40 protein-coding genes, 1 tRNA gene and 1 pseudogene (1 of these 42 running past the window's edge) are annotated in these 57671 nt (G+C 41.8%); 20 read left to right on the top strand and 22 right to left on the bottom strand.

The genetic code is table 11. The features are described 5' to 3' along the window. On the bottom strand, positions 1–27 hold the 5' end (the start) of the coding sequence (locus A3GM_RS0104505) for a leucine-rich repeat domain-containing protein (RefSeq protein WP_018362200.1). The gene continues 1356 nt to the left of window position 1, outside the view; 27 of the gene's 1383 nt are visible here — the first part of the coding sequence; its start codon is at positions 25–27; its stop codon lies beyond the left edge, outside the window. 289 nt (positions 28–316) lie between these two features. Here A3GM_RS0104505 and A3GM_RS0104500 point away from each other — a divergent pair, with 289 nt between their 5' ends. Genes A3GM_RS0104500 through A3GM_RS0104485 form a run of 4 tightly spaced genes read left to right on the top strand, consistent with a single transcriptional unit; the run spans position 317 to position 6299 of the window. Next, positions 317–3046: a TonB-dependent receptor gene (locus tag A3GM_RS0104500; protein WP_018362199.1), complete on the top strand. Its 2730-nt coding sequence runs from the start codon at positions 317–319 to the stop codon at positions 3044–3046. After that, on the top strand, positions 3043–3510 hold the full coding sequence (locus A3GM_RS0104495; RefSeq protein WP_018362198.1) for a hypothetical protein: 468 nt from the start codon (positions 3043–3045) through the stop codon (positions 3508–3510). The genes A3GM_RS0104500 and A3GM_RS0104495 overlap by 4 nt, the downstream gene beginning before the upstream one ends. Beyond that, positions 3510–5018, top strand: coding sequence for a DUF6850 family outer membrane beta-barrel protein (locus A3GM_RS0104490; protein WP_018362197.1), 1509 nt, complete (start codon positions 3510–3512; stop codon positions 5016–5018). The genes A3GM_RS0104495 and A3GM_RS0104490 overlap by 1 nt, the downstream gene beginning before the upstream one ends. A 51-nt stretch (positions 5019–5069) precedes the next feature. Next, positions 5070–6299, top strand: coding sequence for a DUF4876 domain-containing protein (locus A3GM_RS0104485; protein ID WP_018362196.1), 1230 nt, complete (start codon positions 5070–5072; stop codon positions 6297–6299). A gap of 260 nt (positions 6300–6559) precedes the next feature. On the opposite strand, the gene A3GM_RS0104475 is transcribed toward A3GM_RS0104485, so the two are convergent. Further along, positions 6560–7042, bottom strand: coding sequence for a regulatory protein RecX (locus A3GM_RS0104475; protein WP_018362194.1), 483 nt, complete (start codon positions 7040–7042; stop codon positions 6560–6562). After that, positions 7039–7884 (bottom strand): peptide chain release factor N(5)-glutamine methyltransferase, encoded by an 846-nt coding sequence (prmC, locus tag A3GM_RS0104470; protein WP_018362193.1) that lies wholly within the window; start codon positions 7882–7884, stop codon positions 7039–7041. The genes A3GM_RS0104475 and prmC overlap by 4 nt, the downstream gene beginning before the upstream one ends. Before the next feature lie 20 nt (positions 7885–7904). On the opposite strand from prmC, the gene ribD reads away from it, so the two are divergent. Beyond that, a complete protein-coding gene (ribD, locus tag A3GM_RS0104465) occupies positions 7905–8903 on the top strand; it encodes a bifunctional diaminohydroxyphosphoribosylaminopyrimidine deaminase/5-amino-6-(5-phosphoribosylamino)uracil reductase RibD (RefSeq protein ID WP_018362192.1) in 999 nt (332 codons plus the stop codon). Here ribD and A3GM_RS0104460 read toward each other — a convergent pair. Then, complete coding sequence (locus A3GM_RS0104460) at positions 8892–9278, bottom strand: hypothetical protein (protein ID WP_025829835.1); 387 nt, start codon at positions 9276–9278, stop codon at positions 8892–8894. The genes ribD and A3GM_RS0104460 overlap by 12 nt on opposite strands. A 101-nt stretch (positions 9279–9379) precedes the next feature. On the opposite strand from A3GM_RS0104460, the gene A3GM_RS0104455 reads away from it, so the two are divergent. Together A3GM_RS0104455 and A3GM_RS0104450 are read left to right on the top strand one after the other, a co-directional pair. Then, positions 9380–10117 carry an ABC transporter ATP-binding protein gene (locus tag A3GM_RS0104455; protein ID WP_018362190.1) on the top strand — a complete coding sequence of 246 codons (738 nt, stop codon included), beginning with the start codon at positions 9380–9382 and terminating at the stop codon, positions 10115–10117. Positions 10118–10421: 304 nt separating this feature from the next. Beyond that, positions 10422–10493, top strand: a tRNA-Arg gene (locus A3GM_RS0104450). A gap of 207 nt (positions 10494–10700) precedes the next feature. On the opposite strand, the pseudogene A3GM_RS10985 reads toward A3GM_RS0104450, so the two are convergent. From A3GM_RS10985 to A3GM_RS0104380, 15 genes and pseudogenes are all read right to left on the bottom strand, one after another. Then, positions 10701–11993, bottom strand: a pseudogene (locus tag A3GM_RS10985) (histidine-type phosphatase). Between the two features lie 22 nt (positions 11994–12015). Then, on the bottom strand, positions 12016–12312 hold the full coding sequence (locus tag A3GM_RS11870) for a porin (protein WP_422723604.1): 297 nt from the start codon (positions 12310–12312) through the stop codon (positions 12016–12018). Then, positions 12300–13253, bottom strand: a complete 954-nt coding sequence (locus A3GM_RS10980; RefSeq protein ID WP_422723603.1) for a porin — start codon at positions 13251–13253, stop codon at positions 12300–12302. The genes A3GM_RS11870 and A3GM_RS10980 overlap by 13 nt, the downstream gene beginning before the upstream one ends. Before the next feature lie 50 nt (positions 13254–13303). After that, entirely contained in the window at positions 13304–14086 is a 783-nt protein-coding gene (locus tag A3GM_RS0104435) for an acid phosphatase (RefSeq protein WP_018362187.1), read from the bottom strand. Between the two features lie 361 nt (positions 14087–14447). Beyond that, the gene (locus A3GM_RS0104430; protein WP_018362186.1) at positions 14448–16577 is read right to left on the bottom strand and encodes an alpha-galactosidase; all 2130 of its coding nucleotides are present in this window, start codon (positions 16575–16577) and stop codon (positions 14448–14450) included. 32 nt (positions 16578–16609) lie between these two features. Then, entirely contained in the window at positions 16610–20584 is a 3975-nt protein-coding gene (locus tag A3GM_RS0104425) for a two-component regulator propeller domain-containing protein (protein ID WP_018362185.1), read from the bottom strand. 149 nt (positions 20585–20733) lie between these two features. Beyond that, positions 20734–23052 (bottom strand): T9SS sorting signal type C domain-containing protein, encoded by a 2319-nt coding sequence (locus A3GM_RS0104420; protein ID WP_018362184.1) that lies wholly within the window; start codon positions 23050–23052, stop codon positions 20734–20736. Continuing rightward, the gene (locus A3GM_RS0104415) at positions 23049–24842 is read right to left on the bottom strand and encodes a T9SS type A sorting domain-containing protein (protein ID WP_018362183.1); all 1794 of its coding nucleotides are present in this window, start codon (positions 24840–24842) and stop codon (positions 23049–23051) included. Before A3GM_RS0104415 ends, A3GM_RS0104420 begins: the two co-directional genes overlap by 4 nt. 17 nt (positions 24843–24859) lie before the next feature. Next, the gene (locus tag A3GM_RS0104410; protein WP_025829839.1) at positions 24860–26452 is read right to left on the bottom strand and encodes a RagB/SusD family nutrient uptake outer membrane protein; all 1593 of its coding nucleotides are present in this window, start codon (positions 26450–26452) and stop codon (positions 24860–24862) included. Between the two features lie 24 nt (positions 26453–26476). Then, positions 26477–29545: a SusC/RagA family TonB-linked outer membrane protein gene (locus A3GM_RS0104405; RefSeq protein WP_018362181.1), complete on the bottom strand. Its 3069-nt coding sequence runs from the start codon at positions 29543–29545 to the stop codon at positions 26477–26479. A gap of 494 nt (positions 29546–30039) precedes the next feature. Further along, positions 30040–31965: a DEAD/DEAH box helicase gene (locus tag A3GM_RS0104400; protein WP_026216121.1), complete on the bottom strand. Its 1926-nt coding sequence runs from the start codon at positions 31963–31965 to the stop codon at positions 30040–30042. Between the two features lie 254 nt (positions 31966–32219). Beyond that, positions 32220–33221 (bottom strand): tRNA dihydrouridine synthase DusB, encoded by a 1002-nt coding sequence (gene dusB, locus A3GM_RS0104395; RefSeq protein ID WP_018362179.1) that lies wholly within the window; start codon positions 33219–33221, stop codon positions 32220–32222. 84 nt (positions 33222–33305) lie between these two features. Continuing rightward, on the bottom strand, positions 33306–34442 hold the full coding sequence (gene dprA / locus A3GM_RS0104390) for a DNA-processing protein DprA (RefSeq protein WP_018362178.1): 1137 nt from the start codon (positions 34440–34442) through the stop codon (positions 33306–33308). A gap of 31 nt (positions 34443–34473) precedes the next feature. Next, positions 34474–34884 carry an acyl-CoA thioesterase gene (locus tag A3GM_RS0104385; RefSeq protein ID WP_018362177.1) on the bottom strand — a complete coding sequence of 137 codons (411 nt, stop codon included), beginning with the start codon at positions 34882–34884 and terminating at the stop codon, positions 34474–34476. Positions 34885–34908: 24 nt separating this feature from the next. Further along, entirely contained in the window at positions 34909–36225 is a 1317-nt protein-coding gene (locus tag A3GM_RS0104380) for a DUF2851 family protein (protein WP_018362176.1), read from the bottom strand. A 476-nt stretch (positions 36226–36701) separates the two neighbouring features. Between A3GM_RS0104380 and A3GM_RS0104365 the strand changes: the two genes are divergently transcribed. The 13 genes from A3GM_RS0104365 to A3GM_RS0104305 all read left to right on the top strand — a co-directional run bounded on the left by A3GM_RS0104365 (position 36702) and on the right by A3GM_RS0104305 (position 54452). Further along, the gene (locus tag A3GM_RS0104365) at positions 36702–40187 is read left to right on the top strand and encodes a SusC/RagA family TonB-linked outer membrane protein (RefSeq protein WP_154648089.1); all 3486 of its coding nucleotides are present in this window, start codon (positions 36702–36704) and stop codon (positions 40185–40187) included. A 6-nt stretch (positions 40188–40193) separates the two neighbouring features. Next, positions 40194–41741 carry a RagB/SusD family nutrient uptake outer membrane protein gene (locus A3GM_RS0104360; RefSeq protein ID WP_018362172.1) on the top strand — a complete coding sequence of 516 codons (1548 nt, stop codon included), beginning with the start codon at positions 40194–40196 and terminating at the stop codon, positions 41739–41741. A 35-nt stretch (positions 41742–41776) separates the two neighbouring features. Continuing rightward, positions 41777–42406, top strand: coding sequence for a hypothetical protein (locus A3GM_RS0104355; protein WP_044124400.1), 630 nt, complete (start codon positions 41777–41779; stop codon positions 42404–42406). A 3-nt stretch (positions 42407–42409) separates the two neighbouring features. Continuing rightward, on the top strand, positions 42410–42871 hold the full coding sequence (locus A3GM_RS0104350) for a hypothetical protein (protein WP_018362170.1): 462 nt from the start codon (positions 42410–42412) through the stop codon (positions 42869–42871). 68 nt (positions 42872–42939) lie between these two features. After that, a complete protein-coding gene (locus A3GM_RS0104345; protein ID WP_018362169.1) occupies positions 42940–44268 on the top strand; it encodes a thioredoxin family protein in 1329 nt (442 codons plus the stop codon). Positions 44269–44383: 115 nt separating this feature from the next. After that, positions 44384–47233, top strand: coding sequence for a M16 family metallopeptidase (locus tag A3GM_RS0104340; protein ID WP_018362168.1), 2850 nt, complete (start codon positions 44384–44386; stop codon positions 47231–47233). A 427-nt stretch (positions 47234–47660) separates the two neighbouring features. Continuing rightward, complete coding sequence (gene ruvB / locus A3GM_RS0104335) at positions 47661–48698, top strand: Holliday junction branch migration DNA helicase RuvB (protein ID WP_018362167.1); 1038 nt, start codon at positions 47661–47663, stop codon at positions 48696–48698. Between the two features lie 205 nt (positions 48699–48903). Next, on the top strand, positions 48904–49341 hold the full coding sequence (coaD, locus tag A3GM_RS0104330) for a pantetheine-phosphate adenylyltransferase (RefSeq protein ID WP_018362166.1): 438 nt from the start codon (positions 48904–48906) through the stop codon (positions 49339–49341). A gap of 51 nt (positions 49342–49392) precedes the next feature. After that, entirely contained in the window at positions 49393–49809 is a 417-nt protein-coding gene (ybeY, locus tag A3GM_RS0104325; RefSeq protein WP_018362165.1) for an rRNA maturation RNase YbeY, read from the top strand. Positions 49810–49964: 155 nt separating this feature from the next. After that, entirely contained in the window at positions 49965–50906 is a 942-nt protein-coding gene (locus A3GM_RS0104320) for a carbohydrate kinase family protein (RefSeq protein ID WP_018362164.1), read from the top strand. Positions 50907–50911: 5 nt separating this feature from the next. Further along, positions 50912–52105 (top strand): FprA family A-type flavoprotein, encoded by a 1194-nt coding sequence (locus tag A3GM_RS0104315; RefSeq protein ID WP_018362163.1) that lies wholly within the window; start codon positions 50912–50914, stop codon positions 52103–52105. 290 nt (positions 52106–52395) lie between these two features. Then, complete coding sequence (locus A3GM_RS0104310; protein WP_018362162.1) at positions 52396–53568, top strand: dicarboxylate/amino acid:cation symporter; 1173 nt, start codon at positions 52396–52398, stop codon at positions 53566–53568. Positions 53569–53777: 209 nt separating this feature from the next. Continuing rightward, complete coding sequence (locus A3GM_RS0104305; RefSeq protein WP_018362160.1) at positions 53778–54452, top strand: M15 family metallopeptidase; 675 nt, start codon at positions 53778–53780, stop codon at positions 54450–54452. Between the two features lie 104 nt (positions 54453–54556). Here the strand turns inward: A3GM_RS0104305 and A3GM_RS0104300 are convergent, their stop codons facing one another. The 3 genes from A3GM_RS0104300 to A3GM_RS0104290 form a co-directional block, all read right to left on the bottom strand. After that, the gene (locus A3GM_RS0104300; RefSeq protein ID WP_025829846.1) at positions 54557–54880 is read right to left on the bottom strand and encodes a heavy-metal-associated domain-containing protein; all 324 of its coding nucleotides are present in this window, start codon (positions 54878–54880) and stop codon (positions 54557–54559) included. A 96-nt stretch (positions 54881–54976) separates the two neighbouring features. After that, positions 54977–56239, bottom strand: a complete 1263-nt coding sequence (locus tag A3GM_RS0104295) for an efflux RND transporter periplasmic adaptor subunit (RefSeq protein ID WP_018362158.1) — start codon at positions 56237–56239, stop codon at positions 54977–54979. Positions 56240–56250: 11 nt separating this feature from the next. Beyond that, positions 56251–57543: a TolC family protein gene (locus A3GM_RS0104290; RefSeq protein WP_018362157.1), complete on the bottom strand. Its 1293-nt coding sequence runs from the start codon at positions 57541–57543 to the stop codon at positions 56251–56253. Positions 57544–57671: the final 128 nt, after the last annotated feature.

The following is a 57671-nucleotide window of genomic DNA, read 5'->3' as shown; positions in this document are numbered from 1 at the left end:
AAAATTCAATCCTTTCTTCATTAACATTTAATTTTCTTTTGATTAGAACAAATAAAAATGATACTCTCAATGATAACATTCTTCAGTAGAGTAGAAATGTTATTACCTTGCAAATATAAAGAAAAACTTACAAATATCAAAGAAATTAAAAGTTTAATTGCATTGTTTCTATAATTCTAAATCATAATGATAGGGTGCCGTTTTGCATAATAATAGTATATTTATAACATTTTTTAGAATCAAAATACCTATTTGTAGGTATTGTATAGTATGGGTATAATATAGAACTTTGCAGTCTCGAGAAGAACAATGAAGAATGAATTGTATTAAGGTATACCTCATATTATTATTAAGTGGATTATCCGTTATCGTCAAAGCACAAAACACTATCACCGCACTTGTTGTCGAACAAGAAACCAATCAGCCCGTAATTGGGGCGAGTATCACCGTTCAAGGCAATAAAACAGCGACCGCTTTTACCGATAACACAGGGCGTTTCACCATCAGTGATGCCGCTGGAAAGAACATCACCATATCTTTTTTAGGCTTTAAAAAGCTAACAGCTAAAGCCCAAAACAACGCCACTTATCGTTTGGTTTCAGCGATAGCAAAAGTGGGCGAGGTAGTTGTTACGGCTCAAGAAAGCCGCTCTTTGGGCGCAGCATCAGTCATTCAGCGTCACGCAATGGAGCATCTTCAACCCTCAAGTTTTAGCGATTTGCTCGAACTTTTGCCCGGTGGACGCTCTAAAGACCCACGTTTAAACGCCCCAAATCAAATTCGTTTGCGTGAAGCAACGCCCCCTTCCAACAGTCAATACGCCACTTCTTCGTTGGGAACAAGCTTTGTTATCGATGGAGCACCTATCAGTACGAATGCCAATATGCAACGATTAAAGGGCGCATGGGAGACACTTGCCACTGCAAGAGAGAACGTAAACGAGGGCGTTGACATGCGAACTATCTCGACAGACGATATAGATAAGGTGGAAATTGTGCGAGGAATACCCTCTGTTGAATATGGAGATTTAACCAGTGGACTTGTAAAAATAGAGCGAAAACGTGGTGGTAACGACCTCAATGCACGTCTTAAAGCCGATATGGGCAGTAAACTTTTCTACCTTGCAAAGGGCTTTGAGTGGGCAAACAAATGGACTTTGAATTTAAGTACCGATTTTCTTGACTCGAAAACCGACCCTCGAAATAAGCTCGAAACATACAAACGATTGAGCGTTTCGGCTCGTTCTGGACGCAAATGGAGTAACGATAAGACTCTATCCGACTTTAAATTAAACCTCGATTATGGCGGTTCTTTCGACGGAGTGAAGAGCGATCCAGAGCTAAACTACGGCAATGAAGAAACCTTCCGCACTCGTTTCAATCGCTTTGCCATTAGCTCTTCTTATTCAATAAAAGCCAAACAGCAAGGCTGGTGGCGTGCTTTTACAGCCACTTTGTCGTCGTCTTACGAGCAAAACACATCAGAACGCACCCGATTTATACAGCTTCAACGCACCACTCCCGCTGTTTATCTAATGGAAGACGGCGAAAGCGACGCCTATTTGTTGCCTTATAAATACACAGCAACACAAAAGGTAGACGGCAAACCCTTTAACCTTTTCATGAAGGTGAATACCACTTTCAGCGTACCTGTTAAGGGTTGGTATAACAGTTTGTTGTTAGGTGCCGACTGGAATATGGATAAAAACTATGGAGAAGGACAGATATTCGACCCCTTTAAGCCTGTTTATCCCCTCACATCATTGCGCAAACGTGCCCTAAAAGATATTCCTGCCAACCACACTTTCGCTATGTATATGGAAGAAAACATCAAACTTCCTATTGCAAAGAACCGACTTGAGCTGGTTGGTGGCGTTCGTTTTTCACGCATGTTCAATATCGATGGCAGTTATACTGTTGCCAAACAGTTCTATCCCGACGTACGTTTTAATGCTGGTTGGACCTTCCCTCGCTTCAAAATAGCAGATAAGTTCGGTACCGTGCGTCTTGCCTTTGGTATCGGCTCGCACACCAAAAATCCTACAATAGATCAGCTTTATCCTGAAAATGGCTACTTAGATATCACTCAGTTGAACTATTATCACAGCAATGAAGATTATCGTCGCATCAATGTTCGCACCTATGTCATCGACAGAGTGAATAAAGATTTGAAGCCAGCACGTAACTTTAAGTGGGAAGTGAGCAGTGATGTGAACTACGATGGCTATCGTTTCTCGATCACATTGTTTAGAGAAAACATGACATCGGGCTTCCGTTCAGTACCCGCTTACGCTCCTTATAGCTACAAAGAATACGATGCTACGGGCATTAATCCTAACACTTTAACAGCACCTCCATCGCTCGAAGGCTTGCCTTACACCATTGTGAGCGAGCTGTTCTCACGAGAACGCACCTCAAATGGTAGTAGAACGCTGAAAGAAGGTATAGAATACACCTTCTCAACAAAGCGTTTTGAGAGCATACATACACGTTTAACCATCAACGGAGCGTGGTTTAAAACCACCTATGAGAACTCTCAGTCGGTGATGGTTCGCCCCTCTGCAGTGCTCAATAATCGCCAAATTGGATACGTAGGTATCTACAAAGACAACGATAGATTAACCACAGAGATGGCCAATACCAACTTTACTGCCGATACAGACATACCTCGTTTAAAACTTGGTTTCTCTATTTCGGCTCAGTGTTTGTGGTTCACTGCATCGCAACGAAAACCTCTTAGCAACATTCCCGACAGCTATATGGACGCCAGTGGCAATGTGCATCAATGGCAAGCAGGCGACGAAAACGATGCAACCTTGCGTTGGTTGGTGCGAGACTACAATCAATCGTATTACAACAGAGATGTTGTTCCATTCAGCTTAAACCTCAATTTCAAAGTAACCAAGAAGCTTTTTAGAGACCGACTCAATATTGCTATGTTCTGTAATAAGCTTTGGGACTACACACCCGACTACAAAAGTGGAACCATTCTCATTCGACGTCACGTCAATCCTTACTTTGGTTTAGAGTTAAATGTAAAATTATGAAGAAACAAAAGCATATCTTTTCGAGCATAAAAGCATTGCTATTGCAGTGCAAAAACACTGCTTTTGCAAGTCAATTGCGCCCCTTTTTGTTCTTGATGGTCGCAACTTGCGTGGCAACGGGCGTCTTGTTCACATCGTGTCACAAAGATCAAGACGAGCTTTTTACCACTGCAGAGATCACAATTGATGCGGGCGACTCGGTTCAAGTCAATAAAATGGAAGTGGCAATAACGCTCACTAACCTCAATACTAACGAGGTTGTGAATGCCACCGAACAACAAAATACACAGCTCAACATTAGATGTTTGCAAGGTATTTATAAGGTTTTTGCCCAAGGAACGGTGACCCTTACCGACCAACAAGGGCAACAACGCATTCGACGTTTTAGGGTTTACAAAGACTTTTTGCAGATAACTGGTCTGCCAACAAGTAAAAGTAGTCTTTCATTATTTTATATAGATTAATGAGAAAGCATATCGTTTTAAGCATCATAGTCTTGTTGTTGTCTGCCAACAGCATCACCGCAGCCACCCCAGACAGCACCATTGTAGAGCATAACAGCATGTGGACGCCTGCCTCGAGCGTTGCTCTTGCCAATCCATCAATACACGGAATGGCTTATCAACACGCCCTTACGCAGTTTAACTATCAAGGTTCTTTCAGTCAACAAAACACTGCTTTTGTGTTAGAAAAGGGCAAAGGCGCCAATAGTCACAGCCTTTTTGCCTCTACCTTCTTGCGCCTTTCGCCCATCAGTAGTGCGTGGGGAGAGGCTTCTTACACCACTTCTCGACAAAAAGAGATACGTTGGAACTCTATTTCCGACTATGAATTACTGGCTCCGCACATCATTGCCGATAGCATTGGAGGCAACACTCGCCTCGAAAAATATTGGTTTAAGGGAGGCTATTCGGCTCAGTTTGGCAAGTGGAATGCAGGTGGAGAGATGGCGTTTAGAGCGCAACAGGAATACAGAGACTATGACCCTCGTATGAGAAGTATCGTTTCTGACCTTCAACTCAACGCAGGATTGGCTCGCTTCTTCAATCGTTATCGAGTGGCGATGCACGCTGGAGTGAATGTATATAAGCAGACAGTGAATATCGACTTCTATCGAGAAACGACCGAATCGCCCGAGTATTTCATGACAGGTTTGGGCTCTTATCAACCTCGTTTCAGTGGAAAAAAGACGGGATCGTTCTACCAAGGCGGTGGAGTTGATTTGAGTTTCACCCTCGATGCACCTGCAACAACGGGCTGGCATGGCGACATCTTGCTCGCAAAACGACACTACGAGCGCATTGCCAACGAGTTTAATTCGTTGCCTATAACGCAACTTTATAAAGAAAAGGCGGTGCTTTCGGGCGGCTATAAGCACGAGGGAGCATGGCAATACGATGTGTTTGGCACCTTCGACTTTACCAAAACAACAGGCGATGAGGCTGTCCCTGGCGACGGATCGAAGGGCGATTATCCTATTATTGCCACTTTTTCAACCTTTCATCAATATGCTTCTAAAGCCCAACTAACGGCTATTGTAGGTCGAAATAACCGCCTTCCACACTATCTTTCGTTAGAAAGTGGAATTCATTCGGTGAGGTCTTACTATGCTTATCCACAGCGAAAAACAGCCTATACCATGTGGAATAGTGTGTTAAAAGCACAGGTTTTTATTCCTGCCACCAAGCAATTAACGCTCAACACACAGCTTTCTGCCCTCTATTGGCACAATCTTAAAAAGCAAATAACCATGCCTTTCGGAACCATGACACCTGCTTTCACCAGCTATGTGCAGCACAATCATCGTTTTGCAGCTGCCAACTACATGGGCGTTAATGCATCGGTTGAGGCCAATTATGCTTTGAAAAAGGGCGGATATGCCTTGTTCTTACAGCTCGAAGGCTCGTTCCTTCGCAGCTCACAAAAGGTATCTCAGTATGCCATTGCACTCAAAGCAGGTGTACGTTTATAGTCAATTAAAAAACAATAGAATATCAAATTAAACAACAAAAACAAACAAATCATGACAAAGAAAATTTTAATGGCATTGTTGTTCATCGTTGGTTGCTCAACAATGTTTGTGTCTTGTTCAGACAATGAGGAAACTATTTCTCAGTCGAAAGCCACTTTTGCAGTGAATGTTCCAGCCGATTTAACCGATGCAACCTTGCAAAATATCGAGCTAACTCTTGTGAATGTGCAAACAGGAGCAAAGACTGTTTTGAACACTTTCACACAAAAAGGAAACCAATATGTGGCTGATGCTACTTTAAATGTGGGTACTTACAATGTAGTAATGACAGGTAAAGCAACCTATAAGTTCGATAACAAGACCTTAGAGTCACAAGTTCGTGCTCAACAAAACAATGTTTCGGTTGGTGAAAACGCTACAACTAACAGCATTACACTGCTTCCTGAGGTGTATAACACAGCAGAAGGCTTCGTAATTTCTGAAGTATTCTTCACTCAAATGCTTACAACTGAGGGCAAACCTTATCTTTATGGCCAGTATGTTATCATCACTAACAATACCGATAACACACTTTATGCAGACAGCTTGGTATTCCTTCAAAGTGCAAACATTAGTAGTTTGAAACACGACTACACCAAAGACTTCCGCAGTAACAGTATGCTTGCAGGCTCATTGTTTATGATTCCTGGTACAGGTAAAGATGTTCCAGTGGCTGCAGGCAAGAGTATTGTGATTGCATTGAATGGAAAAGACCACTCAAAATTTGTGCCTCATGGTCCTGATTTGAGCAAAGCTAATTTCGAAATCTACGATATTAGCACCAATAGAGTAGTGGACGAAGATCAACCAAACGTTCCTAATCTTGATCGTTGGTTTGCTAAATCGGCTTCAATCACAGTGCTTCACAGCGGTGGTGTTGAAACTTATGCGTTGGCAAGAATACCTGTTAGCAAAGAAACTTATATGAAAGACTATCAGTATGACGCTACCTATCTATTCAAATTTAACACTACTGAGAAGGTAATGACAACCAAAGGCTACCTCGTTCCCAATTCTTGGATCATCGATGCAGTGAACCTTGGTATGAAGAATGAATATAAGTGGAATGTTATTTCTCCAAAACTTGATGCTGGATTTACTTACTGTCTTGAGGGTTTAGGCGACAAAACAGCTTACGGAACAGCAGTTATTCGTAGAATGGAGAATGGCAAATATGTTGATACTAACAACTCAACAAACGACTTTACACCAAAAACAACACCTTCGTTGTTAACAAAGTAAGTAGAAAAGAATAAAATTTCTCTTGATAAGAAGAACGCCAGTGAACCACTCTTGCTATATAAAAAGAGTGGGCTCGCTGGCTTTTTTGTGTCCGCTTCTTTCGTCTTTGTTAGGCTTCCTCAACGCCTTTGCCACAGGGCAAGACACACCTTGACAAGCAAGAGCATAGCTATTGAACAATAAAAGCATTGCTATTAGCAGGTAATAACAACGCTTTTAAAAGGTGATAGGGGTGCTTTTAGTGAGTAAGGGTTATTGACTTAAAAAATATCGTCGACCTCTTGTCCCATTTCTTTCAATGCTTTGAGGGTTTGATCCATCGTAAAACCACGTCCAAGAGCAAAGCGAATGAGTTTGTTGCGCACCTTATATTCGTCGGTATCTTTAATTTGTTTGCGTTTGGTTTTGAGTATTTGGAGCAGCGTTTCACGATAATCATCGTCCTCTACCTCGTCTAAAAGGTCGGCATAGAGCGCATAGTCGATGCCCTTTAAACGTAGAGAATAGTCAATTTTCTTGCGTCCCCATTTGTTATATCGAGCCTTGTCGAAAACAAAAGCACGAGCATAACGAGCGTTATCAACATATTTATTTTTGGTGAGATAAGTCAAAACAGAGGCTTGTGTGTCGGCATCTACACCCCAAAGGCGCATTTTCTTTTGCATGTCTTGGGTGCAATATTCACGTTTAACGCATGCCGTTGAAAGCTTCTTAATAATCTCTTTTTCAGTTAATTCAGTCATTTCTTCACTCCTTTCACATGTCTTTCTTTTCCAAAGCGGTCGATAAGCACCTCGATATCAGCGAATCCCGATTCGGCAAGAAGGCTCTTCATTTCAGAAACAAAGAGCGGATTGATTTCAAAGAATAAGGCTCCGCCCTGCACCAACGCCTTTTGTGCATAGTGGGTGATGGCTTTATAGAAGATGAGCGGATTGTTTTCAGGCACAAACAAGGCGCAGTTGGGTTCAAACTGCAACACGTTCGCCTCCATCTCGCTTTGCTCTTGCGGTGTGATATAAGGCGGATTGCTCACAACGATATCCCACTTCTCGTGGTCGCAAGGCGCATTTAAGGCATCTTGCTCTATCACTTCGAGCGACACATTCATCGCCTTAGCATTCTCTTTTGCCAACGAAAGGGCTTCAGGAGCTATGTCCCAAGCCGTTGTTTGGGCATTTTTAATGAGCTGAGAGAGGGTGATGGCGATGCAACCAGAGCCAGTTCCGATATCTAATATCTTGGGACTTGAAAGCGAAGAAAGGGTGGGTTGTTCGGCAATCCAATAACAAAGGTCTTCTGTTTCGGGTCGAGGAATGAGCACACCGCTATGCACTTTGAACCAAGAACCAGCAAACCACGCTTGTTGAAGCACATATTGCACAGGCTCGCCAGTCAACAATTGCTCTGTTATTTTTTGTAGGTTATGCTCTTGTTCTTTAGATAATTGTGTATCTTTGTTGCACAATATATCGGTGAAAGACAGGTTAAAAGCCACCTCGAACACCAGTTTCGCAATAGCTTTAGCCTCGTTTTCGCCATATAAAGGCACCAGTTGGCGCCATAACTCCGTGTAATATGCCATGTTGCAAAAGTAATAAAATTATGCAAGAAAACAAAGTAAACAACCCCGAACAGCCCCAGTTAGAACGCAGTGACACAACCAATGCGACACACGAACGCTATATGCGACGTTGTATTGACTTGGCTTTGAACGGCAGAGAAGGTGCTAAACCCAACCCAATGGTGGGCTCGGTGATTGTTGTTGACGGCAGAATTATAGGCGAAGGCTATCACATTGAATACGGAAAGGCGCATGCAGAGGTCAATGCATTTGCGTCGGTAGAGGCTAAAGACGAGCATTTGTTGCCCGAAGCCACGCTGTATGTGAGCTTAGAGCCTTGCTCTCACTTTGGAAAAACACCGCCTTGTGCCGACTTAATCATCTCTAAAGGAGTGAAAAAGGTGGTTGTGGGCTGTGTAGATCCTTATTCGGAGGTGAGCGGAAGGGGCATAGAACGCTTGCGAAAAGCAGGTGTTGAGGTGCTTGTAGGCGTGTTAGAAAAAGAATGTTTGTTCTTAAATCGATTCTTTATCACCTCGAACACGCTTCAACGTCCATACATTATATTGAAATGGGCGCAAACTCTTGACGGCTTTATCGATTGCAATGGCGAGGCAACGGCTATCTCTATTCCTTTTACTTCGATGTTGGTTCACAAGCTAAGAGCCGAGAGTGACGCCATACTTGTGGGCAATAATACAGAGAGAAAGGAATGTCCAAGATTGAATGTGCGCCACTGGAGTGGGCAAGATCCTAAGAAAGTGGTGCTGTCGAGCAAAACAACTATCCCCGAGTTGCTATCGTCTTTGCACGCAGAAAATATTCAATCGCTAATGGTTGAAGGTGGATTAAAAACCCATAACTCGTTTATTGAGGCCGACTTATGGGACGAAATACATATAGAAACGGCTCCTTTCACTGTGGGAAAGGGCACCCGTGCGCCTCAAATTCCTGCTAATGCAAAACTAATTGAGCACGAGGATTGGGACGGAAACCAAACTTTTGTGTTGGTGAAAGAAGGCGGTTTGTTAGGGAAGTAGTGCTTTTAAGGTGTCGAGCTTATGCTTTCTGTCGATAGAGTAGTCGTTACTATATTTATCAACAAATAGATATAAGCTGTAAGCTTTATTCAAAATCACTTCTTTAAAGGGGTTAGAAAGGTAGTCTGCTTCGGCAAAATACAACTCTGCAAGCATCTCTAACTTCACCAAACGCTCGTTTTCTGGAAAGCTTTCAGCCTCTTTCATCACGTCATCAATAGTGGCTGTGTGGTAGAACTGATAGTCTCCCACGAACTGAGTGTATAGGTCTTTGATGGCTTCTCTGCGCTTTTCATAGTCTTTTTTAGCCATTGCTCGTTGCAAAGCAGCCGCAAACTCTTTTACTAATCGAATAAAATAATCTTGTCTTATCATGATGCACAAAGATAAGAAAAAAAGTAATTGGCGATTTAATTTTCATTACTTTTTTGAATGAAGCAGTGCATTAAAACAACGAAAGACGTATCTTTGTAGTGATGATAGAACTAAAACTGAACCAATTGCAGGTGGGTTATGCCTCAAAAGGAAAGCAGGTGCCCATTAACCAATGCGCCTTTGATGTGGAGATAGCCCGCAATGAGCTGATTTGTTTGATTGGAAAGAACGGCGTTGGCAAAACAACTCTGTTGCGAACGCTGGCTGGTTTCATTGCACCTGTGGCGGGAGAGGTGTTGATAAACGGGCAATTGGTGGGCAACTACACTGCAAATGAGCTGTCGAAGCTGGTGAGTGTGGTGCTAACCGACAAGATAGACACGGGCGAAATGAGCGTTTTTGAGTTGGTTTCGTTGGGCAGATTGCCTCATACTGGCTTCTTTGGGCGATTGAATCAGCATGACATCGAAATGGTAAATCAGGCTATTTCGCTCTTGAATATTCAGCATTTGAAACATAAAAAGGTGCAGATGCTGAGCGATGGAGAGCGTCAAAAGGCGTTTATAGCAAAGGCAATGGCGCAAGAAACACCGCTAATGTTGTTAGATGAGCCCAGTGCTTTCTTGGATTATCCAAGTAAAGTGGAACTGATGCAACAGCTCAATAGATTGGCAAAGGAATACAATAAGATTGTGATTCTATCCACTCACGATCTCGATATCGCCTTAAAAGCCGACCCAGAGCTGTGGTTTATGTCTTCAGAAGGGCAACTTATCACGGGAAGATGCAATGATGAGGCGATGAAAAAGCAGGTGGCTGAGTTGGGATATAGCCTGTAATAGTGGGGCGGTTTCAGGGTGGTTTCGGCTTTCAATAAGACTATTTCCCTTTATAAAGCACCTCAAAAAGAGTGCAACATCATTTTTATTCTGATCTATGACGTGTGACAATCAAAAAAAAACGTTTGCGGTTGGGGATTTCATAATTAATGTTTAACTTTGCAGTTGAACAATTATTTCAAGAGAATCTTTTTGAATTTACTAAGCGAAAAGATTAAGTTGTAATAGCATTTCATTAATATTTAGGTGCAAATCACCATTATTGAAGCAACAAACAGCATCATTGCGTTTGGTGAAAAGCCTCGCTCCCATAGTTAAATGGATAGAACGAAGGTTTCCTAAACCTTTGATCCGAGTTCGATTCTCGGTGGGAGTACAAGGCAAAAGCATTCTACTTGAAATAAAAGTAATCGAGGATGATTATCTAAATAACGAAGAAGGGAAAGTACTTACACAAGCACTTTCCCTTTATTTTGTGTCCATAGGAGCACATTTTAAGTAGAAGAAAAATGAAAAAGTGAATTCCAACGAACTTCACAGCTCATCGGAATTCTTTACGTAACATAATTAAAACAGATTTATTTTATTTGATATTCTCATATGCACGAATAGCCTCAACAAATCGATTGTTCACGTCTTTGAACGTATATAAACCGTCATTATTGGGCGTTAATCCCTTAAGTTTGAGCTCAAACACCATTGGTGGTGTCTTAAGATCGAGCGGTTTGAGTCCTCGAAGCTGGTCTGTTGATTGATAAACGAGATTCAATGCAACGAAAACCTCACCTTTTTTATCTACCCATTTCTCGAAAACAAGTTTGCATCCGATGGGCGTTTTCTTTTCAATTGTATTGGGAAGCGAATAGGGTTCGATACCCAATGCTGCGCCAACACTGGCGATATTAGAGTCGTGTCCACACAAAAAGGTGAACTTTCTCTTGTCTGCATTCAGCTCATCGTTGATATAAACCAACAAAGGATGAGCCACATTCACTGCCACTATGGGTGCTGCAAAGAGCACATCTCCATATACATCTTTCACTTTTGCAATCTTTTCCCAATCCGATAGCGTCAAATCGTGGCCAAAAGCCGCCTTCTTTGCGTCGCTCTCTTCGTAGTATTGCAAGATAAAAGCATCTGATGCAGTGTTTGCAAGTTTCAAAGAACCCTTCATTTGAGGCTCTTCTCCAAGCTCTAGGAGTATCTTTGTGTTGTAATCATCAAACGAACAAGCGATGCCTTCCTTACAAGCTGGAGAGTTTTTTTAATCAAGTGTGTTTTCAATGATATCATAACTGCTTTTTAATTCTTCGTTGATTCCAACAATACCACGTTTTCCTCCCATTGCAGCTATTTGCTTTAAAGCTTCCTTTTTGAATTCTTCTGACACCTTAGTGAGCCTTGGAAAGAAGATAGGATCCATCTTACTTGGCGAGAATCTATGGTGAACTTGGATGTCTGCGATAGGCATAAATCCTGCAGAAAAATAGCGTGCGGTAGCTATTGTGCGCTGCATACTGTTGGCATATACCAATATGTCATCGTGCAAAGGTACATAATTTTCTTGAAATAATCCTTCTTTTACGAGCCATTTTCTAAAAAATTGACCCATGATAGTTTCTAAAGCACCTCCTCGAAGGGTTAATTCACTCGCTGAAGAGCTCCAATCTGTCCACTGATGTGGGGTGAGTTTGCCCAATACACTCCCTCCATTTGATAGAGGAGAGCGTATGTTGTGGCGACTCAAAACAACGACTTCTTTGAGCGAATACTTTTCTTTGAAACTATCGCTACGTTTGATTTGCGCTGTTAAAGTTATGGGGTTGAGCCATAAACTTAGCAGTAATAATGATAGAAAGATGTACTTACGTTTCATGATGTTTGGTAGGATAAGTTAATTAAAACTTGACTTGGAGTCGGGTTTCTAATATTCCCACATGATTATTGTCGTATCCTGCACGATCAGTTACTTTGGTGTAAGATGCACGCAAACGCCAAATCATGTATTTATTGAGGTAGTAATTGTAGGTTAACGACCAGTCATTTGCTCGTCCACCCAATATATTTGCTTTGTGATCAGATAGATCTGTGTAGTTATAAGCGGCTACAAGCTCCATAGAACCAGGCTTTGGAGTATCAATTCCGCCATCTGCATGAGTGTAACTATAGTCTGGTCCTTTAATCAAGCCACGCAAACTGCAGTATGCACCACTTGCTTTATAGTTTTGAAAGCCATTGTCAGTGCGATAGTTAAATAGTAGTATTGAGCCTCAATACCCAATTTTCCCTTCGCAGCAGTTATCTCTGGACTTATTTTAAACAAGCGTTTAGCATTCTCTACCCTTGCTTGTATAGCCGTGATTTTCGCTACTCGGGTTGGGAAAGGTGATGCTAAAGTATATACTTTGTGGTTAAGTGCTGCTGTTTTGTCGTATTGTGGAGTCTCGAATGCGCCTGAAATACCGATATGTAGAATATTTCCGTCTTCTGTGAAAGGCTTATATAGCAAGCGAGACATCATTCCGAAGCCTTGATTTCCTAACTGGTCTGAAGGCATCTTCATTGAGTTCGATTCTGTGAAGAAACTGAATGTTCCGAAGAACTTATCGAGGTTGTGAACATACATCAAACCCAATAGACGAGGATCGCCGAATATTCCTTGGCTCATAGGCTCTTCCATAGAGATCTTGAAAGATGAACTTGTAGCACTTTGTAAACCGAATTGATGCACAAAGTAACCTCCTCTAAGTAGCTGATGTTCGTTAAATCTATATTGAAGAAGAATGTCTTTCAATCCAACTTTGCCGTATGCGTAGCCGATATCCACCTTAGCATACCACTTATCGTATTTTGCTGCCACACCAACACGAGCGTCTGGGACACCAAATCCGTCGTTAAACAGATCTTTTTGATTCTTTGGTGCAAATAAAGCAGCATCGAACAAAATCCTACCTGTTGGCTTAACACTCAACTTTGGTTCTTCTTTCACCTTGCTAACAGTCTCTGTAGGTGCGCTAACTGCAACAGGAGTAGCTGCTAAAGTAGCCCCTTTTTCAGTTGCGGTAGAGTCTGTTTGGGCAAGGGCCACACCCCAACCGCTTAAAAGGAGCGTGCCCATTACAACTAATTTTTTCATTTTATGTGAGTTGAGAGAATGAAAAATGTTGTCTATATTCTTGTTTCTTCTTAGTTTGCTTTGAAAGTACTTTTCTTCACTTTACCTGCTTTCACAAGTGCAGCAAATTCTTTCTTAGCCTTTTCTAATTGCTTGTTGAAAGCGTCGTTAGCATGAAGACGAGCCACAACAGCACTTGCAACGATACGAGCTGCATCAACATCGCTTTGGAAGTGGTAACCACAAATTACACGACTTTGACCCATTTCGAATCCACGTTGTAAGATTTCGTTTTGACGATCTACGTTAATTTCTGCCAAAACAAGAGCTGTTGCCCAACCAATTGCAGTGTGACCTGATGGATAAGAACCGTTTGTTGAAAGTTCTTGTTGTTGTTCTGGGTTACAAGTGTCTTCTTTAAAGAATGCGAAAGGACGAATTCTCATATAGTGATCTTTAGCTGCACGTGTAGCAAGGTCACCAGCGTCTTCACGCATGTTAAGTACTAATTTATATATTTCGGGTGTTGTTTCTTTTGAAATACGAATGCCGAAAGCATCAGAAAAGGCGTTGGGCACACCATCACCATTTACTCTTGCGTCTGCAACTGCTTGATCTCCACGCTCAGTATTGCGTTGCATCTTACCCCATTGATATTGAGATACGTCGTTTAACCATAGAATTGAACCTGGTTGTGGTGGTGGAGGAAGAAGCTTTAAGCTGTTAGCTACTTCGCCAATTTGTAGGAAATACAAATCAGGTTTAGTTCTTACATCTTTAATTTTTTCTTGTCCAAAAGAGCTTGTTGCAACAAATAGCGCTGCAGCAGCAAGTAAAGCGTGTTTGATTTTCATAATGAAATAGTTGATTTAGTGATGTTAAAATTTGATTTATGTCGCAAATATAGATATAAATCATCTTATAAAATAGTTGTAATTTGTTGTTTTACCATTTTTCTCAATTGCAACTATTTGCAAAAAATGCCCATAAATAGCCATTTTTAGGGCGTTTTAGAGCAATTCAAGTATAAAATTATTTATTTTAAAAGTATAGCTTTTTCAGTGCAATAGCATTGCTTTTAGGGTGTAATTCCATTGCTTTTGCAACTAAAAAGCATTGCTTTTGGTGGGGATAAAGAAAAACCTCACGCCAGCAAAGGAGTGCCAACGTGAGATTATTGAGTAAGGATATTATTTATTTCAAGCAGATGTTCGCCTATTCTTCCACCAAGAAAATTCTACTTTGAAGGCGGTGTTCAGAGAAAGCTTTCATGCCCACAGTCATCAAATAGTCGCCCGAGAAAGTGCCCACTTCGATGTCTTTGCCGTCGTAGCGGTTAATTTCTTTCACCTTATACATCTTGTTTGCCTGCAATCCTTGTAGTTTTAGGCGGGTAGACTCAGCTGTGCTATATCGTGGGAAGATGTCGAATGCAAACACCACTGCACGCTTTTGTGCCTCGTCTACATACATAGTGGCAGTGTGAGTGTTGCTATATGGTGACACCAAACGATAGAGGTCGCCTTTGAAAATGATGTCTTTAAAGCCGTTATACGCCTTCACTGCGTTCTTACAGAAGTCTGCATCGGCCTTAGGAAGGGTAGAGAAGTTGAGGTCGAAGCCCATTTTGCCCATCATTGCCACATCAACTTTAAATTTAAGGTCAACCTTTCGGTTCCATTCTGTTACGTGAGCGCAAATGGTTTTGGCTGGGAAAATGTGCGAAAAGCCCCATTGAATGTAGAGACGATCAATAGGATCGGTGTTGTCGCTCGCCCAAAATTCAGTGAAATAGCGCAACGCCTCGTAGTCGGTACGACCGCCACCGCCCGAGCAAAGCATCATAGGAATCTTAGGATATTTAGTCTTTAGGCGGTCGAGCACCTTGTAGAGTCCTTTCACATAGTCGACAAATAGGTGCGACTGGTGTTCTTTCTCGTAATTAGAGTAGATGTTAGTGAGTGGACTATTGCAGTCCCATTTAAAGTAAGCGATGTCTGGACAGGTTGTAAGCAAGCCGTCGACAATGTCGTAAACATACTTTTGAACCTCAGGATTACTAAGGTCTAACACCAATTGATTTCTGAAATAGTAACGCTCTCTGTCGTTCCATGCCACCACCCAGTTAGGGTGTTTCTCCATCAACTCACTCTTTGGGTTAATCATTTCAGGCTCAATCCACAAGCCAAACTTCACGCCTTGTTGCTTAGCAGCATCGGTTAAAGCCTTAATTCCGTTAGGAAGTTTCTTTTTATTAGGTTGCCAATCGCCCAAACCAGCTTTGTCGTCGTTGCGTGGATACTTGTTTCCAAACCAGCCATCGTCGAGCAAGAACATATCTAAACCTAACGACTTCGCCTCGCTAATCAAGTCAACAATCTTCTTTTCGTTAAAGTCAAAGAACGTAGCTTCCCAGTTATTCAACAGCGTTAAGCGGTCGCCTTCGCCATCTTTCACACGATATTTGCGAGCCCAGTTGTGCAAGTTTCTACTTGCTTTGCCCGTTCCTTCGTCGCTATAAGTGAAGATGAACTCAGGAGTTACGAAGGTTTCGCCAGCCTTGAGCTGATATTCAGAGTTGAAAGGGTTGATGCCACTAATCACTCTTAGCTTGTTTTCGTGGTCTTTTTCAAATGTAAAGCGGAAGTTACCTGTCCACCCTAATGTTCCAAGAATAGCCTGTCCGTTGTTCTCATCAGCCTTTTTATCGAGCGAAAGCAAGAAGAAGGGCGATGCAAACATATTGGCTCTGGTGCCCAAGTTGCTATCGATGATTTTCTTTCCAAAGCCCAATTTACTTTCAGTGATGCCCGCTTCGGCAGCCCAGTCGCCATTGAATTGGGTGAGATAATAGTCTTGTGCCCTGAAATGAAGCATCGAAGAGGCATATTTCTTCAACGCAATAGGTTTTTTGTCGTTATTGATAATTTCAGAATGAGTAACGATAACGTTTTCTTTTGGATAGGCCTTGTAGAACAAACGCACGCTGTTTTGTCGCACGCTGTCGGTTAAAAGCACAATGGTTTCAGTGCTGTTGCCGTCGCTTTTCTTCACTTGGTGCGACACATATTTAAGTATTACCGTTTCGTTTCCCTTGCTATTGGTGAAGTGGAAGGCAGGTTCGAAATAGTTTCCGTTGCCATTAGAAATGCACACTTCGCCCATTTGAGGCAAAAGAGCATACTCATTTTCGTGCATGAGTCGCTTACCGAGGTGCGTTTGATACACTCGCTTGTCTTTATCAACATGTAATACCAATGCAGTGTTATTGGTATTAATAACAATTTCTTGTGCAGAAAGCGGTAGAAAGCCCACTGACAAGAGTATTGATGCTAAATATTTCATAAGTTGAGGTGAATAAATTGTATATAATATTATTAGCTTTTAGAATTTGCTTTGCATTGTTTTTCGAAGTCTTTGGGGGTTATTCCAAATTGTTTTCCAAACTGCTTACTGAAATAAGCGGGTGAGGTGATGCCCACCATAAAGCCTACATCGGCAATAGAATGGTTGCCTTCTTGAATGAGCTGTGCCGCCTTTTTCATGCGAATGGTGCGTATTAGCTCCACAGGAGAAAGGTTAAAGAGGGTCTTTATCTTTCTAAGTAGACTCGAACGGCTCATACAAAAGAGGTCTGCCATAGTCTCAACATTAAACGTTTCGTCTGCAAGATGCTCTTCAATCTTCAATATTACCTTATTAATAAACTCTTCATCAGCCTTATTGGTCTTCATACTATCCATACTGAAGAATGGGTTTTGCGAGAAAGCAGTGCGCTCTCTTCGGCGGTTATCGAGGATAGAAAGGAGCTGCTGACGTAGGTATTTAATAGAGAAAGGCTTCTCTAAATACGATTCTGCGCCTGCTTTTAAACCTTCGATCTTACTTTGTATGTCGTTTCTTGCAGTGAGTAGGACAATCGGAATATGTGATATATTGATGTCGCTCTTCACTTTTTTGCATAGTTCAAAGCCATCCATGTTGGGCATCATGATGTCTGTAACAATGATGTCGATATGTCTTTCGCCCAAAATAGCCAAGGCTTCGTTTCCGTCAGAGGCAGTTTCTACAATGAAATGCAGTTCGAGCTGTTCGGCAATAAATTGTCGCATCTCGTCGTGATCTTCCACCAATAGCAGCGTGTAGCCTTGTTGGTTAGGCGTTTGTAGAGGCGAATCGTCGAGCGATATATAGTTGGTTGCCTCGTTGGTTAATAGCTGTGCAGCCTTTTCGTCTTTGCTTTTAAAAGGCAACGACAACACAAACACGTTCTCTTCGTGGCTATCTGCGGCCAAAAAGAGCGTTCCTCCGTGCATTTCAGCAAGTGAATGGGCAACAGATAAGCCCAATCCAACCCCACCATGCTTGTCGTTGGTGTCGCCTAATTGGAAGAATGGGTCGAAAATGTGACGTGCCTCGTCGGCAGTTATCTTGCGTCCATCGCTCATAATGCGTATTTCAAAGTTGTGTTCTTTCAACTCTAACTCCACAACAATGGTGCTTCGGGTATATTTTAAAGCGTTGTTCAACAGGTTACTCACAATCTTTGTAACGGCTTCTCTATCTATTTCAGATATAATTGGCTCGTCGGTGATGTTGCAAATGAGATTCTTTCTCCTGAGTGTTATGGTGGGTTCGAAACGAGAAACAATGTTGTTGAGCAACATGTTGACGTTGGTTTCTTCGTAATGCATTTGCAAATTGGCCGTTTCAACCTTTCTGAAATCGAGTAACTGCTCGGTGAGTTGTAACAAACGTTTGGTGTTACTGCGGGTAACATCTAAGTAGTGACTCATCTGTTTGTTCTCTATTTCCATCTCACTCATCGACTCTAACGGAGCTTCTATCAATGTTAAAGGCGTGCGAATTTCGTGCGCAATCTCTGTAAAGAAACGCACCTTACTTTCAAATACCTCCTTTTCTTTCTCGCTGGTCAAGAGCTTTTGGCGCACTTTGATATCTCTGTCTTTGTATTTTCGATACCATCTGAACCAAAAGAAGAACACCAATATGAGCAATAAACCATAGCAAATATATGCCCAAGAGGTTCTATACCAAGGCGCAAGGATCACTATTTCTATTTGACGCTCGTTGATTTGACCGTTGTTTTCAACCAAAACATGTAGCGTGTAGGTGCCAATTGGCAAGTTTGCATAAGATATTGAGGGCACATTGCCTTGCATGTTCACCTCAATCCACTCTTTATCAACAGGCTCTAACTTATATTTATAGTGCTTGTTGCCCATCGAAACAAAGTCGGGAGAAGCCATTTCTAATACGATATTGGCAGAGTCGTGGGGCAGAGTGATTTTATCTTTAAACAAGATGTCGGTGCTTCCTGCCACCTCTTTGCCGTCAATGAGTAGGCGAGTGAAGTATAATTTAGGCTTTTGAGCGTGAGGAATGTGTTTTAAAGGATTGAACTTTACCAAGCCATCGATGCCTCCAAAGTAGAAATTACCCATGTTGTCACTGCCCGCCGAGTGGTAGTTAAACTCGTTTCCAGGTAGCCCATCTTTAGTAGTAAACACCTTAATCGACTCGTTTTGTGGGTTAAATTTAACCAATCCCTTATTGGTTCCGAACCATAAAAAGCCCTTTGCGTCTTGTAAAATATCATAGGTTACATCGTCGGGAAGCCCTTCTGCAATGCCCCACGATGTAAAATTGTCGCTCTTTGCATTGTATCTGCTAATTCCTCCTCGGTCGGTTGAAAACCAAATATTGCGCTGTTTGTCTTCCATAATAGAACTGATAGAGTTCGAACGAAGACCATTGGGCTTGCGAGGATCGTAAACATATCGTTTAAAAGTGTTGGTTCGAGGTGTGTAATGCCATATTCCATTACCCATAGTGGCCATCCATAGCGTGCCATCGCTGGCTTCTAAGAGGTCGAAAACCCAATCGTAGCCCACTTCTTTAATGCGTTGGAAAGTTGTTGTGCCTGCTTTTCGCACATAAAGTCCCGATCCTAAGCCCACCCATAGGTTGTTTTGGCGGTCGGTGAGCGATGAATATACGCTGTTATCGTTGGTTTCTGAGTCTATTTCAGATAAGATAAAGTCTTTGCCTTGCTCGATTGTTCTCAAGCCATTGCGCAACAATCCGATGTGCAAGTTGCCCTTAGAGTTGCGTATAAACGTAACCCCTGTGGTGTTGTGTGAGGCTTGATTCTTTGTGAATTGCTCTGTTTGGGGATTAAAAAGATAGGTGCCATGTGCCTCACTACCTATCATCATCTGCCCATTATCAAACTTCGACAATCCTCTTATGCGTATATGTTCTTTCGAAGAGGCGAAGTTAGACGATAAAAAGCTTTTGAAATAGAAGGGATTGCCCATGATATAGTTCACTCCACCGAACATAGTTCCCACCCAAACGCTTTTATCTGGGGCGTGATAGATATAATAAATGACATTATCCGACAAGCTGAAACGATTCTCTAAATCTTCTTTTAGATACCGCTCATTGCCTGTTTTTAGGTCGATAACATACAAACCTTGTTGTGTTCCTATCCACAATTCGTTGTCGATGCATTGCAAGTCACGCAAAAAGATGCGTCCACTCATAGAGTAGGTCATAGGAGTGATCTTGCCGGTAGATAGGTTATAGCGATAAAGTTTGCCATTTTCGCAACTCAAGAGCGCATGATTGTTGTTCTCATTGCAAATACTTATGATGTTTTTGTTTTGTAGTTGGAAAGCATCGCCTTCGTAAATGTAATTAAAGCAGTCGGCTTTAGCATCGTAACGAAAGAGTCCTGCTCCTGCTGTTCCTACCAAAATATCGCCCGAAGGTTGCACGCAAATACTCGTGGGGTTTTGCTTTTTGATGCCTTTCTTTTGTGTGATGCGATAGTAACTCATTGCGCCCTTGTTCCAACGGAACACACCCATGTCGGGAAGTAGCGCCCAAATATTGCCTCGTTTGTCGCCACAAATCTCTTGAACCCAGTTGTCGGGGCTTACACCGCTTGCGGTTTTAGAAGCCACAAACTGAAAAGTTGCAGTGGTGGGATAGAAGATATAGATGCCTCTGTCGGTGCCTATCCACAGGTTTTTCTGTGCATCTTCGTATAAAGCACCGATGTTATTGTTACCAATGTGGCGTTGGTGGTCGTAGCAGTCGAGGTGTTTAACGTAATATCCGTCGTATCTGTTGAGGCCGTTTTTCGTTCCGAACCACATCAATCCTCGACTATCTTGAAGAATAGTTTTGACATTTCCAGATGAAAGACCATTGTTTCCGTTGATGTGTGAGAATGAGAAATGGTCTCTTGCTTGTATGTATGAGGCCATACATAGAAGCAAAAGCGTTAATAAAAATGTTGGTATTCTCACTGTTCTGTTCATCTATGAGTGAATTATACTATTGATAATGTTTTTCTGTTGTATCCTTCAATAGCTCTGTTAGTTATTAAATAGAAAGGAGATGTGGTATCTACTTAGCTTGAATAGTTGCCCTTAGACCTTCTATCTCCTTTCGAATACTAACCTTTTTTTTATAAACATTGAATAGTTTTACTTACTTTTTGTCCTGAAGCAAGTTGCACTTTAACAATAACTAATTGCTTGCCAGGAACCGAAAGGATGGCACTTGTGCTTTCAGACGCTATGTTATGACGAGCAATTGACTTTCCTGTTAGGTCGAAAAGCTCGATATAACGAATGTTTTCTGCTGCTGAAACGTGCAATAAGTCGCCAAAATGTGACACTTCCACTGAAGAAGTGTCACGTTGTAGGGTATAAATAGAGGTACTTGTTTTATCGATTTTGTATAAACGAGCATCACCTGTGGGTACGGTTACAGATAGAGTTTCGCCCGAGAGCGATAGCTTTTGACCTGTCCAAAGCTCGGTAATATTGGTGATGTTGTCTACTCCTAATCGCTTTTTGTCTAACGATAGCGATAGTTCTTGACTGGTATTGAAATTGAATACAGCCACATAGAAGGCCTCAGGGGTATCTAAATAGAACACATTGTCGGTGCCTCCACGCAAGAAGATGTTAGCCAATGAGCCTTCAACAGGGCGGAAAGAACTTCCAAGCATAGCTACATTGTTCACCTCTTTGTTAGTTGCTGTGCGCAAAGCCTGCTGTCTGTAAGCCTCAAGTCCTTTGTAACTGCCTTGTAAGCTGAAGTTATCACCTAACAAAATCATTCCTGTAATGACGCCCGTTGTGTAGCGAATGTGATTCGCTCCGTCGTTGTTTCCAGCAAAAACAATGTGGTCGGGGTCGTTAAAAGGATATAATCTATCTAACCACCAGCCTAAACTTAAACTGTTTAGAACATATTGACTGTCTGAAATCTTGCCCCAAGCGTCGCACGAAATGCGTCTTGCATGACCAAAATTGGGGAACAATGGCGAGATAGAAAGGTCGATAAAGAAATCGTTTAGCTGACTTTCTACATATTGCATACCCTCAGTATAGGCTTGCATACCAGTGGTTACAGCACTATTGTAATAGCGATCAGCCTCTACACTTCCGCTGTTTAAGAAGTCTAACTTAATGAAACGATAGCCCCACGACTTGAATTGTGCAAACTTACTTGCAAGCATTTGCTTGGTTCCAGGGTGTGTTGGGTCTAACGAAAAAGCACCACCCACCTTTATTGGATTGTTGTTTACACGCAAAACAATATCCTTATACTTATATCGTTCATTGGTCCCAGGTACCGACCAGTCTAATTCCGACTCCTTTCCCCAAAAAGAAAAGGGAGTGAAATAGATGCCTGGGGTTTGTCCTTTGGCTGTACATTGACTTGCAAAAGAGCGCAATTGCGATTCGTTTAGGTTGTCCCAATACGAGTCGAGCACCATGTAAGTCTTATGACTATTGTCTTTTGAGAATTCGTTTTGTAAGCGTTGTGCAAAGAAGTCCGACACATCTGCAGCTCCTTCGTAGTTCACTTTCTTCTCCATGCCACCCCAACTTTGCCAGCCAAAGATACCTTTTTTGTTGCTTTCTTTCTTTGGACGCACCAAAGCATTAGCGTCTGCATAGGTTTCTAACGCTGTTCTCCAGTCGTTAAAGTAACCGATAAACATCTTAGGAGACTTCACTCGGGTGCCAGAAACACTGCCATGACGTGTTGCCACATCGTTGGTTGCAGAGCTAACATAGCCTCCATAGAGGGTAAGTCGCTTTAAAGTGTTGCTTCCCGAAGTGCGAACTTCGACTCCAGTTTTCCATGTATCGTGTTCAATACTTCCCAAACAAAGAGCCTCACGGGTTGAAACATTATACAAAACAGTTACTTCTGACGAGGTAGCACCAATGCTTAGCAACGACCATTTCATGGCATTGTAAGTGCGGAACTTATCATTATCGAAAGGAACTGTGAGCACTCTGTTGTCGCCTTGTGTGGGTAAGAAAGACAATGCCGTTGTGGTTGTGATGGGAGCAAGCAGATGTGAGCTTACTCTACCTGATGAAACAACCAACGAAAGCTCTGTAAGCAAGTAGTTATGGTTGTTGTATAGATAGAAAACCTGTTCCATATCGGGTTTGCCTTGTCGTCCAGAAAAAGTGTAAATATACTTTGTTCCTGTTCCAAAAGCATCGCTTATGGCTTCTAATCTCTGTGTTATTGCAGGGTAATCTAACGACAAAAGCTCGTCATTATCACTGCTTATTGCTCGTGCATAAGCATTCTTTAGCAGCGTCTTTCCTTTATAATTGAAGGTAAACGAATGATTGGGATTGAGTGTTATATCCCAATCATTCGAATGAATATCCGTCGCATGTACGTTTACAAAGTTGGTAAGAGCACTAAGTATTAATAAAAATGTTAGTTGTCTTATTTGAAATCTCATTTGCTTATTACTTTAAAAGTTTGATTCTTTTTGTTTGTTTGAACTTTAAGAATGTAAACTCCCTTTGGTAAATGGGATGTGTAGGACGTGTTATTTTTGATGGTTTGTTGTTCAAGAAGGTTTCCTGCTACATCGTATAGATAGATGTGAGCATCTTGAGTTGCGTTGATTTGGAATCCGTTTTGAGTGAAGGTGACATCTGCATTGCCTTCTTGAACTGTTGTATTGCTTATTCCTGTGGTTTGAGCTACAGCAAAACTACTGGTGCTTTTAGCTTGATCTATGGTTTGAACTCCCCAACTTTCGATGTCAGAGGCAGACGCCTTTACTTTGAAAGAGCGTGTAGCAATGGCATTGTTTACATTGGGTATGATCAAAGAACCTGTTGTGATGTTGGCAGGAATCATGGTGAAAACCTGTCCGTTCTTTAGCTTAATGAACACATTGTAGCGCAAAGCTGCAACGGGAGTCTCTCTATCTGTACCTGCATTCCAAGTTAATAAGGCTCCATCAGCCTCGTTTTGAATTTGCAAGTTAGTGGGTGCTGTAGGGCGAGTGTTCAATGTTTTGAGGTTGGCATCGGTGTAAACAGCGAACTTTTCGTTGTCGCCCCAACCCATACAAACTACTTCTGCGCTACCATTAGCGTTGTAGTCGAAAATAGAAACTGCAGCTCCACTGCGCACACCAGATAGCAAGTTGTCGTAAACCTCGAACGAACCGTCTTTCTTTCCTAATGCAACAATGGTTTTAGCTTTGCCGTCTTGTGTTTCGCCAGCATAGATAATGTCGGTTGTTCCATCGTTGTTAAGGTCGCACCAAGCTGCTCCACTCTTCTTAACACCTACGAAATCGGTAGTGTGTTTGGTGAAAGTGTTGTTGCCTTTGTTGAGGTATAGTAAGGCTTTGCTGTTCCAAGAATAAAGCGAAGAAGCTCCTGTTATGAATAAATCCATGAGTCCATCAGCATTAGCATCAACCCACATGATGTCTCCTTTCTCTGTTCCTGCAACGCTACCGCCTGCACTTGTGTCGGCTTTAATGTCGGTAAAGGTTCCATCTCCATTGTTTTTATAAACAGATAGATAAGTTCCTCCTGCAGAATCGCTCCATCCGCTCACCGCTAAGTCGATGTGGCCATCGTTGTTAAAGTCAGCAGCTGCAATTGTTCCGTTGCGTTGTGCTGCTAAACCTGAATTGTCTTTCTTGGTGAAAGAGCCTGTACCTTGATTATTAAGGTAGAGCACAGGGTTGCTAGATTTATCGAAAGTGGCAATATCTTGCCAACCATCTGCATTGAAATCTGCCACTGCAACCAAGCCAGTATAGCGTATTTCTTTGTTGTCGTCGTTATCTAATTCAAGGTCTTCAATGGCGAAATTGCTTACTTTCACCATCTTTTTACCCTGGTCGTTGCGGTAAAGTTCTGCGCCACGAGATGCAGAAAGCAATATATCGGGATAGCCATCGTTGTTGTAGTCGATAGGAGTTACAACCTTGTGCCAGCCGTTTGAGATCTCGAAAGAGATTTTAGTGGCGAGCGACTGTCCTGTGCTGATCAAGGCAAAAGCCTCTGGATTCCATCCATTGTCAAGGTTTCGGCCCTTAACAAGCAAGTCCATTTTGCCGTCAGCGTTCATATCTGCAAAGGCATGATTGCCCTGAAACATATTAGAAGTGGTAGGGATTGTAACCTTAGAGAAGGTTGGTTTCTCTACTTTGTCTGCTGCTTTTAGCCCTGTAGAAGAGAGAGTTGCAACTAAAAGCATAATAGGTAATCGATAGTTCATGTGTTATAGCTTTTAAGTTATTTGTATCCTTCGTTTTGATCAGCCTCTTTCATGTCTGGATTTTGTTGAATCTCGGTGAGAGGAATAGGCAGAACAGTGTTGTAAGAATGTATGGTTGCGAAACGCTTAGACCACTCGTTGCGTAGTTTTACAAGCTTTTCGAAGTTTCCTGTACGCACTAAATCGATACGTCTCCATTGCTCTCCGAAGAGTTCACGCATGCGTTCGTCCATAATTTGTGTGCGGAATTCTTCCTTACTCATAGCTGTCCATTGCTTATCTGCAGGCAAAGAGCCACCCCAAGCACGTGTTCTGATGGTTGAATTGATGAGGTTAATGGCTTCAGTTGTGCGACCAAGCTCGTTTAAACATTCAGCATTGAGAAGCAATACGTCTGCATAACGCAACCAAGGGATATTCTTTCCAGAGTGCCACATGTTGTTAACGCCAAGTCCTGAGTGGCTATCTGTGCGGAAATCTTCATACTTTCGGATATGAGGAAGTAGCTCGTCGTAGTCGTTTCCAAGTCCTTCCCATTCCAATCCTTGAAGAGTTGGAGTCTCACCATTGAACCAAGTGAAGTCGGTACGTATGCTTTCGGCCATTCTAAGATCGCCATCTTCCCACACACCACCATCTGCTTTGGTTGAATAAGCATATTTAGTGGGTACAGCATGGTCGTATCCTGCAAAGTAACAAGCGTCTGTAAACTTGCTTTGTGCAGCACGACTACCTATTTGGAACTGTATTTGATTGTTGTCGGGAGAGGCATTTTTGAATTGAAACTCAAAGATAGACTCTGGTGTATTTTGCTTGTTGTAGTCCCAAAGGTCTGCAAAGTCTTCATTAAGTCTGAACTTTCCAGACTTAATAATTTCGTCAAAGCATTCTTGAGCCTTTGCAAAATCACGCAAACCAGTTTCTTCTGGAGCCGACATAAGCGCCTTTCCAAGCATGGTAAGGGCTGCCCATCGAGTGGCGCGACCAGGCTTTTGGGTTTCAGAACAATACTTAGCAGCTTCTTGGAAGTCGTTAATTATAAACTGCCAAGTGTCTTTAAGCGACTGACGTCCATAGCCTAATTGCTCTGTTTTGCCCATGTCTATGGTAGGAATGCGTCCCCAATACATTGCCAACTGATAGTCTACACAACCACGTAAGAATGATGCTTCGCCATAAATCTTTGCTTGCTCTTTGTTGGTTTGTAAGCCATTGTTATTCAATGCGTGAATAATTTTAGCCGCAGAAGTAACGCATGGCCAGCGATTGTTCCACTCATTGGTGATTCTTTCGTGCTGACTGTTGAGGTTTGCGTCGAAAGTTTCCATCGCAGCACGTTGTGCTCCCGACTTTAAAGCTTGATAAGCACCGCTCTGTATCTCGTCGGTTGCAATGAGGAACATCCACACATGCTCGTCTTTAAAGCAGTTGTTGCGCCATTGAGTGTAGATACTTTCAAGGTTAAGCTCTGCATATTGGAGATTAGAATAAATCTTTTTTTCAGATAAAGCCGTTGAACTTTCTTCTGTAAGAAAATCTGAACAAGATGTACAAAGAGTGATACAACCTGTAAATAGCGGCACTATAATGTGTTTTATACTAATTTTCATGACTCTAATTGATTCAAAATGAGGTTAAAAACTAAAGTTAAGACCAAAAACAAACATCTTTGTTGGAGGATATTTGCTATCTCCTAATTCTGGATCGAAGCCTTTATAAGGAGTGATGCAGAAGAGATTAGATGCAGTGAAGTACACTTTCAATGAGTTAACTTTTATAGATGAGAGGATACTTCTTGGCACTTGGTAACTCAATGATAGAGTTGAGAGTCTTAGATATGACGCATTTTGAATAGAGAAATCAAGGTCTGAGGGTGAAACTCTATTGAATAAGGTCACATTATCTATTACTCTTGGGAATTGAGCACCTGTATTTTGAGGTGTCCAACGATCGAGTAAATCAGTTGAAGCGCTGCTTACACCAGTACTGTTGATGAGGCTTTCGTAGTAAGAGCTAATTCTTTTTGCTCCAACAGAATAGTTGAAAACAGTGTTAAGTGTTAAGCCTTTCCAAGTAATGTCAGTAGAGAAACCACCATAGAACTTAGGAGTTGTGGTTCCAACTATCTCTCTATCCTTTTGATCAATCACCTTATCGTTGTTGAGATCAGCAGGGAATAGGTCGCCAAGAGCCACCGTTTTACCGTTATAGTTCACGTTTTCCCATTGAGAGCGGTTGCTTTCGTTAGCAATTCCGCCTGTGCGATAAGTATAAATAGTGTGTAAAGGCTCGTTTAAGAAGATGTTTCCTTCTCTGTAAGTGTCGTTCAATATCTCTTTAACGCCACCGTATAGACGGGTAATCTTATTGCGATCGAACGATAAGTTAGCACCAACATTCCATTGCCAGTCTTTAGTTTGGATAGGAGTTGCATTCACAGTGAATTCCAAACCACGGTTAGTCATGGTTCCGATGTTCTCCCAAGTGTTGGTATAACCAGATGTTCTGTTAAGAGAGTGATTCATTAAAAGATCGTCGTTGGTAATAAAGAAGGCATCAATGCTCATGCTAAGGCGGTTGTTCCACATAGCAACATCAAGTCCAAAGTTCGTTTGTCGTTGCTTTTCCCATGTTATTCCAGGTGTACCTCTGCGTCCACTTGTGCGATAAGAAGCCACTCCATTAGATATTTGAGGGTAATAAAGTGTTAGATAAGCATAGTTTTCAATATCTTGATTACCTGTAACACCATAGCCAGCACGTATCTTTAACTTGTTAAGCCAAGAGCTATAAGGTTGCATAAACTGCTCTCCAGCCATGTTCCAAGCAAGTGAGAACGAAGGCATTAAGCCCCATTTGTGACCTGTTCCAAACTTAGATGAACCATCATAGCGTGCAGTAAAGGTAGCAAAGTAGCGGTTGTCGTAGTCGTAGTTCACACGAGATACGAACGATAATAAGCTACTATTGGTGAAATCAGAATCGATTAAACGCTTTTCTAAGTTAGCTGCTCCGCTTAACTTGTGATAAGTTAGGTCGTTACTTGCAAATCTACTACCACCTGCAAGGGTATAGTTGTTGGTGATTCTACTTGTACTTGTGCCCAAAATAGCGTTGAGTCGGTGTTTGTCCCACATTGTAACATAGCTCAAAGAGTTGTCCCATTGCCATGTAGTGGTGCTCCAACGCTCGTGCTTAGAAAATGCATCTCCGTTGTTGTTACGTTCAGTTTCTTGAATACCTGTTGGTATATATTCAAACCAAGCCTGTGTAGTGTGGTTCAAAGAGAAGGTCGAACGTATGTTTAAACCCTTGATAGGATTGATGTTAATGTAGTTAACTGAAGTCAAATAGTTGCGTTGTCTGTCTTGAGAAATCTCCAAAGAGTTGAACGGATTGAAGTCGTTATTGTTCTGTTCTGTATGCGCTCTCCAATAAAGAGTTCTGTAATCCTTTAGGTGACGAGTTGCATCTGCTTCGTAAGGAGCATAATCAATCATGGGATTTGCCCATAAAGACTTGTTGAATACGTTGTCAGAAGGAACGTTATCTTCAGTGTATGTGAAAGAAGTATTGGTACCAATCTTCACCCATTGATTAATGTTTGCGTCGGCATTAACACGACCTGTGTAGCTTTTTTGGCGTGTATTAAGAATCACACCCTTTGTGTTCGTAGTGTTGAAGCTCACATAAAGGTTGGTGCCTTCGGTAGCTTTAGAGAAGCTAAGAGTGTGGTTTTGCTTGATACCTGTTTGCGAAACACGATCGAGCCAGTTATAAGTATTGCCCGAATTGTAACCTGCAAGCTCTTCTTCAGAGAAGGCCATGTTGTTCTTTAGTAATACATTATCTATATAAGACTGGCGGTCTGCTGTTGGATTGTTATACATATAGCCATTGGCAAACGCCTCAAGACGCAAGTCATAAAGCTGTTGTGTGTTCATTGTTGCAGGGCGATGACCCATTGTAGTCACGCCAATCCAGCCGTCATAAGATATTTGTCCTTTGCCTTGTTTAGCCTTTTTGGTTGTGATTACCACTACACCATTAGCTCCACGAGAACCATATAGGGCAGTAGCAGATGTGTCTTTAAGCACTTGAATCTCCTCAACATCGTTTGGATTGATAGAGTTAAAGAAGTTAAAGGCATCGCTCATCACCATACCATCAACGACATAGATAGGGTTACTGCCTGAGTTAATGGTGTTAGTACCACGAATTTTGATGCCAGCACCATCAGATGGGCTTTGACCTGGTGTGATAAATACACCTGCAACACGTCCTTGTAGGGCTTCATTGATAGAAGTTGCAGGCTTTTGATTCAGTGTTTGAGAGTTAACAGTAGACAATGAACCTGTAAGATCGCTACGTTTCATCGCTGTTCCTACCACGATTACCTCGTCGATGTTTTCGTTTTTCTCAGCTAATACGACAGTCATTTCGTTGGCAGAGTTCACCTTTCGAGTGGCTGTAACATATCCAATGCCCGAGAAAGTCAGGACGTCGTTCTCGTTTGCTTTGAGTTCAAAGCGACCATTTGCATTGGTCACCACCGACTGAATCTTGCTTTTTACAATAATGCCAACAAGTGGTTCTTGGGTATTATCAGTAACAAGTCCTTTTACGATCAGTTCTTGTGCCATTGCAGTAGCAACCGAAAGCCATCCTAAAAGTGTCAGAATTAAAAATGATTTCGTCTTCATGATGTTCTGGTGTGATTTTAAATATTGTCTGATTGTTTGGGTTTTATATGAAGTTAATTCAAATCTTTGCTTGCAAAATTAACTTTTTAAGGCTAAGGATTCTTGCACATATCATTCAAAAAATATAATAATTGTGGCAAAGTGTAGGATATCTTACGTTTATCTGTCATGATTGAATTGTTTAAGGCGAGGCAGTTAGGGCATAGAACAACAGTGTTTTTGCTCCATTTCCTCTTCGTTTTTCTGGCTCTTGCAATTGATTAATGAATGTTTTGTACAAAAATAAACAATATTTTTCAATTGGTATTGCTTTTCATTTACATTTTATTTTTTCGGATTTGGGATGCAGAATGACTTTTTGAGGGGTGTTGTTGTCTAAAATGAGTTGTTTTGTTCCATTTTAAGAATATTATTCAGAAACCAAAAGGGCACAAAAAAGGCATTTAAACCACAGGGGATTTAAATGCCAAACAGGATTGTCGTGAAGGATAATATTATTTCTTTCTGGGTTTACGACGTGCCCAACCATCTTCGCTAAAGTCTGGTTCTTCACCTCTTAAGTTCACCTTTTTATCGTTAAAGAACTGACGCCAATCGCCCGATTCTTCGCCTCTTTCAGTGTAATAACCCTTTGAGTTTCTGCCGCCTTGACGTCTTTCGCCATTCGAATTGCGTTGTCTTGAGCGTTTTTCGTATCTGTTGTCCGAGTCGCCACCAGCGTTTCTGCCACCAGTTGAGCGTCCTTTTCTGCCGTTAGATCCTTCTTCTGCGTCGTTACAACGAACCTCTCTGTTCTTGTAAATGCTTCCGCTTAGAGCCTTCATCACCTTGTTTGCGTCTCTTTCGGGAACCTCAATGTAAGATATTTTGTCGAGAAGATCGATGTGACCTACTTGTTGTCTACCCTTAACATTTTTGTTGATGAATTGCATTATCTCTCCAGGATAGAAGCCATCGGCCTTTCCTAAGTTGATGAAAAGACGCTTGAAACCCGACTCTACCGCACGAGGTGCACGGCGTTCGCCACCTCTTCGTTGTCCACTACCATCTCTTCTGCCACCTTTCGAGCCTCGGTCTTCGCCTCTTCCTCTACTTGGTTTTTCGATAATAGGAGCGTTAGCATAGTATTCAAGGAATTTACCGAACTCCATACTAACAATCTTTTTGATGATATCTTCTTTGTCTACGTATTCAAAGTGACGATTGATTTCTGCCAAGAAAGGTGCAATTTCTTCTTCGTTCACGTCCGCTTTCAATATTTGGTCCATCACCTTGTAAAGCTGTTTACTGCATATTGCCTTTGCATCGGGTATTTCTCCTTCAACGAAAGCTTTGCTAATCACCTTTTCAATGGCGTGCATCTTACTGCGTTCACGGGTGTGTATAATCGAAATAGATGTACCTTTCTTACCTGCTCTACCTGTTCTTCCGCTTCGGTGGGTATAACTTTCGATGTCATCGGGCAATCCAAAGTTAATAACATGGGTAAGATCATCAACGTCTAAGCCACGTGCTGCCACGTCAGTTGCAACGAGAAACTGCGTTGTATGCTTTCTAAATTTCTGCATAGTGAGGTCTCTTTGTTGTTGAGAGAGGTCTCCGTGCAATGCTTCAGCGTTGTATCCGTCGTGAATAAGCTTATCTGCAATTTCTTGAGTCTCACGTTTTGTGCGACAGAAGATAATGGCAAAGATGCTTGGATAATAGTCAACGATGCGCTTTAGGGCAAGATATTTGTCCTTTGCGTTCACCATATAGTAGATATGATTAACGCTTTCGGCTCCTTCGTTGCGGCTTCCTACCACTATTTCCTTGTGATTGGTGAGATAATTGCGTGCAATTCGCTCTATTTCTTTACTCATTGTAGCCGAGAAGAGCAAAGTGTTTCTATCTTTAGGAACACACTCTAAGATCTCGTTAATGCTTTCAGAGAAGCCCATGTTCAACATTTCGTCGGCTTCATCTAATACAACATTGGTTACATTTTCGAGCTTTGCCACTCCACGATGAATCAAATCGATGAGTCGTCCTGGTGTTGCTACAATAATTTGAGTACCTTTTTTAAGTGCTTTAATTTGTGTTTCAATAGATGTTCCACCATAAACAGGCACCACAGTTAAGCCCTTGATATATTTAGAAAAGTCGCTTAAGCTGTCAGAAATCTGCAAACATAGCTCACGGGTAGGTGATAATATGAGTGCTTGAGTGTGCTTTTGTTGTGGATTAACTTTTTGAATGAGTGGTAAACCGTATGCTGCAGTCTTGCCAGTACCTGTTTGTGCAAGTGCAATAACATCGTTTCCTTCTCCTAACAAATATGGAATAACTTCTTCTTGTACAGGTGTTGGATGCTCAAAACCTAACTCTTCGATGGCTTTGCGAATCTCTTCGCTAATGCCTAACATTTCAAATGTCTTCAAATTTTTCTTTTTTTATTATTAAAACTATTTGAGCATCTTGTGTGTCCCCGTCACAATAATGACACCATATATGCTCAACTTTCTATTTAAACAAAAGCTTCAACGCCATCTCTGCTCACTTGCAACGAGTGGGTTAAAGCTTTAATCGGGTGCAAAGGTAATAAAAATAATGCAGAAAACGTGCTTTTTATCGAACCTTTACAATTTATTTTTCATTCGTCCTATGCTCAGACTGTTCTGCAAAAGGGTTTGGTTTATTCTGCAGGTTCGATGCTCTTTAGGCGCACTCGGCAGTCTTCTAATATCGAGTTCAGCTCGTCTACCGTGTTAGCTCTTAGCATAGCGATGCGGGTTTGTTTAAAGTCTGGGATCCCTTTGAATATCGGACTCGATGCAAGGTGACGTCGAGTGTGAAGAATTCCACGATATTCATCGATCTTTTCGACATTGATTTCGAGTTGTTCTTTTAGTATATCGATTTTGTTGTCGATAGTAAGAGCCGTGCTTTTGCCGTCAATTCCCTGAATCAACTCATTCATTTCCTTAAACACCCATGGGCGTCCAAAGGTCGCTCTACCCACCATTACAGCATCAACGCCATATTGGTCGAAAGCCATTTTCGCCTCTTCGGCAGTGGTGATGTCGCCATTTCCGATGATAGGTATATGAATTCTGGGATTGTTTTTCACCTCTTTAATAAGCGACCAATCGGCATTTCCCGTGTACATTTGAGCCCTTGTTCGACCGTGAATGGTTAGAGCTTCGATACCACAATCTTGCAATTGCTCGGCAAGAGTGGTGATAATCAAGTTCTCACTGTCCCAACCTAAACGTGTTTTCACCGTTACAGGCGTTTTAACAGCTTTGACAACCTCTCTCGTAATGTCTAACATAAGGGGGATATTGCGCAACATTCCCGATCCAGCTCCTTTACTTGCCACCTTTTTAACGGGGCAACCAAAGTTCAAATCGATCACATCTGGCGACACCTGTTCAACGATTTTAGCCGCCTCAACCATCGATTCTACATCACGACCATATATCTGAATGCCCACAGGTCGTTCGCTATCCGCAATAGAAAGCTTGTTGATAGTAGATTTAATGTTGCGCACTAATGCTTCAGCACTAACAAATTCGGTATATACCATCGCTGCTCCGAAACGCTTACAAAGCATTCGAAAGCCAATATCTGTAACGTCTTCCATTGGCGCAAGGAACAAAGGTTTCTCGCCAAGGTCTATATTTCTTATCTTCATTGTTCAATTATTCGTGTGTAAGAGCCTTCGCCCTTTAGTTTGATATATAATGAGTTATCCTTAAAAGTCTGTTCTTTTGTTGGGCTATAACATCAATAAATGATAGCTTCCGCCCGCCATTGCCCTCAAAATACCCTTCATTTCCAGCTCGAAGAGCACCGCCGATAGTTCACCAACCGACAGGTTTGTTTGGGCAAGTAACATGTTAATTTGTAGGTTATTGTGCTTTTTCAAAGCCTCAACCACCTGTTGTTCGTTGTCATTGAGCGTGGGAAACAACTCTCGTTCGATACCCTTTTCTTTTGCTTTGTTGAGCAATGAGATGTTGTCCCAATTCATGTTCTCCACCAAGTCATTAGCCGAAGTGATGAGAGCCGCCCCATTTTGAGCAATAAGAGCGTTGCAACCCTCGCTATAAGGAGCACCTACTGCCCCGGGAAAGGCAAAAACCTCTCTCGAATAGTCCTTCGCAATACCTGCAGTTATCAAGCCTCCGCCCTTCAAAGCACTCTCCACTAAAATACAAGCGTCGCACATTCCAGCCACAATACGATTTCTTCTCACAAAATTCATCTTGTCGGCTTTCGTGTTTGTGCAATACTCTGAGAGTAAACCGCCCTGCGAAAGCATTTGTAATGCCGTTTCTTTATGAGCGTGAGGATATAGATAATCGAGCCCATGAGCCAACACTCCCACCGTTTCGAAATGATGATCGAGAGCCATGCGATGTGCATTGATGTCTACACCATAAGCCAAACCGCTCACAATGAGCACGTCGGGGCAGAGCCGTTGCAATTCCATTATTAGATGTTTAATAAGGTCTTGCCCATAATGCGTGCATTTTCTTGTTCCCACAATCGAGATAATGCGTTGTTTATTGAGGTTGGCAGAACCCTTATAAAACAGCGTTAGGGGAGCATCGGCACACTCCTTCAATCGTTGTGGATATTGTTCGTCGCCCCAGCAAAGCACCTCTACACCATTGTTTTGAGTCCAAATAAATTCCTGTTCCGCCTGAATTAAAAAGCGATCAGTATTTTTGAGCGTTTCAACCAGTTTAACAGAGGCATCGGGGAGCACATCTTTTATATTGTTTCGATGTTCTATGATGGCAGTTGCCGAGCCTAGTTTTTGCAGTATTTCGAGCGTTTCAGATAGCTTGTAAAAGCCCATCTTACTCACTGCTATGGCGTTGATTATTTCTTGAGGTGTAGTTTTCATTTGAAGGTGGGGTGGGGTTTGAAGGTCGATTTTATGGTTTTTTGAGTAAGAACGGCTCGAGAATAGCATCTAACTCCTCACTCCTTCCAAGTCGGTTGTTCACAATGCACGCCACATCAACACTGGCTCTAAAGCACAATTGGCGGGTAGTGGCATTGTAGATGTCTTGATAAAAAGTGTAACGAATACCCTCTTTAGTGAGGTTGAGGCACGATTCGAAGGTGTCGTCGCTGCGCAATGGCGTTTTATATTGTAGGTTCATGCGAGCCACAACCGCATCTATTCCGTTTTGATGAAGCTCTGCAAAGTTAGCCCCTGCATGCTTTAAGAACTCGTGTCGTGTATGTTCTATGTAGTGAAGATAGTTAGCGTTGTTCACAATACCCTGCAAGTCGCATTCATAGTCACGAACGCTCATCTTCATAGTAAATACATATTCCATTTTTATCTTATTTAAATTTATATCTCATTTATTGTTGGTTGCCGTGCAAGAGCGCAGAAAGTCGAAGCCAAAGCGACATCTCAAGCAATCTTTCGTGGCGCAATATTCGTTGTGAAGCTGAATAAGTGCCTGCGTGTCGGCAGCCGATTCGATGCAAAAACCACTTTTTTTCCATTGCGTAACGATGTGGTTTTGTTCGGGTTCGAGCTGTTCCCAAAAGTCGAGTGCAGTGTTGCACAATTCCGCTTTGTTGCTATATTTGCCATAAGCAAACAGCAAAGGCACGATGGTGTTAATGGTAATGAGCTCTATCGAGCCTTTAGAAAGCTGCTTAGACCCCTTTTTCGAGGGCGTTCCGAACGTATAGTGGTGTTGCCAATAACTGCTCGTTTCAAAGCAAAAAAGCTTTTGAATAGAGGCAATATCCTTGCTTTCGAGCATCGATCTCAACCCAATTTGGCGCAGATGATACAAACTTGCCAACTGAGCGATGCGCAGATGAGGGAAATTTTGAGGTCGAAGACGCAAGAATTTCCAGTGCGAAGCCCTCATACACGAGAGAGAAAACTTGTGCGAAAGATAGTTATACTCTTGCTTGAGCCTTGCAAAATAGGCGTCGTTCGCCACTTTTTGGCTCTGTTCGTCATTCATCTGACCCTCGTCTAACAAGCCTGCAAGCCCCAAGAACAAAGCTTCTACCTGCAACAAATCGTCTCTATGGTGGTCAATTACGTGCAAAGGCACATTGAAAGCCCATTCTTCAAAGGCGTTATTGTTAATGCCAAAGCCAAAATTTCGGGCGAGTGTTACGAAGAAAACCTGCTCCCACGACTTGTTACACTTGTCGAGTCGCTCAAAGATCGCCTTCGTTTTGCGCTCTAACCGCTCTGTTTGCAATGCGCTGAGCCACGCTCTTTGCTTAATTTTAGGCATGTTGGCAGCATGCAGATAGCATGGAGCAGACGAGTTGTGAGGAGACATTAGCTCTTGATAACACGCCTCGATGGGGGCAGGAATGGGCAGAATCATCTGCTCAATTGGTCGCCCTTTGCTCGTTGTTGCAATGTCGTCTACCTCACCACACACATGAAGAATAACGTTGTCGTAGCGTTCGTCGGTGTCGTGGTGATGCAAAAACCATTCCGATGCCTTACAATGAATCTCTACATTGCCCACCCATTCGGTTCCAGCTATTCGTATTTTCGCATTGAAAAAGTCGGGTCCAGCGTCGGTGTTGTGCCGTCCTTGGTCGATTATTTCAACGTTTTTGCCCTCAGTCGTAACGAGTTGCGAGAGCGAAAATAGCTTGTGTTTCCAAATGTAGTGTAGCAGTTGTTCCATAGTTAAGACGTGGTTTAATTTTACAAAGTTAGTTATTTTTTATTTGCTACACAACAGAAAAGAGCGATAACCTTTAGCAAGGCCACGAATGAGTAAAGCACTTGTGGTGAGAGTGTTATCTGCTCGTGCTGGAAAAGCATTGACTTTGGGGCGCAAAAGCACTTCTTTTAGACCGCAAAAGCGATGAAATTGAAGTAAAAAAGCACTGCTATTGGGGACAACTTGAAAGGTTGTTAAATTATAAATAAAACGGGGCAATAATCAAGAACTTATCTTTTTTAGTATTAAGAATGTGTAAAATAGATGTTAGAAAGCTATTTTTTTTGATAATCTCTCACTAAAAATAATAAGGTGTTGTAGTTTTTTCGTATTTTTGCAATCGAAAATTTTTAATATTAAAGAATTTCTTTGGGTTTTTCTTTCCGTAGTGATACCACAAGATAAACCAAGACTTCGTAACAAAAAAGTAATCATTAATGACAAGAAAGAGTGCATCAAACAAAACAAGGAATCTATTTTTCTTGTTTTTATTTAATGCTGTTCTCCTATCCTTTTCTAATCCTTTGAATGCGGGAGCACAAGTATTAAACAAAAATTTCTCTATTTCTTTTAAAGAAAAGAGCGTTGCTTACATCCTAGATTTCTTATCTAGCAAGGGCGAGTACAAGGTGAATTACACCGATGATGTGAAAAATGACTCGTTAACTCTTACGATATCATTCGATAACGTAGATGAGTTGAGTGCCATTCAAAGCGTTTTAAAGGGCACACCCTTTACCTACAACGTAGAGGGAAAGGCTATCAATGTGTTCAAAATGCAAAAGAACGCAGCGGGCAAATTCACCCTTAAAGGCTTGGTAAAAGACAAAGATGGAGCTGGTATTCCACTTGCAACGGTGCAAATAAAAGGTACCTCGGTAGGAACAAGTGCCGACATGGATGGTAACTTCACTCTTCTTGTAGACAAAGAGCATGGCGATGTAACTGTGTCGAGCGTTGGTTACGAAACAAAAACCATTAAATACGACGCCAATAAACCATTAACCATCACCCTTCCTTCATCTGCTTACATGGTGGGCGAGGTGTCGGTTATTGCTTATGGTAAACGAAATACACGTGAACAAGTGGGTGCTATCGGTTCAGTTAAAGCCGAAGACCTACAAAAAGCACCTTCACCCAGTGTCGAAAACCTTCTTCAAGGCCGTGTAGCTGGTGTGGATGTTACCAACCTTTCGGGCTCTCCTGGTGGTAGAGGAACGAAGATTACGATTCGTGGTTTTAGCTCATTGAACCAAAAAGGCGTGAACGATGGTAGTCCATTGTTCGTTATCGACGGTGTACCTATAACGAGTGGATCATCTGAAAGCACAGGAGGTATCAACCCATTGTCGGGCTTAGATCCCTCAAGTATCGAGAGTGTGCAAGTGTTGAAAGATGCTGCTTCGGCTTCTTTGTATGGTTCGAGAGCAGGAAATGGTGTGATCTTGGTTACAACTAAAAAGGGTAAGTCGGGTAAGTCGGAAGTGAATATCAACGTTTCGCAATCGCTTTCGTGGCTACCAAGTACTCCAGTGCAAATCTTAGGTAAAGGAGAAAGAGACATTGCATTGCTAATGGCAAAGCAACAACGCACTTCTCACTATGATTATATTACCGATAACCTTGTTCATCCCAAGTCTTATAAAGACTCATATGGCTGGGATATCGACGGAGATGGTGCTTACGACTACCTTTGGAGAAATGGTAATGTGGTGGAAGGCGACCGTCGTTTGCCTTCAATTGCACAAGACTCTTTGAACACCTTCTATAATAATAGAACCAACTGGTGGAAATATGCCTTCAGAGTTGGACGTGTTACTAAGGCAGATGTACAGCTTTCGGGCGGTACAGAAAATGTGCGCTATCTTGTAAATGGTGGTATTTACGACGAAACAGGTATCATGATTAGCTCTAACTTCCGCAGATATAGCTTGTTAACCAACTTGGATTTCAACCTATCTACAAAGTTAAGCTTATACTCAAGAATTAACTTAACCTACACAACTCAAAAGGCTGGCGCGGATATGGGACGTGCTCAAGGTCTTACTTTCGACCCTAAACGAACCCCAACTGTGCTCCCTGGTAAAGGAAGTATTGCAGAAAAAGAGGCCCTTAAGCAGTTGCGTGATATCGATAAAACCAACTCTAACTATAACGTGAGATTGAGCTTAGGTTTGAACTATCAAATCCTTAAAGGCTTGAAGTTTACTTCTTCGTTCTCGTTAGACCAATATTTTACTCGTCTTTTCACCTTCACTCCAAGCTACTTGAAATACGACAAGTTGTCGGAAGCACAAGGTTCAAACATTGCTATGACTGGTGTTCAAACCGAAAACTTGCTTACCTACAACCTAAATCTGCCTCATGAGCAGAAATTAGAGTTGTTAGCTGGTATGACATACAACTACGATTTGCTTCAAAACCTTAGCGGTACGGCTAAAGGTGGACCAACAAATAGAGTGAAATATCCTGGAGAAGGCTGGCCAACTCTTATCAACGACGGTTCGGGAACACCCAAAGCAGCTCAAACTTTCTTAGCAAATAAAGAAGATCAAGCAATGCTTAGTTTCCTTGGACGTGTGGCTTATAACTACAAGAAGAAATACTTAGCAGAGCTATCGCTTCGTTCTGATGGTTCAAGTGTATTCGGAAAAGATGTGCGTTGGGGTACTTTCCCATCGGTAGGTCTTGGTTGGGCGTTCAGTGAAGAGCCCATGTTTAAAAAGCTTTGGTGGCTAAGTTTCGGTAAGCTTCGTGCTTCTTGGGGTAAATCAGGACAAAAGTTCCAAGAACCATACATCGCTCTTGGTGTGATGCAAGAAAGCGAAAAGTTCAATGGCTCATTGGGATTGATTCCTCAATCAATGGCAAATAAAAAACTAACATGGGAAGAAAGCGACCAATACGACTTGGGTATCGACCTTCAATTGCTCGACTATCGTCTTAAATTCAAACTCGATTACTATTATAAATACTCAAGTAACTTGCTAATGCAAGCTTATCTCCCTGGTAATGTCTTCCTTTCAGACCGTGTATGGGATAACGCTTCTGCTATATCTAACGAGGGTATCGAGTTCGAAGTACAAGCAGATTTGATTAGAACAAAAGACCTTACTTGGTCGGTTGGATTGAACTTGAGTCACAACCGCAACAAGTTGAGAAAGACATATAATGGAGAAGACCTTAATGATAAGGTGCTTGGACGTCCCGTTTATGGTATTTATACCTACAAAGACGAGGGTATTGTGCAAAGAGCAGAGGACATTCCTACTTACTATAACGCAACAGGTAAGTTGATGCCACTATACTTCCAATCGGCAAATAACCCACTTGGAGTAGGCGGAAGAAAGATTAAAGACCAAAACTCTGATGGTGTTATCGACGAAAAAGACCTTTACTATGCAGGAAGTACATTGCCAGCAGTGTACGGAGGTATTAACTCTCACCTCGAATGGAAGGGCTTTAATGTTGATGTTCTATTCAGTTACACTCTCGGAAGAAAGGTTATGAACATGTATAGAGGCGGTTCTTACACCTTTACTAAAGAGTTTGGTGTGATTATGAACAGCTTTGATGAAAATGATTTCTGGACTCCTACCAACACAAATGCGAAGTATCCTTCACTTCATTACGCTGATAAAGACTATATCGGACAACACGATGGCAACGTAGATTCAAACATCGAAAACATCAGTTTCTTACGTCTTAAACAGCTTGTTGTAGGCTATCAATTGCCAAAGAAATGGCTAAAGGGATTCTTTATTAAAGACATCAACCTTTATTTAAGCGGTGAAAACCTCTTTATGTTAAGTAATTACTCTGGCTTAGACCCAGAAATTATCAACCCATACACCGGTAAAGACGATGGAACACAATATCCATTGAATCGTAAAGTGACATTCGGTGTTAATCTAAAATTCTAAAAGAGTATGAAGAAATTATTGCTTATAGGTGCTATGGGTTTAACCCTTGCATCGTGTAATCTAGATATATTACCAGAAAATGGTTTGACTTATTCAAACTCTTTCGAAACAGAACGTGAGCTAAATGCCACTACTTCATCAATTCTATATTACATAAACACAACAATTGGAGAGAATGCGATCTTCGCTATGGCTGGAGTTAAAGCCGATGCACTATTAGATGGAACTCAAGTTCGTGAGTGGAACCCTCGTACTGTCATGAATAGTGAATACTCATGGAAAGGCTTATACGATATAATCTTTGAGTCGAACCTATTGTTAGACAATATTTATAGAACGCAAGGTCTAACCACTGAGCGTGAAAACTACCACAAAGGACAGGCTGAATTCGGCTTAGGTTTGGCATACTTTATGCTTGCTCAACGCTATGGAGATGCTATTATCACTGAAAACTCAAGTGAAATTAAGCCTTATCCATTGTCAACTCAGAGCGAAGTGCTCAACACTGCGATTGAACATGCAAAGAAAGCGTATGATTTGTTGCCTACTCATGAAAACTTAAAGGATATCAATGGGGCAGTAGTCACCAATCGTCAGGTAGCTTCTAAGGGAACAGCTGCAGCGCTATTGGCGCACTTGTATGCTTGGAAAGGTAGCGTAACAGAGTTGTATTCACTACAAGGTAATGCACAAGAGGATTACCAAAACGCAGTGAACTATGCTTCGATTATTATCAATAACCAAGCAGGTAGCTACGAATTGTGCAGCAGTCCTGAAACACTATGCGAATATTTGTCTGATCCAAGTAAAACAAATCCAGAGGCAATATTCAGTCTTTACTTCGATAAAACACGTTCTTCGAATGTAACTTCGCCTAACACAATTGCACGAAACTACGTGAGTTGGCCTGTAAGAGAAGACCAACAGTTAGCCGATTTGCCCACAAGTACACAGTTTCGTCTATACAAACAGACAATAAGTAATTTATTTCCTGATGCAACCGACGAGCGTTTGCAATCGTTTTTCTATCAGTTCGATCAAAGTCATGAAAAAGATGGTATTGAATATGCAATCATGTACAAGTTCAGAAAGGCGATAATGGATCCCGATCAGTATTCTGCAAGCGGCGTAGGCTATAGAACAATGGACGCAGATTATGTTTATTGGCGTTTAGCCGACATCATATTGTTACGTGCTGAGTGCTATAATAAGCTCGGAAACACTGCTGATGCCACCACAGACTTGAACAAAATACGCACAAGAGCGGGTGCTTTAACCTATCCATCTACATACGACACAGAGGGATTAAAGAAGGCAATATATCTCGAAAGAGTGAAAGAATTCATCGGAGAGAACGACGCTCGCTATGCAGATATCGTGCGAAACAATTACATTAAGGAAGAATTGCAAGGTAAGTTCACCCTTCTTACAACACAAGACATCAAGAATGGTGCCCTATTCTTACCACTTCCTAAAGACGCTTGGCAAGATAAAGACGGACACATCACCAATACTTTGCTCCGTCAAAAGCCCTATTGGCAAGCTTATAACTAATACATTTGAATTTAAAAGAAATGAATATGAAAAGTATGAAATATTTCTTTGGTGCGCTTTCGTTCGTTGCTTCTACCTTTATGGCAACCAGTTGTACCGATTATAACTTAATAGATACAGGCGTAGCAAATGGAGATCACCAAACAACTATGTGGGAATACTTCAAAACCGACCCATATAATTGGGACTCATTGCGTGTTATGGCAGAGCGAGCAGACTTGGTTTCGGTGTTCCAAGGCACCAGTTCTTATGGCAAAGACATCACCTTCTTTGGTATAACCAACCACAGCATACGTCGCTATTTGTATGCTAATGGATTAAAAAGTGTGGCTGATATCCCTGTGGCAGACTGCAAAACATTCATTCTTAACAGCATCTTGCCAAAGAGAATCATGTTAGATGATTTCAAAACAGGTGTGAAGTCGTCTGATGCAAGTAATCCAATAGGAACAGGAGGCGAAACATTTACAATGGCATCTAACAACCCTTTGTGGATATATACATTTAGAGAAGATTATAATAATGTACCCAATGCAGGACCATTGCAGATCTATTTGGTTTCAAGTTCAACAACAAAGACCTCACATGTGGCGTCTTCTAACATTCAAACCCTAACAGGTGTGGTACATTCACTTGATTATAACTTTAGTTTAAAAGACTTTTAAATTATGAAGAAAAGAACTCTTAACATCGCATTGTTAGCACTTTTCGCTATATTTGCTATCTGCTTCACATCGTGTAGCAAGGTAAAAGTGGGCTATTTGCGCACCACTGGTGCTTCATTTACACCCGACTCGATGATTGTTGTTCGCAATCTCGACACCACAAGCGACCGCTATATCAACAAAACTCCATGGGTTTCTACACGTATTCAGGGTGTAGCTGGAACCAATCCATTGAACTATGAGTTTGCAGGAGTAGAGGTTTCTGAAGGCGGAGACGCTACTGTTTTCGAACAATTAGTGAAAGAAAAGAGAATAAAAGTAGACGGTGGACTTGTTCTTGTCTTCCAAGATGCAGTCGAAAAGCTAACGAATGGCAAATATAATATCAGTATTAAAGTGTATAACGACGACCATTCAAGCGTGCTCAAGAATGCCTTTAAGGTGATAGTTCAAGACTATGAATAAGCCCAAAGGGTAGAGATAAGCCCCCAATAGGTCGTTAATAAACTAATTATATAACAGAAAGAACGAATATGAAGAAGATATTTTTAATGCTCTTTGCACTCCTTTCATTGGTGGCAAAGGCGCAAAACACAAGTGATAAAAGCTCTGCAGACGTCAAAGGTATTATATTCTTTAATGGAACTTTCGCTGAAGCTTTAGCCGAAGCAAAGAAAACTAACAAGGCTCTTTTCGTGGACTTCTATGCCGTTTGGTGCGTTCCTTGCAAGCACATGGCTAAGAATGTGTTTACATTAAAAGAGGTTGGAGACTATATGAACAAGCACTTTATTAGTCTACAGATCGACGCTGAGAAGCCAGAAAACGTAGAAATAGCTAAACAATACAAGGTAGAAGCCTATCCAACTGTAGCATTTATTGATGCAGACGGAAAGCCTTTATCGGTAAATGTAGGTGCTTTGGGCAAGGAAGAGCTATTAGAAGCGGCTCAAATAGCAGCAGGCGAAAGCGTTAGTTTCGACGATTTGTATAAGAAGTATAAAGCTAATCCACAAGACTTAGCCGTTCAACAAGAACTACTTCTTAAGGCTCCCAGCTTCTTGCAGGCACAAGATGGTATCGAAGCAGATAAGTGGGTGACTCGAATTCAAAAGATATACCAAAACTATGTGGCAACAAAGAACCCCAAAGAGCTTATTAATGCCAACGACTATCGCATCATTCTCACTCTTGAAGGCGAAGATAATAAAGAGCACAAGTTAGGTATTGTGAACATGATTAACAGCAATATCGACGAGTGGACCAAAGTTCTTGGCAAGGCACCAGCCTTCTATATTGTAGAAGCAAACGACGCTTTTGCAGAAGACTATGCTAAAGAAGCCAACGTAAAGTATAAAGACTATGTCGACAACGTAAAGAATCTTTATGCTAAAGCTTATAGCATTATAGCTCAACCAGGCATCAACTCTTATGAACATGCACAGCTTTACAACGACGCTTTGTATAACCTTTATAAAAACAAAGATGTTAAAGGCTACATCAAGGCAATGCAACAGTTGTTCGAAAAGATGGGAGCAGCAGCTCAACCATCAGATTTTGGTAAGGCAGCTCAAAACCTTTACAATGCGGCAGCAAAGAGTTTGAAGAACGAAGACCATCAACAAGCTATCCAATGGGTAACAAAAGCCCTTCAAGGAGACGATGCAGTGATGGACAGAGTGAACTATATTGTGATGATTGGCGACTCATATCGTGCATTGAAAGACTACAACAAGGCTCGTGAATACTATAACCAAGGCTTCGCAGAGTCGCTCAGAATGGAGAATATGGAAATGCCACAAGCAATGGTTCAAGGTGCTATTAAGCAAAAACTTGCTACTCTTGAATTACTCGAAAAATAATTTTTAAGACCAACGAGCCAATTAAAAGCGTTCTTTTTTATATCGAACAGCACTAACATCTTGATGTTATTCTTTTTAATTGGCTCGTTTCTTTTTTCTCAATATCCCTTTGTTTATGAACAAACAACACACATCTCATTTGGTAAATCATTGGCTTTTAGCTGGTGTTTTGTTTTTGATAAGCCTATTGCCACAAAGTCTTTGGGCGCAAAACAACGTCCTTCGACAAGGTAAGTTGTCGAACGGTTTAACCTATTATATATATAACGACGGCAGTATTCCAGGCGAAGCACAATATTATCTTTATCAAAATGTGGGTGCAGTGCTTGAAGAAAGCAACGAAACAGGATTGGCTCACTTCCTCGAACACCTTGCATTTAATGCCACAAAAAGCTTCCCTAAGGGTATCATGTCGTTCCTTCGTGAAAACAACTTACACGACTTTGAGGCTTATACAGGCTTAGACGAAACAAAATATGCCGTTCATAACGTTCCCACCAACGATCCAAAGCTCAACGAAAAGATGTTGTTGATGCTAAAAGACTGGTGTCATGGCATTAAAATATTGCCCCAAGACGTTGAAAAAGAACGTGGTATTGTGTTAGAAGAATGGCGACATCGTGCAGGACTTCAACGTCGATTAACCGACAGCATCGCTGGTGTTGTTTACAATCATTCACGCTATGCAACCCGCAATGTCATCGGTTCAGAGGCTCGCATCAAAGCTTTCACAGCAAAAGAGTTGCGTGCATTCTACAAAAAATGGTATCGTCCTAACCTTCAATACATTGCTATCATTGGTGATGTGAATTTAGATGAGACCGAAAAACAAGTGAAACGTCTCTTTGGTTCGTTGCCTTCTAAGGCAGCACCATCGCCCAATACCGCTCAAAGAACTATCGAAGACAATAGCAGACCATTGTTTTATAGCTTCGTAGACAAAGAGAATAAAGAGGCATCTTTTGGTATTTACCAACGCAAAGAGATGAAGGGTTCAGCCCCAGAAGAAGACCGTTTGCGCTTTTTTCTCTTCACTCAGATGTTCAATAAGCTTGCTCCTCGTCGCTTTGCGATGATTAAAAATGCCGACAAAGAGGCGTATATCGCAGCACAAGTGAGCCTTTCTGGTTTGGTGCGCAACCAATATCAGGTGGCATTCGATGCCGTTCCTTACGCTAACAAGGCGCAAGAAGCTTTAGACCAAGTGATGAAAGTGCGTGGAGCTTTGTGCGATGTTGGATTTACAAAAGAAGAGTTTGAAACCGAAAAGGCAGAGATGTATAAAGGAATGAAAGAGGTTTTAGAGGCAAAAGGCTTGGGAACCCCCGACAACATCATGAACCTCTTTAAGCAAAACTTCTTGTATGACACTCCAATAACCGATTTCAGAACTCAAATTCAACGCAATATCGAAACCTTAGTAGAGTTAGAAGTAGAAGATATCAATACGTGGATGCGCAGTCTTTTAGACACCAATAACTTGTCGTTCGTAACCTATTCGAAACGAGAAAACGAGCTTCCACTCACCATGGGCAACTTCCTTGAAACATTAGAGGTGATGAATGGTCCACTTGGTGGTTTGCTTGCTACTCCAAAGAAGATCACTCAACCCATCGACTTTGCGCTCACTTCGGGTAAGGTTGTGGCAGAAAAGCAACTAAAAGAATTGAATGCAAAAGAATGGAAGCTAAGCAATGGCGCACGAGTGTTGTATAAATATCTTCCAGAAGCAAAGGGACGTGTGTTCTTTGCAGCCTCTTCAGAAGGCGGTCGCTCTGTTGTTGCTCCACAAGACTTTGCTAACTACACCGCAATGCGTGGTTTGTTGATGCAGTCGGGCGTGTATAAATATAGTAGAAACGACCTTGCTGCGTGGCTACAACACAAAGACTTCGACCTTTCTTTGGCACTCGAAGACTATTCAAATGGCATCGGTGGTAACACATCGGCAGCACAATTAGACGACTTCTTGGCGTATGTGCACCTCATTTTAACCAAGCACAACTTCTCAAAGAGCGTCTTCGATAAGTATGTTCAACGCAGTAAGTACCTCTATAACAATAAGAGTACAGCAGGAATGGAAGCTATTCAAGATTCAATTCAAATGCTTCTTTTCCCACCAAGCGCAGCTAATCCAGTGCAAAACGAAGCATTCTTCGATCAAATGCAATGGAGCGAGTTACCCGCAACATTCGATAAGAACTTCGGTAACGCTGCTCTCTTCACCTATTGTTTAGTGGGCGACGTGCCAGAAAGCACCGCAAAAGAACTCGTGTTGAAATATATTGGCTCGTTAAAGGGCGATGCAAGCGTTCAAAAGGCTAAAATACAACCACTCGATTTCGCTTCACCTGCAAAAGAAATTAAGCATACTTTCGTAACAGATCTCGATGGTGACATGGCAGAAATAGAGGTTTCTTATCTCAATAACGTGAAACTCAACGACAGCGAGCAAGCTGCTTTAGAGGTGATGCGTTCGATTTTAGAGAATCGTTACTTTGAAGAATTGCGTGAGAAAGAACACCTTACCTACACAGTTGGGGTGAAAGCCAGCTACACTTCGCAACCTGCTCCAACAGAAAACATCAGCATTCACCTTTCAACCTCACGTCCTGAAGTAGACAAGGTGTTGACAAAGATGTATAACATTCTAAACGACATCAAGCAACAACGCTTCTCAATAGACGAGTTTAAGGCTGCTCTTGTTCCACTTGCAGTAGACGAAGAGAACGCAGGCGACCCACAAGCGGCTCTTAATCCATCGCTTTGGTTAGGCTTGTTAAACGTATATGCAGAAACAGGCGAGCAACTAACCCCACAAGAAAGCAATGCCGTTGAGCCCGTGTTTAGTAAGCTAACTCCTCAAGACATTGCAGCTGTTGCGGCTAAGGTGTTAGACAATGCTAAGCACAGAGAGATTGTTGTGAAGGCAATCGACCCTGAAAAGAAACAATGGGAAAAGTAAAACGCTTTGTTTTAAGACGAACTTTGGTTGGTTAAACAACCATTCTAACAATACACAGCGGTGCATCTTCTTCGATGAAAGGAGATGCATCGTTTTTCTTTTATCTCTCTTTTTCCCTTCTTTCTCACACCCTTTTTTCGCCCTCTGTGTTCTCCTCGTTTTCCTATTGCTCACTCCTTGTTTGCCGATAGTTCCAACACCCGAAAAGAAAAGCATTGACATTGGTGAGCAAAAGCGTTGCTATTGAGGGCAAAAAGCATTGTTGTTGGCGTGTAAAAGCAATGCACTTGTTGAGCAGGTGTGCAGAAAGGCAGTGCGAAAGCCGTTGAAGATAGCCACTGTGAAACCAGCGGTTGGGGTGCAGAAACAAGGCTAAAAACTTGTTGTTTTGGTGGTCTTAATCAAAATTTTGCACTATCTTTGTAGCATGACAGAAGAGTTTGATATAAGAGAAGAAAAGTATTCACCAGCAGAAAAGGATTTTGAGAATGCGTTAAGACCACCGAAATTTGTCGATTTTAGTGGTCAGCAAAAGGTTGTAGACAATCTTCAAATATTCGTAGAAGCTGCAAAATATCGTGGAGAACCATTAGATCACACTCTTCTTCACGGTCCTCCCGGGCTTGGAAAAACCACCCTTAGCAACATCATTGCTAACGAGTTGGGTGTGGGTTTCAAAATAACCAGTGGACCAGTGCTCGACAAACCAGGCGATTTGGCTGGTATATTGACTTCGCTCGAGCCTAATGATGTGTTGTTTATCGACGAAATTCACCGACTATCGGCAGTGGTAGAAGAATATCTCTACTCTGCAATGGAAGACTATCGAATAGATATTATGATCGATAAAGGTCCGTCGGCACGAAGCATTCAGATTGATCTTAACCCCTTTACACTTGTTGGAGCAACCACCCGAAGCGGTTTATTAACAGCTCCATTGCGTGCTCGTTTTGGTATTAATCTGCATCTCGAATATTACGATAACGACACTATTGCACGCATCATCAAACGCTCTGCATCGATTATTAGAGTGCCTATCGACGACGATGCCGCTGCAGAAATAGCAGGAAGATCACGTGGTACGCCCCGTATTGCTAATGCCTTACTTCGAAGAGTGAGAGACTTTGCTCAGGTGAAGGGTAGCGGACGCATCAATATCGACATCGCTCAATATGCTTTGAGTGCATTGAATATCGACCAATATGGATTAGACGAAATCGATAATAAGATCTTATTGACCATCATCGACAAGTTCAAAGGCGGTCCAGTGGGCGTGTCTACCATCGCAACAGCTATCGGAGAAGACTCGGGAACGGTTGAAGAAGTGTACGAACCCTTCCTTATTATGGAGGGATTCATTAAGCGTACGCCTCGTGGACGTATGGCAACTGAATTGGCATACAGACACTTTGGTCGCAAAATGTTTAGCAGTTTGGGTAGCGAAGCAGGCTTGTTCGACGAGTAATTCGCCTTCTTTGAACTGCTTATAACGCTACTTGCAAAGGCAGAGGCGGTCGAGTTCACTTTCCATCTCACTCTGCGTGCATCAGCATCTCGCTCTCGTTCGTTCTCAATAAGGTGCATCTTCGTTTTCTTTCTACTTGCATCTACTTTAGAAAAGATAGAAAGACGCTTTTAAATAGATAAAGAAAAATCTTTGAATAGATAACATGACAAAAGCCATTTTCACAGGAAGTTTCGACCCATTCACCGTTGGTCACGCCTCAATAGTGCAACGTGCGCTCCCCCTTTTCGACTCTATTGTTATTGCAGTGGGGCACAACGAGCACAAAAAAGGTATGTTTAGCGTTGAAGAACGTGTTGAACGTATTGAGAAACACTATGCCAATGAGCCTAAAATTGAGGTGGTGGCGTATAGCGATTTAACGGTAGATGTGGCGAAAAGAGTAGGCGCAAACGTGATTATTAAAGGCGTGCGAAGCTTTAAAGACTTTGAATATGAACGCCAACAAGCCGAAATAAACAAGACAATAGGAGGCATAGAAACGCTCTTTTTATGCTCGGATCCACAATACGAAAGCATCTCTTCGAGCATTGTTCGAGAGCTTATTCACTTCGGTAGAGATGTTTCTGACATGATGATATAATGCATCGCAAACGAAATCAACCCATAGTTACAACGCATAAAAACAAGATATATGATAACATATAACAGCGAAAAGGTGAAAATGCCTAAGATTAAGAAAAGAGAAACCACTGCTTGGATTAAACAAGTGGCACAAAGCTATGGCAAAAAAGTGGGCGACATTGGTTATATGTTCGTTGATGATGAAAAGATATTAGAGGTGAACAGAGAATATCTTCAACACGACTATTATACTGATATCATCACTTTCGACTATTGTGAAGACGATGAATTGAATGGCGATTTGGTGATTTCTCTCGACACAGTACGCACCAATGCTGAGCTATTTGGAAAGACTTATGAAGAGGAACTCTATCGAGTGATTATTCATGGAGTGCTCCATTTGATCGGAATAAACGACAAAGGACCCGGTGAAAGAGAAATTATGGAGGCTGCAGAGAATAAAGCTTTGGCTTTAAGAAAGCAGTAGGAGCTGGGCAAAAACGTGTCTTTGCCACACAACACGATATTGAATAAAAAACGATAGAAATAGATTTAAAACCATATTTTCGTTAAAATAAATAACGATTGCTTTGTAGTGTGCCGATAATTTCGGAACTTTGCACTACATCTTCGAAGATATTTATGCGCAAAGTAATAGGAATTGGCGAGACAGGTCTCGACATTATATTTAGAAACGAACAACCAATTGCGGCGGTTCCAGGTGGCTCTACGTTCAATGCACTTATCTCTTTAGGCCGTTCAGGCATATCTTGTAACTTCATAAGTGAGATAGGTAACGATAGAGTAGGGATGACAATCAAACACTTTTTGCAAGATAATGGCGTAAACATCAATAATATTAGTAGTTTTCCCGATAGCAAATCGTCTGTGTCATTGGCCTTTCTCGATGAGCAAAACGATGCAGAATACATCTTTTATAAGAACCAACCACACGATCAACTCGATTTCTCTTTTCCAGAAATTGCACCAGATGACATCGTGATATTTGGCTCTTTCTATGCCGTAAATCCCAAAGTGCATCAACAAGTCATGGCTCTTTTAGAGCATGCACGCAACAATGGGGCGATTATCTACTACGATGTGAATTACAGAAGCTCGCATCGTAACGAGGTAATGAAGATTACTCCCAATCTAATTGATAACCTTGAATATGCTGATATCGTTCGAGGTAGCCGTGAAGACTTCGAAGTTGTGTACAAAAAGGATAATCCCGACACCGTGTATAAAGCCGAAATAGCTTTCTATTGCAAAGACTTTATCTACACAAATGGTGCCGAAAACATCGTGATAAGAGGCAAAAACGACTTCAAAAAAGAATATCCTGTTGTTCAAACCCATACCGTTAGCACCATAGGAGCAGGCGATAATTTCAATGCAGGCTTCATTTTTGGACTAATAAAAAACCATATTACCCGCCAAATGATTAGCAATGGCTTAACAGAAGCACAATGGGACGACTTGATGCACTATGCAACTAAGTTCTCAGCCAATTGCTGTGAGGATATATATAACTATATTTCAAAGGATTTTGGCGCACAAATGAATCTAACTTTAAATAAATAACAGATATGATTGAAATAAAGAATAGCGTTTATTACGTAGGTGTTAACGATAGAAACAAGGCTCTTTTCGAGGGCTTATGGCCACTACCTGATGGCGTATCGTATAACTCTTATTTGATAGTAGACGAGAAGGTGTGTTTGATTGACACCGTAGACGTAGCATTTTTTCCACAGTTTTTAGACAACATTCGTGCCGTTATCGGCGACAGACCCATTGACTATATCGTTATAAACCACATGGAACCAGACCATAGTGGGTCGCTTGGGCTCATGAGAAAGTATTATCCTGATGTTGAAATCGTGGGTAATAAAAAGTCATTCCACTTGCTTAAAGGCTTCTATGGCATATCTGATAAAGAGTTAGAAGTGAAGAATGGCGATGAATTAAACTTGGGTTCGCACAACTTAAAGTTCTTTATGACCCCCATGGTGCATTGGCCTGAGACCATGATGACACTCGATACAACCGACAATATGTTGTTCTCTGGAGACGGCTTCGGTTGCTTTGGTGCACTAAATGGCGGTATTATTGACGAAGAAATCAATTGTGAAGAGTTCTGGTTAGAGATGGTTCGCTACTATTCTAACATCGTTGGAAAGTATGGAATACCTGTTCAAAACGCCTTAAAGAAGTTTGTTAACGAGCAAATAGATTACATTTGCCCCACACATGGACCAGTTTGGCACCAATATAAAGAGAAAGTGATGGCAGAATACGATCGAATGAGTCGCTATGACACAGAAGAAGGCATCGTAATATGCTATGGAACGATGTATGGACACACCGAATCGATGGCAGAATGTATTGCAAAGGCAGCTTCTTTGGCTGGAATTAAGAACATAAAGCTATACAATGTGTCTAAAACTCACCACTCTTACATTCTAAGAGACGTGTTCAGATACAGAGGTTTGATTGTTGGTGCACCAACATACAACACAGGTTTGTATCATGAAATGGATGTTTTGCTCAGCGAAATCGCCAATAGAGACATCAAGAACCATGCAATTGGCTGGTTTGGAAGCCACGGTTGGGCTTCTAAGGCAGTAGAAAAGATTGCAGAATGGAACGAGAACCATTTGAAATTCGAGCCAGTAGGCGAACCAGTAGATATGCTTCAATCTTTAGATGAGGATTCAACTGAGCGTTGTAAAGCATTGGGAAGAGCCATGGCTGAATATCTAATAGCACAAAGAGGCTAAGAAAACAGCATAGAGAAGAAAGGTGATAAAGCAACATATCACCTTTTCTTCTCTCTTTTTATTATAGCATCAACAGCTCAAAAACTTTGCAACAATAGCGCAGAACATATATTTTTCGCAGCGCATATTATTGCATTCACAGCGCAACAGGCAACGAGTTCTATTGGGAGAGCTTTGCCCTTGCCACACAAATCTACCGACATTCTTTTAACAAGAGCCATCCCTTTGGTTGCCATCACATAGCCACCCCATTGAAAGCGGACAAGAATTAAAAAGAAAAATATAGTGATATGATGAAAATAAAGAAGTTAGGTTTATTGCCACTCATTATTATTTCGATTATAGTAGGCATCGCCTTAGGAAACGTTTTGCCCCTTGGGGTAGTTCGAGTGTTCACCACTTTCAATGCACTTTTCAGTCAGTTCCTCGGTTTTATGGTACCTTTAATTATCGTAGGACTCGTTACTCCAGCTATAGCCGATGTGGGAAAAGGAGCCAAGAAGCTGCTTTTAATCACCGTGTTGTTGGCCTATTGCGACACCGTTTTATCGGGATTGCTCTCTTATAGCGTTGGTTCGTGGCTCTTTCCGAGCTTAATCAACACCCAAGAAACATTCGAACAGGTAAAGAGTGCCACAGCCATCGAACCCTATTTCACCATCAATATCCCCGCATTGTTCGATATAATGAGCGGTTTAGTGTTCTCTTTCATTGCCGGACTTTGCATCACTTCGCAGCGTTTAAACAACCTTTATGGCGTGTTTAGCGACCTTTCAAAGGTGATAGATGCCGTTATTCGAAACGTAATTATCCCCATTTTACCACTCTACATCTTCGGAATATTCTTGAATATGACCTATAGTGGCGAAGTATATCACATGGTATTGGTGTTTGCCAAGATCATAGTTGTGATATTTGCACTACACATCATCATTCTATTATATCAGTTTAGCATTGCAGGAGCTATCGTAAAGAAAAATCCTTTCGTGCTACTTAAGAACATGCTTCCTGCCTATTTCACCGCATTGGGCACCTCTTCGTCGGCAGCAAGCATACCCGTTACCTTGCAACAAACCATCAACAACGGTGTATCTAAAGGCATTGCGGGCTTTGTTGTACCCCTTTGCGCCACCATTCACATGTCGGGTTCAGTGATGAAGATCACCGCTTGTGCCCTCACCATTTGCATATTGAATGGTATGCCACACGATTTTATGCTCTTTTTCGGCTTCATTTTGCTCTTATCCATCATGATGGTGGCTTCACCAGGCGTTCCTGGAGGCTCTATTATGGCAGCTTTAGCCCCTCTTGCCAGCGTTCTTGGCTTCGATAGTGAGGCTCAAGCGTTGATGATCGCCTTGTATATTGCTATGGATAGTTTTGGAACCGCTTGCAATGTAACAGGAGATGGAGCAATAGCTCTTATCGTAGATAAAGTGACAAAGGATTCTGTTGAGGAATAATCTCATTTTCAACGACTTACAAAAACACTGTAATTAGCTCGTAATCTCATTGATTTTGAGGTGAAAAAGCATTGCTATTGCGGTGTAATAACGCTGTTTTTGAAAGAGAGAGAAAGCGAGTGTGCAAAATGAAGAGCAAGAGGTTGCCCTCTTTGAATGTTGCTCTGCTCATCGAAAGTCGTAATAATAATCAATTAAAACACATCTTTATGCAAAATAAAATCATTTCAATTCTATTCTTGTTGCTCGTCGTTATCAATGCGAATGCACAAAAGAAGGTAGACACCAACACCTCAATAGAGCAACAAGGAATGGTAGATATTCATTCACTCGACAAGACAATTCGAGTGAGTTTGATGTATTCTCGCTCGAATAACTTCACAGGTGAGGTGCTTTATACCGACCTTACAAAGGCTTATCTTCACCCTCTTGCAGCCCATGCGTTGGTAAAGGCGCAGGCAAAGCTGAAAGAGTTGCGCCCCGATTTGAGCCTGATTATCTTCGATGCAACACGCCCAATGAGCATACAACAAAAGATGTGGGACAAGGTAAAGAACACTTCTAAAGACATATATGTAAGTAATCCAGCCAATGGAGGAGGGCTTCACAACTATGGTTTGGCAGTGGATATTAGCATTTGTAAGCTCAATGGCGACACGATCACAATGGGAACGAAGGTCGATCACATGTCGCTTGCATCGCATGTCGATAATGAAAACAACTTAGTGGCAAAGAGAATCATCACCAAAGAGGCGCAACAAAATCGTGAACTCTTGCGTTTGGTAATGCAATATGCAGGTTTTAAGCCCTTGAGAACAGAGTGGTGGCACTTCAATTTCAGAAGTCGTGCCCAAGCAAAGCAGTTCTTTAAGGTGGTGAAATAGTTGCCTTTTAGTGACGAGAATCTCTCTCTTACATCGAAAAACGAAAAAAGTCTTATGCCGAAACCGTGTTGGGCATAAGACTTTTCTTTTGCTTTTAAAGCAGATTATTTTTGATATTTGCAGCAACCAGGAAGCTTATCGTAAGCTGCTTTCGATGCTTTCACGTCGCCAGCGTCGTATCCTACAGCTGCAATAGCTTTCTGAACCTTTTCAACCGATGTGCTCTTGTCGTCGAACACCAATGCAAGTTGTTTTGTTTTGCTATTCCAGTTGGCAGAAATAACACCCTTCACGCCCTTTGCAGCCTTCTCAATTCGTTCTTCACACATCTCACATTTACCTTCAACTTTAAAGGTTTTCTTCACTGTTTTTGCGTTGGCTGCCACAAAAGAGCATGCTACAATCGCTAAAAGAATTAACTTTTTCATGTTTATAATTTTTTTATTGATGAATAATGTCGGCATTTTGCAATGCCATCTTAAATATTTTTGTTCTTTATCTATTGTCGAATTTGGGTCGAATAACTATCTGTTCATCATCGAAGGTTTGCCGTCTAACTGCGCACTTGCATCGATAGCAAACACTCCATTGGTAACAATTTCCTCGCCATCAGCCAGTCCTTCGGTCACAATATAGCCGTCGGGAAGAGTCGGACCTAATGTCACTTCACGCAAAGTGAATATTGGATAGCCGTCGCTTTCATCTTTAACGTATACAATAGAGCGCTTACCTGTCCATAAAACAGCCGACTTTGGCACCACAATGTCTTCGCTATACTTATTTAAATTGGCTGTGATAACGCCCGAAATAAGCATCTCTGGCTTAAAAACTCCTTTGGCATTGCTCACCTCAACACGCACTCCTGCGGTGCGAGTTTGGGCATTTAGCACAGGTTCTACAAACGAAATGCGACCCGAAAAGGTGGTACCTGGGGCTCCTTCTGCCGTGAATTGCACTGTTTGTCCAACCTTAATGAAAGGTAAATCAGTTTCGTATGCCTCGAAAACAGCCCAAACCGAGCCCAAATTAGCTATCTGTAGCAACACCTCTCCTTGCTTAACATAGCTTCCTTGCTCTACATTTTTACTGATAACTGTGCCCGAAACGTTCGCTTTGATAGCCGTATAAGGAGAGGCTTTACCGCTTTTTATCATCGAATTGATTTCGCCTTGCGACACATTTAACAGCTTAAGCTTTTCAATTGCAGCATCAACTACCAGCTTTTTCCTTTGCAAATCGGGGTACGAAAGGGCTGCAATAAGCTCTTGAGAAGCAGTGTATAGCTCTGGAGAATATATCAAAGCAACTGTTTGTCCCTTATGAACCACATCGCCAATGGCATTGATATAGAGGCGTTCTACACGTCCATTGACATACGCCGACTGTGCTTGTTGAGAGCGTTCACTGGGCCTTATCTTGCCAAAAAGACGTATTTCTTTGTTCGTTTTGCCCGTTCCTACCACCTCAGTTTGGATGTTTGCCAATGCAATAGCTTCCTCACTCATCATCACTGAGTTAGGATCTATGTTGCTTTGGCTATTCGATGAGCTTTTAAGAGGCGTTAAATCCATACCGCAAATGGGGCATTTTCCTGGCTTATCTTGTTTAATTTGGGGGTGCATAGAGCAGGTATATACCTCGTCTTTACCTGCTTCTGTATGGTGATGACCCTCTTTTTTACTTGAATTAGAAAAGAAAACAAAGCCCAAAAGCAAGCCTATTGCCAGCATAAAGGCATATCCTAACCAAGGTTTTTGTTGTAGAATATCTTGTATTTTACGTTTCATATCGATGTAATTTATTGTTGTGAACTATAATCATACTTAGAAATCATCTTCTCATATTGCGCTACTAACAAGCAAAGAGCAGCCACACTGTCCGAGCGTTTGCGCTCATTGTCGATCTGTTCTCTTAGCGTTTGCAAGATATCTGTTAGCGAAGACGATCCGTTGATATATTCTGTTTGAAGCAAGTTGAGCGTGTTGTTCAATAAAGTGATTTGATGATTGTATAGCTCAATCTTTCTTTTTGCGTCGCTCATTTGCTGTTGAAGTGCCACAAACTCGGTTTGCAAAGCATCTTTTTTGCGTAGATAAGCCTCTTGAGTGGCCTGTATTTGCAGTTCAGCTGCCTTTCTTTCAGCATTCACTCTCTGGCGATATATGGGCAAACTAACCTTCATCATGGGCATAAACATATCCATTCCGTTCATGTCGGGCATTGCTCCTGAGAGCGGATGAGGGTTCTTTTGATTCACCATATACTCCACTCCGAGGGCAAAAGAGGGCATACCTTTGCGCTGAGCCAATTCCTTTTGTGCCACGAAAGCCTCGTTTTGTGCTTCTAATTGCTCAAGAGCAGGGTGATTTTTCTGCACCTCTTGCCATTGCATAAAAGGCGTTTCACGAGCCAAAAGCGTGTCGGGTAGGGCAATAAAACTATTCTCTGGGCGGTGAAGCAACAAGTTAAACTGCTGCTTTAAAGCCTTAATCTCGTCTTGAATACTCGCTATCTTCTCTTGATAAACAGCGTCTTCGGCCTCAATTCTGAGTTGATCGCTCATCTTTGAGCCCTTTGTTGCAAGCGCAGATTTATACTGATAGAGCATGGCTTGTTTGATGTTGTTCAGTAACTGACGATTTTGAACGATGTATTTCAATTGCTCTTCTTTGGCAAGAAGGGTATACCATTGTTGCTGAACCGTGTAGCTTAGGACTATTCCAGCCTCTCTCCACTGTTGAAAAGCAGCGTTAGCCTGTTTCTCTTTCATTGTTCTCGTGGCTTTAAGTGTACCAAACCAAGGGAACATTTGCATCACTCCCACAGTTAATACCTGTCGTCCATTTTCCTGAGGCATGGGCTTTGGGTTGACACTTAGCGAGAGTTCGGGATTGGGTAGCACCCCACTTGCCTCGGCATTCATCACCATGGCTTGGTATTTGTGATAGCCTGAGGCCACTTCGGGATTGTTCTTGGCAGCCACTATGATGTAGTGCGCAAGGCTATCGGGTTGAGAAGTGTTGGTTGTTGCAGTCGCCTTTAACAAACAAGTGGTTATCATTGCCATGCAACCTAAAAGATATCTAATCATAACTAATTTTCGATTGTATTTTGTTTGTTGATCTATTCATTTTTAAAAGCAGTGCTATTGACTTGTAAAAGCAATGACTTTGGGTTGTAAAAGCGTTGTGTTTGCAGTGCAAAAGCACAACTATTAGT

This window comes from Hoylesella nanceiensis DSM 19126 = JCM 15639, assembly GCF_000379965.1.
Lineage (GTDB): Bacteria > Bacteroidota > Bacteroidia > Bacteroidales > Bacteroidaceae > Prevotella > Prevotella nanceiensis.
The sequence above is the reverse complement of the archived record's forward strand: the minus strand, read 5'-3'. Positions and strand labels throughout refer to the sequence as shown.

What these genes read in the sequence shown, in the direction of transcription:
- A3GM_RS0104500 (WP_018362199.1), top strand. Translation starts at nt 317, where the DNA reads ATGAATTGTATTAAGGTATACCTCATATTATTATTAAGTGGATTATCC.
- A3GM_RS0104495 (WP_018362198.1), top strand. Translation starts at nt 3,043, where the DNA reads ATGAAGAAACAAAAGCATATCTTTTCGAGCATAAAAGCATTGCTATTG.
- A3GM_RS0104490 (WP_018362197.1), top strand. Translation starts at nt 3,510, where the DNA reads ATGAGAAAGCATATCGTTTTAAGCATCATAGTCTTGTTGTTGTCTGCC.
- A3GM_RS0104485 (WP_018362196.1), top strand. Translation starts at nt 5,070, where the DNA reads ATGACAAAGAAAATTTTAATGGCATTGTTGTTCATCGTTGGTTGCTCA.
- A3GM_RS0104475 (WP_018362194.1), bottom strand. Translation starts at nt 7,042, where the DNA reads ATGACTGAATTAACTGAAAAAGAGATTATTAAGAAGCTTTCAACGGCA.
- prmC (WP_018362193.1), bottom strand. Translation starts at nt 7,884, where the DNA reads ATGGCATATTACACGGAGTTATGGCGCCAACTGGTGCCTTTATATGGC.
- ribD (WP_018362192.1), top strand. Translation starts at nt 7,905, where the DNA reads ATGCAAGAAAACAAAGTAAACAACCCCGAACAGCCCCAGTTAGAACGC.
- A3GM_RS0104460 (WP_025829835.1), bottom strand. Translation starts at nt 9,278, where the DNA reads ATGATAAGACAAGATTATTTTATTCGATTAGTAAAAGAGTTTGCGGCT.
- A3GM_RS0104455 (WP_018362190.1), top strand. Translation starts at nt 9,380, where the DNA reads ATGATAGAACTAAAACTGAACCAATTGCAGGTGGGTTATGCCTCAAAA.
- A3GM_RS10980 (WP_422723603.1), bottom strand. Translation starts at nt 13,253, where the DNA reads ATGAAAAAATTAGTTGTAATGGGCACGCTCCTTTTAAGCGGTTGGGGT.
- A3GM_RS0104435 (WP_018362187.1), bottom strand. Translation starts at nt 14,086, where the DNA reads ATGAAAATCAAACACGCTTTACTTGCTGCTGCAGCGCTATTTGTTGCA.
- A3GM_RS0104430 (WP_018362186.1), bottom strand. Translation starts at nt 16,577, where the DNA reads ATGAAATATTTAGCATCAATACTCTTGTCAGTGGGCTTTCTACCGCTT.
- A3GM_RS0104425 (WP_018362185.1), bottom strand. Translation starts at nt 20,584, where the DNA reads ATGAACAGAACAGTGAGAATACCAACATTTTTATTAACGCTTTTGCTT.
- A3GM_RS0104420 (WP_018362184.1), bottom strand. Translation starts at nt 23,052, where the DNA reads ATGAGATTTCAAATAAGACAACTAACATTTTTATTAATACTTAGTGCT.
- A3GM_RS0104415 (WP_018362183.1), bottom strand. Translation starts at nt 24,842, where the DNA reads ATGAACTATCGATTACCTATTATGCTTTTAGTTGCAACTCTCTCTTCT.
- A3GM_RS0104410 (WP_025829839.1), bottom strand. Translation starts at nt 26,452, where the DNA reads ATGAAAATTAGTATAAAACACATTATAGTGCCGCTATTTACAGGTTGT.
- A3GM_RS0104405 (WP_018362181.1), bottom strand. Translation starts at nt 29,545, where the DNA reads ATGAAGACGAAATCATTTTTAATTCTGACACTTTTAGGATGGCTTTCG.
- dusB (WP_018362179.1), bottom strand. Translation starts at nt 33,221, where the DNA reads ATGAAGATAAGAAATATAGACCTTGGCGAGAAACCTTTGTTCCTTGCG.
- dprA (WP_018362178.1), bottom strand. Translation starts at nt 34,442, where the DNA reads ATGAAAACTACACCTCAAGAAATAATCAACGCCATAGCAGTGAGTAAG.
- A3GM_RS0104385 (WP_018362177.1), bottom strand. Translation starts at nt 34,884, where the DNA reads ATGGAATATGTATTTACTATGAAGATGAGCGTTCGTGACTATGAATGC.
- A3GM_RS0104380 (WP_018362176.1), bottom strand. Translation starts at nt 36,225, where the DNA reads ATGGAACAACTGCTACACTACATTTGGAAACACAAGCTATTTTCGCTC.
- A3GM_RS0104365 (WP_154648089.1), top strand. Translation starts at nt 36,702, where the DNA reads ATGACAAGAAAGAGTGCATCAAACAAAACAAGGAATCTATTTTTCTTG.
- A3GM_RS0104360 (WP_018362172.1), top strand. Translation starts at nt 40,194, where the DNA reads ATGAAGAAATTATTGCTTATAGGTGCTATGGGTTTAACCCTTGCATCG.
- A3GM_RS0104355 (WP_044124400.1), top strand. Translation starts at nt 41,777, where the DNA reads ATGAAATATTTCTTTGGTGCGCTTTCGTTCGTTGCTTCTACCTTTATG.
- A3GM_RS0104350 (WP_018362170.1), top strand. Translation starts at nt 42,410, where the DNA reads ATGAAGAAAAGAACTCTTAACATCGCATTGTTAGCACTTTTCGCTATA.
- A3GM_RS0104345 (WP_018362169.1), top strand. Translation starts at nt 42,940, where the DNA reads ATGAAGAAGATATTTTTAATGCTCTTTGCACTCCTTTCATTGGTGGCA.
- A3GM_RS0104340 (WP_018362168.1), top strand. Translation starts at nt 44,384, where the DNA reads ATGAACAAACAACACACATCTCATTTGGTAAATCATTGGCTTTTAGCT.
- ruvB (WP_018362167.1), top strand. Translation starts at nt 47,661, where the DNA reads ATGACAGAAGAGTTTGATATAAGAGAAGAAAAGTATTCACCAGCAGAA.
- coaD (WP_018362166.1), top strand. Translation starts at nt 48,904, where the DNA reads ATGACAAAAGCCATTTTCACAGGAAGTTTCGACCCATTCACCGTTGGT.
- ybeY (WP_018362165.1), top strand. Translation starts at nt 49,393, where the DNA reads ATGATAACATATAACAGCGAAAAGGTGAAAATGCCTAAGATTAAGAAA.
- A3GM_RS0104320 (WP_018362164.1), top strand. Translation starts at nt 49,965, where the DNA reads ATGCGCAAAGTAATAGGAATTGGCGAGACAGGTCTCGACATTATATTT.
- A3GM_RS0104315 (WP_018362163.1), top strand. Translation starts at nt 50,912, where the DNA reads ATGATTGAAATAAAGAATAGCGTTTATTACGTAGGTGTTAACGATAGA.
- A3GM_RS0104310 (WP_018362162.1), top strand. Translation starts at nt 52,396, where the DNA reads ATGATGAAAATAAAGAAGTTAGGTTTATTGCCACTCATTATTATTTCG.
- A3GM_RS0104305 (WP_018362160.1), top strand. Translation starts at nt 53,778, where the DNA reads ATGCAAAATAAAATCATTTCAATTCTATTCTTGTTGCTCGTCGTTATC.
- A3GM_RS0104300 (WP_025829846.1), bottom strand. Translation starts at nt 54,880, where the DNA reads ATGAAAAAGTTAATTCTTTTAGCGATTGTAGCATGCTCTTTTGTGGCA.
- A3GM_RS0104295 (WP_018362158.1), bottom strand. Translation starts at nt 56,239, where the DNA reads ATGAAACGTAAAATACAAGATATTCTACAACAAAAACCTTGGTTAGGA.
- A3GM_RS0104290 (WP_018362157.1), bottom strand. Translation starts at nt 57,543, where the DNA reads ATGATTAGATATCTTTTAGGTTGCATGGCAATGATAACCACTTGTTTG.